Below are 57,671 nucleotides of genomic sequence, written 5' to 3'. Positions count from 1 at the left end.
TATTGCGGGCATTAGCTTTTCAAAAGACCTGCACATGGATGCGGTCCGCCTGGGGTATCTCTTCTCAGGATTCAGCTGGGCCTATGTTGTTGGACAACTGCCTGCGGGCGGTCTGCTCGACCGGTTCGGGTCGAAGCGGGTCTATGGCTTGAGTATTATCGGATGGTCGATCTGCGCATTTCTGGCAGGATTCGCTGGATATCTGCCTGCAGCCGCAGCTTTTCTGGCGATCTTCTCTCTCCGTCTGGTCTCGGGTCTCGTGCAATCGCCTGTATTTCCGGGAAACGGGCGCATTGTGGCCAGCTGGTTTCCCACTGCGGAACGTGGAAGAGCTTCGGCAATCTTCAATGCATCGCAGTACTTCTCGCTCGTGCTGTTTGCTCCCATCCTCGGATGGATTACGAATGCCTGGGGCTGGAAACAGTGCTTCTGGTTTGTGGGTACTGCCGGGATTCTGCTGAGTCTTGTCTGGTACAGAGTCGTCTACGGGGTGAAAGCGCATCCGCGTATCAATCAGGCGGAGATCGACTATATTGAGCGCGGCGGCGGCCTAGTCAACATCGACCCCGGCAGTGGCTCAACCCAGAGGGCACCCAAACTGACGTGGGTAGCGATAAGAATGCTTCTGAGCAATCGTATGTTGGTGGGCATCTACATCGGCCAGTACTGCATTACTACGCTTACCTGGTTTTTTCTCACGTGGTTTCCGGTTTATCTGAGCCAAGCCCGGCACATGTCCATCACCAAGGTCGGCGTAATGGCGGCGTTACCGGCTCTTTGCGGTTTCGCGGGAGGCATTCTCGGTGGAATCGTCTCGGACAAGTTGCTGCAGGCAGGGCATTCTCTCTCTGTCGCGCGTAAAACACCCATCGTGGCGGGTATGTTGCTTTCTGTAACCATGATCGGTTGTAACTATGCAGACAAGCAGTGGGTGGTGATGGTGCTGATGTCGCTGGCATTCTTCGGCAAGGGCTTTGGTGCGCTGGGGTGGACAGTGATTGCAGATACATCCCCCAAGTCCTTGATCGGCGTCAATGGTGGATTGTTCAACCTGATTGGCAATCTGGCCGGTATCACAACGCCAATCATCATCGGATACATCGTAAAGCGAACCGGTTCGTTCCACGATGCGCTCATCTTTGTCGTTGTGACGGCTCTCATGGCAATCGTCGCCTATCTGCCGATCGTGGGAGAGATTAAGAGGGTCGACCTTCAGTTACCAGATTCAGGACCAAGGACTGCATGAGAAACATCACCGATAGGGAATCCCCACGAGTCAAGAGTATGCGGGTTATCCCCGTAGCGGGACGCGACTCGATGCTACTGAATCTCAGCGGCGCCCACGCTCCATTCTTCACACGCAATCTGGTAGTGCTTACCGATGACACTGGGGCGACTGGGGTAGGGGAGGTCCCAGGGGGAGAGAAGATTCGCGCGGTGCTTGAAGAAAGCCGTGTGCTGGTTGAAGGTGCAAGCATCGGGCTATATAAGCGGATACTTAAAACAGTCCACGAGCGCTTCGCAGATCGAGATACGCAGGGTCGTGGCCTGCAAACCTTTGACCTGAGGACGACGGTCCACGCTGTGACAGCGATAGAATCGGCGCTGCTGGACCTTCTAGGTAAATTTCTGGGAGTGCCGGTGGCGGAGCTATTGGGGGAAGGACAGCAGCGCAGCCAAGTAGACGTCCTCGGGTATCTCTTTTTCATCGGAGACAGAAAGAAGACTAATCTGCCATATCTGGGTGACGAGGCCAATCCCGATTCCTGGTTCAGGCTTAGGCATGAAGAGACGCTTTCGACAGAAGCGATCCTGGGATTAGCCGAGGCAGCGAAGTCGCGCTATGGATTCCGAGATTTCAAATTGAAGGGCGGCGTATTGTCTGGCGATCGGGAGATGGAAGCGGTAACTGCTCTTGCTGAGTACTTCCCCGAAGCGCGAATTACGCTTGATCCTAATGGTGCGTGGTCCCTGGAAGAAGCGGTGCGACTGTGCACGGGGAAGCGGAATGCGCTGGCCTATGCAGAAGACCCCTGTGGCCCTGAGGGTGGATACTCCGGCCGCGAGATCATGGCGGAGTTCCGCCGAGCGACCGGACTACCTACAGCCACGAACATGATTGCAACAGACTGGCGGCAGCTACGGTATGCGGCAGAGTTGCACGCAGTAGATATACCTCTCGCCGACCCTCATTTCTGGACGATGCAGGGTTCGGTTCAGGTGGCGCAGTTTTGCAGGGAATGGGGACTTACGTGGGGCTCTCATTCCAATAATCACTTCGACGTTTCGCTTGCAATGTTTACTCATGTCGCTGCAGCAGCGCCTGGGAGGGTGACTGCAATCGATACTCACTGGATATGGCAGGACGGCCAGCGTCTTACCGTCGAGCCGCTCAGAATCGAAGGAGGGACGCTGACAGTACCGTCGAGACCCGGACTTGGAATTGACTTGGACATGGTACAGGTCGAAGCAGCCCATCGTTTATATCGTGAGATCGGAGCGGCAGGTCGAGACGATGCGGCTGCAATGCAGTTTCTCAGGCCCGACTGGAAGTTCGATCCGAAACGTCCTTGTCTTTGCTGATTGCGTACTCAGGTGATAGGCGCTGGGTTGAAGAGGGCGAATTCATTATGGAGACCCCAGCGGTCGGCGCAGGTCTTCTGTCGTCCGCTGGCAACTTCCAGAATCAGACGAAAGATCTCCTGACCGACATCCTGAATACTGGCCTTTCCCGTGGCAATCGTTCCGGCGTCGATATCGATGAGATCCGACCATCGCTCTGCCAAAGCAGATCGCGAAGCCACTTTAATGACGGGAGCCATCGCTAGTCCGTAGGGTGTTCCACGGCCTGTCGTAAAGACGTGCATATTCATGGACGCGGCAAGCTGCAGTGTTCCGCATACAAAGTCACTTGCGGGAGTAGCGGCGAAGACCAGTCCCTTGGTGGTCACGCGTTCGCCGGGACCGAACACTCCTCGAATTGGACTGGATCCTGATTTGGCGATGGAGCCGAGAGCTTTTTCAACAATGTTTGTGAGACCCCCACTTTTGTTTCCGGGCGTTGGATTTGCACTGCGATCGACGGAACCGCGTTGCAAGTACCTGTCATACCAGTCCATCTCCCGAATCAGCCCATTAGCAATCTCCGCGGAAGCTGCGCGCGCAGTCAGCTGATCGATCGCATCGCGGACCTCAGTTACTTCAGAGAACATGACGGTGGCTCCTGCCCGGACCAGGAGATCGGCGGCGTACCCTACGGCCGGATTCGCCGTAACACCAGAGAACGCGTCGCTTCCGCCGCACTGCAATCCGACGACGAGATCGGACGCCGGACGGGTGACACGGCGCCGCCCGTCGAGCTGCGCCAGTCGCTGCTCGGCCATGCTCATGATGGCTTGCACCATGTCTCCGAAGCTGTGATGTTCTTCGTCCTGCAGACGTACGACATATGGTTGTGTACTCAAGATGGGCAGAGTGTTGCTAGGTAGCATCCGGCTTGGCTGGAGCTTCTCGCAACCGAGGCTGACGACCATGGGCGCTCCGCCAAGGTTCGGATTGAGGCTAAGATTTCTCAGGGTACGGATGGGAATCTCGGCTCCGGGCGCATCAATGGCTACCCCGCAGCCGTAAAGATGGGTGATTGCAACCACGTCGTCGACGTTGGGATACCTGGGCAGAAGTTCGGCTTTGATCTTTTTCACGGCGTAGTCGACAGTTGCAGCGACACACTGCACGGTGGTGCTGATGCCGAGAATATTCTTTGTGCCGACGCTTCCATCGGGGTTGAGGTAGCCCTCAAAGGTGAAGCCCTCCAGCGGCTCAAGCGCAGGTATCTTGCTTGGTGGAGGTAATAATTGATCGAGTGACGGCGGCGGCGGTAACGTGAGAATGCCTTCGTGGATCCAGCTACCGGCGAAGATCTCTGCGGCAGCGTACCCGATGACCACACCATACCGGATTACGGCCGCTCCTTCAGGAATGTGAGTCAGCGCGACCTTGTGGGCTTCAGGGATTGCTTCAGTCAGAACAAGACCGGAGCTGAACACCGTTCCTTGAGGGAGTCCACCCTCATTGACCACAATGGCGACGTTGTCCGATGGATTGACCTGAACGTAGTGTGGCGGAGAGGAGTTTTGCATATGCAGTTTGCCTTATTGGTTGACTCTATTCAAAGCCGAATGGCCATACCCTTTGGACCGTCCTGTACAGGATATCCTCGCGTTCCGGAGTCGATAACCATCCCAGATGGTCACGATAAAGCGAGACCCGTCGGCTATACGAAAGCTCGCTCCCCAGAATTGGCCAGTCGGTACCCCACATAAGCCGGTTCGCGCCAAAGGCATCGCGCAGGCGAACGATTTGATTCATGACATCGGGGTAAGGAAACGACTTGTGAGAGAGCGACCACATGTGGGAGATCTTTACGTAAACCTGAGGATAACGTGCCATCGTCAACAATAGATTGAGATGCTCCACATCTCCTGCTGGAACATCCGCCATATGGTCGATGACCACTTTGAGATCTGGATTTCGGTCGATCAAGACCGCGGCATCAGGGAGTCTAGACGCGGGCAATAGCAGAGTCATCGGAATCTTAAGTTCTGCGCAGCGCCGCCACAGGGGTCGCATGAGAGGACCACGAATCCAGTCGCTCTTTGCCGTCGCATCCGGACTCAATCGGACTCCCCGACAGCCAGCTTCAGTGAGTTCGCTCAGGTGGTCCGGTGCCGCAGGATCTTCCGGATTCACACGGCAGACTCCCTGAAACCTGCCGGGATACCGATGAAGCACATCCAGAAGATAGCGATTGTCCCAGCGATAGTGAATGACCTGAATCAATACAGTGCACGAGACGCCATTCGCTTGCATCAGTTGCAGGAGATCTTCAGCGGAGATATCAAAATCAGGCGGATTGGCTCCGGGCGCAAAGGGGAATTCCTTCGTATGTTTCCACACATGGACGTGGGAGTCGATCATGCGCGCCTTTTTGCTGAGTTCAGGTCCATAACCCAGGAGCGCCGAGTACAAGGATCCCTTACAGAAGAAACGACGGTCCATCAGGCAGGCCTCAAGCGAGTATGTTCCACCATCGTAGGACAAGCCCTTTTTCTGCAGGAAGTGGGTTCCTTCATATGTGAGATTCCGGTTTTGACTGTTCGTCATTTACGATAGAACGTCTCCGCCTAGAAGGCGGAATAAAGAGAGCATCACGAGGACGAGACCGTTGGCGCTTTACCTGGCAGTGGATCTGGGCGGAACCAAGACCGAATACGTATTAGCGGACGAAACGCAAGAGCTTGCGCGCGTGAGGGGTGGCACGATCAAACGTATGCGCACTGACGCGACCACGGCGGAAGAAAACTTCGTTCAGGCAATTCACGAGATTGAGCGAAGATCGGGGGTCTCTGTCAGGGACGTATCGCGGAGCTGCGTGGGGGCTGCAGGAGTCACCGTTGCTCTGGTCACGGACTGGATTCGAAAGAGATTTGCTGAGCATGTAGGTGGAACGCTGATTCTTGTGGGAGATGTCGAGATTGCTCTTGATGGTGCTTTCTTCGGTGGTCCGGGCGTGCTGGTGATGGCCGGAACAGGGTCGAACGTTGCCGGACGTACTAAGGAAGGGAAGTTAACGACTGCTGGCGGGTGGGGCCCTGCTCTCTCAGATCAGGGATCAGGCGCGCGGATCGGTCAACAGGCTTTACGCGACGCGGCGCTTGCTTTAGATGAGGAGCGCTCGACAACACTGTTACCGGCGATTCTGAAGCTCTGGAACCTGAAGAACTTCGATGAATTGGTGGCCTTTGCCAACCAAAATCCTCCACCCGACTTCACCAAACTCGCTCCGGTTGTCGTCGCCTGCGCGGAGGCCGGAGATGCAGTCGCACAAGGTGTATTGCGGCGCGAGGCAGAGGAACTGGCGCATCTGACCCGCATCGTAATCGAACGGCTGCGTCGGGCGGATTCGCATTCCGAGTGGCTGCCTGATCTGGCATTTACCGGAAGCATCCTTGAACATGTGCCGTCCATAAGAGAAGGAATTGTAGAGATTCTGCGCCAGGAACTGCCAAACCTTAAGGTCGTGCCAGGTATGGTCGATCCAATACTCGGCGCCCTTTGGCGCGCTCGCCACGGTTGATCAGGGTCGTAGAAGATTGGGCTTGGTGCCGGCGAGCGTACCCAGAAGTTCTCCGAACAGGGTGTTCGCCCATGCGAACCATGCTCGGGTAAAGCGTTTGGGATCGTCCTTGAAGTAGCTCTCATGCATAAACCCGAAGCCTGCAGCGGAGGTCTTCAGCATCTGCAGCGCTCGGCGGATCTCGTCGTCCTGGGTACTGGTAAATGCGTAGATAATCTGCGACATCGGCCAGATCATGGACCTACCTACATGCGGTCCTCCAATGCCTTCTCCGGCAGTGCCACGGAAGAACCAGGGATTCCGCTCGCTCCAGCAGAAGGCGCGCGTACGCGCATAAAGAGCCGCATCTGGCGAGCTGCTGAGGTATGGCAGCCCCAGCAGACTGGGTACATTGGCGTCATCCATCAACAGTTGGCTTCCGTAACCATCGATTTCATAGGCCCAGATAGTTCCGTCAGCCGTGGGAACGACTGCATGTTCGCGCAATGCCCGCTCAATCTCATCGGCGAGGGAGGACGCGTCGTTTGCAAGTGCATCGTCATGCAAGATTGCGTGCGCCATCTCGGCAAGCTGTCGCATCGAGGTAACCGCAAACAGGTTGGAGGGAATGAGGAACGGGAAGATGCACGCATCGTCGGACGGCCGGAAACCGGACGCGATTAGGCCGATGGGGCGGACTGGATTTCCTAATCCAGCTGCGGGCAGGGTCTCGGTCGATGCATTGGATATGCGTTGGAATCTGTATGGCCCATCGCCGTGCTTGCGTTGCTGGACACGGAACGTAGAGACAATCGTCTTCATCGCATTATGCCAACGATCGTCGAAGGGACTTGTATCGCCCGTCTGTTTCCAATAGCCGTGCGATAGGCGGATGGGATAGCACAGGGAATCCACTTCCCACTTGCGTTCTCCCACCCCCTGACGCAACTCGGTCTTATCCTTCAAACTCCAGGGCAGTGGTGGAGCACTGAGGTCTGCCATGAATGCATTGGCATAAGGGTCGATATGGATGCATCTAGCCTGTCTCCGGATTACCCCTTCCAGGAGATCACGGAGATGTCGATCCTGCTTCGCCAACGGAAGATAGGGCCAGACCTGGGCCGAGGAGTCGCGCAGCCACATAGCGGCGATGTCTCCTGTAAGCACCGCAGTGTCCGGTTTGCCCTCGAATGTTCCCGGCTCGACGGTAGTGTCGAGGGTATTCGGGAAACAGGAGACAAAAAGAGTAGCCAGTACCGGATCAGCGATACGTCCGCTGCGTTCCGTAAGAAACGCCTCAACGGCTTGGCTGTGAAACTTGCGTTCTGAAGGCTTGGGGCGTCCCAGGGACATGTCCCACGGAGCCTTGACCGGCGGAAGCTCTACCGAAGATTGCGGTTCGATAGCGTGAACCTGCAGAGTGTTGAAAAGAGAAGGAGCAACGGTAGCCGCTGCAGCGGAACGAAGGAAACTGCGTCTATTAGAGGTATGACCAGAGGCATTCATTGTTATATGACTTGGTGTCATTCTCACATAGTTGCCGGTCCGTCATCGGTTACGTAAGAATGGTGTGAACGTTCGTCGTCCCCTGGAGCTGCTGTAGCTGTTGCCACCAGCTCATCCAATAATCTCTGCCATGGAGAATGCATGATCAGTCGTAGAAGGTTTCTGGAGCGCAGCGCGGTTGCCTGCGCTGCGAGCGCACTTCCCCTAGATAAGTTTGTATATGCTGCCACAGGTGCAGGCAAGACAGAGGATCCGTTGCAGTGGGTCGATCCTCGAATCGGAACCGGCGGTCATGGGCACTGCTTTCCTGGTGCGGCACTGCCTTTCGGGATGGTGCAACTCAGCCCGGACACATTCAACGACGGTTGGGACTGGTGCTCTGGTTACCACGTCTCCGATAGCTCGATCATGGGATTCAGCCATACCCACCTGAGCGGTACAGGTTGCGGAGATCTTCTCGACTTCCTCGTAATGCCCGGGACTGGGACAGCACACACTGTCCCAGGCGACCGAAACAACCCCGACGCGGGATATCGCTCGCGCTTCGATCATGCGGATGAGCGAATGGAGCCCGGCTACTATTCCGTTCTATTGAAGGACTACAAGATACGCGCCGAGTTGACGGCAACCGAACGTACCGGCCTTCACCGCTACACGTTTCCAGCTAGCGATAAGTCTTACCTCATCTTGGACCTGCAACACGGTTATGGTCCGGATGCCGGCCCCTGTGATTCAGCAGAGCTTCGCCTGGTCGCGCCAGATACCTTGGCCGGTGGAAGACGAACCTCCGCCTGGGGCAAGAATCGTCATGCATACTTCGCGCTGAAGGTTTCAAAGCGCCCTGAGCGTATCGTCTTCTACTCAGATGATAAAGAAGTGCCCGCGCCAGCAATTGGGGAAGAGTTGAAGGGCAAGCATCTGAAATGCGTACTCTACTTCGCCACCAAGGCGAACGAGAGGGTCCTGATCAAGACAGGCATCTCCGGCGCGGATGCAGATGGAGCAGCGAAGAACCTGGCTGCGGAAGCCCCCGGCTGGGAGTTTGATAAGGTGCGAGCGACGGCCCGCGAGACATGGCGACGCCAGATGTCAAAAATACATGTAGCCTCTGCCAACGATGACCACAAGCGAATCTTCTACACGGCTCTCTATCATCTTTCGCTGGGGCCGACGCTCTTTGACGACGTCGACGGTCGCTATCGCGGAATGGATAACGAAATCCACACCCTGCCCAAGGGAGAGCATCAGTTCTCAACCTTCTCGCTGTGGGATACCTTCCGGGCTGCACACCCAACCTACACGTTGATTGAGCAGGAACGAGTCCCTCTGTTCATGAATGCTCTGATCCGTATGGCCGAGCAAAGCCCCGCGGGTATGCCGGTCTGGCCGCTGATGTCGACCGAGACTGGCACAATGACCGGCTATCATTCTGCTGCTGTAATCTCCGAAGCCTGCAACAAAGGTTTCAAAGGTATCGACTACGAGAAGGCCTATGGCCTAATGATGAAGCGGGCCATGGTGGATGACTATCGCGGGCTCGATTACTATCGCAAGCTCCACTACATTCCAGCCGACAAGGAGGGCGAGTCTGTCTCGAAGACATTCGAGTACTGCTACGATGACTGGTCCATCGCCCACGTCGCGCGCAAGCTGGGCAAGAGCGAAGATGCGGCGATGCTCGTCAAGCGCTCGACCAATTATCGAAATTATTTCGACAAGTCGGTCGGTTTTATGCGTCCCAAGCTTGAAGATGGCAGCTGGACGACTCCGTTCAACCCGATCGATCTGGGACACTCCAAGAAGTGGCGCGATTACACGGAGTCCAATGCCTGGCAGACCACCTTCGGCGTGCAGCACGATGCCGCCGGTCTTATCGATCTCTTCGGCGGTCGTGAGGCATTCGTAACCAAGCTTGATGGGCTCTTTACGGCGCCAAGCGATCTTCCGGAAGACGCTCCGCCGGACATCGCGGGTCTGGTCGGTCAGTATGCTCATGGCAATGAACCCTCACACCACATTGCGTATCTTTACGTCTATGCAGGCGCTCCTCACAAGACCCAGGCACGCGTTCGCAGCCTGCTCGAGACGATGTACGCCGCCAAACCGGATGGGATGCAGGGCAATGAAGACGTCGGCCAGATGTCTGCCTGGTACATCCTCAGTTCGCTTGGTTTCTACCCCGTTGATCCAGTCAGCGGAAACTACATCCTTGGATCACCACTCTTTGAGAGTGCTGCGATCGAGCTTGGCGGGGGCAAAAAACTTGAGATGGTTGTGGAGCGGAAGAACCCTTCCGATCAATACATCCAATCCTTCTCGTTGAATGGAAAAGAACAGAAGCGCGCCTGGTTCCATCACTCCGAGATTGCCAATGGAGGAAAGCTCGTCTTTACGATGGGGTCGGATCCGAATCCGTCTTTCGGAACTGATCCCTCCGTCGTCCCCCCCTCCCTCAGACTGTCGTGAGCGGAAGCATCGTTTTTGAACTTTGCGCCGAGAACCTGCAGGCATGTCTTGCTGCAGGTCAAGGCGGGGCTGCTCGAATCGAGCTGTGCTCCGCATTGATCGAAGACGGGCTCACGCCCAGCCATGCTCTTATAGACGCTGCTGTTAAGTGCAGTGGAATCCCGGTCCATGTGCTCCTACGGCCTCGGGGCGGAGACTTCGTCTATAACGATGACGAGTTCAGGTTGATGCGCGACGATCTTCTTCACGCGCGCTCTCTTGGCGTCAGCGGTTTTGCAGTCGGTATACTCCGGACCGATTCCACCGTGGATATCGAGCGCACGCAAGAGCTGGTTGAGTTGGCGGCGCCCCTGGAGGTCACGTTCCACAGGGCCTTCGATCTAACTCCATCGCTTGAGCAATCGCTCGAAGATGTCATCGCTACCGGCTGCAACAGAATTCTAACTTCGGGTGGAGAGCGCGACGTCGTGGTGGGTGCCGGAACTCTTGCCATGCTGGTATCACGTGCTGCGGACCGCGTATCAATTGCGGCGGGCGGAGGCCTAACGATCGAGAATGCAGCCTTCGTGGCCAGCAACTCCAAAGCAAAACACTTCCATGGTAGTCTGCGACGCATGCGGCCGGGACTGCAACGCAACGAACGGCATGGCATTCTTGCGTCCTCGGAGCAACCGCACATCGTTGTTGATCCGGCTGACATCCGCGCTATCCTGCGGCAGCTAGGCGACGCTCCGCACCAATAGACTTCGGGGTCTATGCAAGAGACGCTCATGAAATTTCATTGGCTGTATAGCTCGCGATAAGATCTGAAAGCTTCGAACGAATCGCCGCATGAGCTGGATCATCTGCCAGGTTGACGAGTTCCATGGGATCAGCATGCTCATCGAACAACATGGCACCATTCTCAGCTCTTGCGCCGAACTCGACATAGCGCCATCGTTCCGTCCGGACCGCGGTTCCATGCGTTGTACGGCCATCTTCGCTCCAGATGCTGAAGGCAGGTGAGTCCCATGGAACCGAAGGGTCTTCGAGCAGAGGAAGAAGGCTTTTGCCCTGGATCCCTTCAGGTTGCGGAAGGCCGCACAGGCTAACCAAAGTCGGATAGATATCGAGAGACTGCACGGTTCGATAGCAGCTTCGCCCATTCCCCTTCATACCGGACGCACGAATGATCAGCGGCACACGTGTCCCCATCTCGAAGAGAGAACCTGCCTTGGACCATTTGCCGCGTTCTCCCAGCTGATAACCGTGATCAGGGACGAATACCACGACCGTGTTTTCGCTCAATCCCAGGGCATCCAACTCAGCCAGCACTCGCCCTACGTTCCAGTCCACCCATGAGATGGATGCGAGATACGCGCGTAGCACCATCTTTGCTTCCAGCTCACTCGCTCCCCGACGGATGAAGAGGTCTGCGTTCACTTTTCGAATCGCCGCCGAAGGAAATCCAGGTGGCACCGTTGGCCAAGCGGAAAAGTTCGGGGGGAGCTCAAGTTTTTCGAGATCGTACAGATCATAAAATCTCTGTGGAGCTGCTGGCGGGCTGTGTGGTTTAGAGAATCCACAGGCAAGAAAGAAAGGTCCATTGCGGTGCTTGCGCAGGAAATCGATAGCCATATCTGCGGAATGGTTCTCAGGATGTCCCGTTCCATCGCCGTCGACGACGAGCATCCGATCGGAGTGCGCACCATGTGAGAGATCACCTGCGCTGTCATGATGGGGAAGCGGCCCGGGAATACCAGGTGGCGGCGGAGGTACATTCTGCTGAGGGACCTTTATGACTGTCTCATCGCGAAGTTCTTCTCCTGCGAGTTTAGCTTCGTCGAATCCGACGGTTATCCATGCCTTTGGATCGTCGAGTCCTCCGTGAAAGATCTTTCCCGTTCGGAACGTTGTGTATCCGTGCTCGCGGAAGTGTTGTGGAAGACTGACCCAATCCGGATGAACAGCGCGAAAGTCGGTTCGATTGCCCAGAACGGTAGTGAGTGTCGGTTTTCTTCCTGTCAGCAAGGAAGCGCGGGACGGATTGCACAAAGGGAACTGGCAGTAATTCTTGTCAAACCGAACACCACTACTTGCAAGTTTGTCGAGGTTCGGAGTCTGGGCTCGCGACAGGCTGCCGTAACAGCTGAGTTCTGCATTCATATCGTCTGACATGATGAAGAGCACGTTTTGAGGGCGTAGCTTTCCCGAAGCCGCTGCCGGTTGTGTGTCTATCTCGCTCTCTGCGGCGATGCCACTTGCTGTCAACCCGGCTGTGGCTGCGACACCAGCCAAAAAGCGCCTGCGAGATGCCTTCATCGATCCCTCCACTTCAGGTTCAAATGCGAAGGGCGAGCATGATGAGATGCTCGCCCTTCGCAGGTTCAGAGAGTTTCGTCTCTCGGTTAGAAGGTGATATGGCCAGCCAACTGCCAGTCGCGATTCCCTGTTGCGCCGGAGAATCGGCCGAAGGTGGTCGATCCTGGAGTCCAGACTGTATTCAGACCGGTAAAGGTGTGCTTGTGCGTGACATTCAGGCAGTTTGCTTCCAGGATGAACTTCACTCTCTCGCTGGCCAAATCGAAAGAGCGCTTGATGCCCATATCCAGGTTGTACTTCCCGGGTGCCTCAAGGTCATACGCGTGGGTGCGCGGCGCGTTGCCAATCAGGTACACGGGACTAGCCGAGGTGAAAAGGTTCTGCGGAGTTCCAAACGCATTTGGGTCGAGATACTGGGCGCTGAAGTCGGATCCCGTATTCTTGCTTCCGTAGGAACCGTTAACGCGTCCAGTCCCGTTGTAGTTTGGATTCAGATCCGGAATGCAGGTCCCCACCTCGGAACGGCATCCCGATGTGGTAACAGCAAACGGAGAGCCACCCGAATAGGTGTAGATCCCTGACAATTGCCATCCGCCTGCGAAGGTCCGCACGTAGAAGTTATCGGCTCCGATGTGATCTTTCCCGAAGGGAAGCTGCCAGACTCCGTAAGCCGAGACTGACTGCGGAACCGACTGTGTGCTCGGAGCACGATCGATGCGATTCTGACTGAACGACGCCGAAGTGCCTGAAACCACTCCGGACGGCAGAGCGAACCCGCCACGGAAGTTACCATCGTCGCCGATATTGTGCGAGTAGGTGTAGTTCAGGGTATAGCTGAGGCCCTTCCATCGGCGCTGCACCAGCGAGATCTGCAGTGAGTTGTAGCTGATGTTCGCGATATTCTGTCCCCACACATCCGAGACTCCGGAATACTGAGGAAAGGCACGTAACATCTGCGAGATGGTAAGCCGGCTGCTCTTTGCCGCTGCAGCCGGAACTCCAGCATACGGCACCACAATGCTGGGCATGGCCGCTCTGGCCTTCGCGATATTTGCCGCCGTCGCAGGTGCGTCGAGCAGCGGAGAGCTGGCAGATGTGGCTGAAGACAAGCCGCCGAGTCCGGCAACATAGATGGGGTTTAGGCTGTTTGACCAGTATCCACGGCCATTGCTTCCACTCGGGTTGATGAAGTGGGCCTGGCTTCCGGCATAGTTTACAGCGATGGTCAGGTCATTCGTGATCGAACGCTGCACGCCTGCGTTATAGAACACCACCTGCGGAGCTCTGCCCGAAAGATACGGATCCGCATAACCGGGTGAGGAGCTGGCTGTGACGAAGTTCCCCGACGGATCCAGATAGTTGCCTGTATTGAGAGTCAAGCTGTCTGCACCTGGAGGAGTGATGGTGGGAGCGACATAATTCGGCCCTCCCCAGCTCGTGTTCGCCATGTTCATGGCAGTGAATGCCGGGCTGTTATTCAAGTAGAAGGACGGACCCGCAGCTGCGCCCGACGTCGTTTCCGCCGGAGCCTTGGCGGTTACGCCTGTAAGGCCAAGCTGTCCCGTTCCAGTGCCGGCACCGATGCGTCCGCCCACACCTCCTGACCGTGAATACGCGACCGCGAAGCCGCCACGGATAACCGTCTTGTCATTCACAGAGTACGCAAAGCCAAGGCGCGGCCCAATGTTCTTGAAGTAAGAGTGCACTGGTGTTGCGCAGTTACAGCTGATTCCGTCACCGCGGCTTCCGGCAAACTCCAAAGCTCCGAGATTCCCGGTGGCAGGGTTCACCACGTTTGGATTCAGGAAGCTCCATCGATCCTGAACTTCGTGGAAGGGGGAGAAGTAGTCCCAACGCAGTCCGAGGTTGACGGTCAGCTTAGGGGTAACCTTCCAGTCGTCCTGGATGTATGGAGAGATAGCCCTGTATCGTCCACCCGTCTCACTGGTTGCCTGAATCGCGTACGTGGGTGAGCCTCCTACCGCGCCGAGCAGGAAGCTGGCATACGAGTAGCCCGACGAAGCTGTTGCGAGGGAATTGCCTGCAAAATTCGCCGTCGAGTTTGCATTGAAGGGAAGAGCAACGATGCCGCTCGGTCCGCTCATGGCGGAGACGTTGTCCTGCAGCCACTGCATCTGAAGACCCACGATCAGGGCGTGTTTGCCCTTCGTCCACGACACGTTGTCTACCAGCGTAAACGTATTTGGAACGGTCGCCCCGGTTGCCGTGGAAGCTCCCGCACCTGTCCACTGGCCCTGCACGTTACCGAACATCTGCGTGGCGGCGAAAGTCACACCCGGAAAATTCTCCGAAGCCTGTCCAGCGGGAAGATTTGTGATGCCGAGGTCGGTTGCCGTATAGCCTGCCACACCCTGCGTGAGCGAACGAACAGGCTGAGCAAACCGTGTGAAGCCATATTTGAACTGGTTCACCAGGCGATCTGTGATCGCCCAGGAATGTTCAATGTCGGTGACCAGCGGCTTGATGCTGGCGTACGATCCCCACGTATAGGGCATCGGCAGCTGTACGGTGCTGCTACTGATGACATAAGGCTGATTGGTACGTGCACCGACAGCCAGAACGTAAGAAAGTCGCTGTTTCGAGGTGAGATCGTAGTCCACCCGGGTATCGAACGACCAGTTGTCGTAGCCGGAAGGCAACCCCCCGAGATAATTGTTCTCGCGATTCGAATTCGTCGGCTGCGGAAGATACTTCTGCATGTTCTGCGCGATCGGCGAGAGGTAGCTGTTGGGAATTACATTCAGTGTTGGAACGCCATTCAGCACGCCTCGGAAGGGCTGCCGGGTGCAAGTGCCACCGCTGCATGTTGTCGTTGTCGGATCGTAGATCTCCCCCGGAAGTCCGGTCTGAGCAGTATTGGTCAGGTTAGTGCCAGCCGGAAGAAGTTCTGTGAAATCGCCGCTGCGCATCTTCTCCGTTGCGATCGTATTGGCGACAGGATTTGCTCCGTTGCGGCCGTGATACTTGTCATAGGAGGCGAAGAAGAACAGCCTGTTGCGAGTGAATGGAACCGGGCCGCCGAAGGTGGCCGCAATCTCATTCTGATTCTCGTAAGGTTTTTTAGCATTGGGGTTGCTCGCCAGCGCTGATTTTGCCGTGTAGCCCCAGGTATCGAAGATCGTATTGCGGAAGAACATCGCCGCCGAACCGTGATACTTGTTGCCACCCGATTTCATGGTGAAGTTAATGAGACCGGCACCCTGATACTCGGCTGGGGGCGAGCTGGTAACCACCTGAAACTGATCCACCGCATCCACGTTCAGGCCATTGGAGACGGGGCGGTTGTCGCCCTGCTGATTGATGGTCGTGACCGGAAGGCCGTCGACGTACACCTCAGCCAGATAATTCCCCGTACCCGCAATGATGGGTGATCGCGATCCGCTCTGTGCTCCCGGGACGAGAGTCGCAAAGGCGGTTGGGTCGCGCTGCTGCCCGCTCATCTGGATCGGGAGGTTAGAGTAGGTCTCATTCTCCATCACGGCGCCCAGCGTAGCATTGGTTGTCTCGAGCGCCGGCGGAGCCTCTGAAACCGTAACGGTCTGATCGGCCTGCCCGATCGCCAGAGTTAGATTCACACCGACCGTGTGCAGCGCATCGACCTGAATGTTTTGCTGCGTCAGGCTTGAGAATCCGGCTGCGCTCACTGAAATGTCGTACTTTCCGGGGATCAGCGGAGAGATCGTATAGAGCCCGTCACCGGTGGTTGAACGCGTCGTGACAACACCGCTGGCCTGGTTGCGGGCCGTAACCTTCGCGTTGGGAACAACTGCGCCCGTGGCATCCGTCACTGTGCCTTGGATAGCACCTTCGCCGGCGGTCTGTGCATGCAGAACCGCGCTTGTGATTGTCGAAGTTGTGACGAGAACAAACGGTGCGCTTAGCAAAGCAGCAACAAGTAGCCCGAGAGGTGTTCTACGACGTGGACTGTCGTCAACACGGGAATTTTCATGAATCACCGGGGATTTCCTCCAGAAGTTTTGGAACGATCGAGCGTGAAAGTACTCCCTGGATATGATACTTGTCAATAGAAGAACAATTTCTGTTTGCGCCAATCACTCACAGATCCGCACTTACCGGTCGGCTGTTTGCGGCGAATGGGCGCAGTCCCGCGCGGCTCTACGTGAAGGGCCATGGCGGGAATGCTGGAGTTTTGGGAGAGACTGAGGCTAAGGCTTAGCTGGGGGCATCGTCGCCGAGACAGCTGCTGCGTCCGCAGAGAAGTACGACTGCAAGGGATCTGGATGTAGTAGCTTCAAACCGGTAACGACGGCTTCGGCGTTGATGCGAGCGCCCTTCAGGCTGGTGTGAGTATGGGGATCCCCAAAGAGCGGTTCTACAGCCTGCTCTCCCATCGCATCGTACTCGCCGCCAATAATCTCATTCAGATCGATGAACGGTACGTGCTCCTGCTGTGCAATCTCTCTGGCCCAGCCTCCGTATCCGTCGCCACCACTGCGAACGACGTGTCCATCCTTCCAGATCTTACGGGGGATCAGAGAGCAGACGATGATGGTTGCGCCCTTCTGGCGGGCCTGTTCCACGTACTGCCGCATGTACCATCCGTAGGTATGTACCGTCTCGTGTCGCTTCAGGATGGGGTTTTCAATCTCGCGCGTCTCGTCACTCGTTCCCGGCAGCGTTCCGCGCGCCCTGCTGGTGTCGTCCAACGGGCCGGAGTCATTATGTCCGAACTGGATCAGGATGAAGTCTCCGGGCTTCAGGCGATCCAGAACCTCCTGCCAGTGGCCTTCTGTCATATACGTGCGGCTGCTGCGTCCACCTATCGCCCGGTTCACAACGTTAATCTTGGTGGGATCGAAGTAATCCACCAGAGGCTCGCCCCACCCCCACTGCCCGTTTGCTCCATCGCCCCGCCCATTTCGTACCGTGGAGTCCCCGACCAGGAAGAGAGTCGGCAGGGCAGGATTCTTTGCCTCAGGCAAGTTTAGCCGCGCGTGTACGGTCGGATCCGTATTCTGCGGAGAGGCAGCAGGAGAAGGTTCCGCCGTCTGGCTGAGCGCAGAGGTAGTCAACACGACAAGCAGGCAAACGGCAATGGCGAGATGCGGGAACCAGATGCGGATTTTGCGATTCATTGCTGGAGTACTTACCTCGACAGATAATTTCGTTGACACTCGCACGCTGGTCTGCACCTCAGCAACATTGCGATGTATACCAGCGCGTTCCACCCGTACGGGGAGACGAATCTCGATCGTGGAAAGTCGCAGCCCGCTGAGCACGTAGGTGTTGACGGGCTCACACCAAAAACGTGTCATATCCGCTTTCGCATTCTCGCCCAGGTAATCCCTGACGCATATTCCATCTGGAGCTCTCTTCCAGCTCTTCGCGTTTGATCTCGGCTCATGCCCGGCATCCTCGCCACGCAGAAATAGCGATCGGAGCATACTCAAAATGATGCCGCCCTCATCCGATCGATACGAGAATTGCGTCGAATCTGCGAGATGATATCCGAATACTGCGGCACCGACTTAAATTTTGTCAGTATACGAGCAGACCGAAGGAGATTGAGATTGCAACGTTATCTGTTGATCGCGATAGGGGGAGCGCTGGGAGCAATGGCCCGCTATTTCGTCGGCACTTTAGCTGCCGAGCGTTTCGGCATTCGTTTCCCAATGGGGACGTTAATCGTCAATATAAGTGCATGTTTCCTGATCGGCTTCTCTGTTGAATTCTTGAATCGTCACATGGATATCAGCCCCGCATGGCGATACCTGATTCCGGTCGGGTTCATTGGAGCCTATTCCACCTTTTCCACCTTCGAATGGGAGATTTGGATGGATTTCACCCATGGTGCATTCTGGATTGGTCTTCTCTACATGGGCGTGAGTCTTGCAGGGGGAATGATCGCAGTAGCACTTGGAACTGCTGCGGCTCGCGTGACTGCATAGAGAATATCGATATGCGCAGCGTCGTATCCAAAATGTCTTGGTGCAATTACACTCCACTCAGCCTCACCCAAGCCCGCAGCGAAAGAGCTATAATCGAGACGTCAAGCGGGAGTAGCTCAATGGTAGAGTAGCGGCTTCCCAAGCCGTTGGTTGCGGGTTCGATCCCCGTCTCCCGCTCCAGAATCCCCCACATCGCTGTCAAATTCCACGCAGCCGCTGACCCGGGCAATGTCAGAACCGCAGGGACTCCAGTCAGGTAGTCACACCATCACACAATGGTGTGAGCTACGACTTATTCTTTTCCTGCTGCGCGGCGAGCTGCAGAATGATCTTGCCGCTGCTATCGGCCAGTTCCAGTCGCGATCCCGCGATCTTCCATCCCCGCACCTTCCCAAGAGCCGCAAGGAAGCTGGACTCCATCTCCATGCCATGCATACATGCCACCCTGGTTGAAGCGATACCACTGAATTGCAGCGTGTGCCCATCGGTGCGATAGGATCCGGCAAGACGGTTGCATCCTCCTGATCCTGTCAACCGGCCTCCCTCCGGACTGAAGATCAGATGTGCCTCCCGCTGTTGCTCGGCTGCTATCACCGGTTGGTTTCCTATTGCTTCAAGCTTCCAGTACGTACCCTGCAGTGGAGCGGCGCTTGAACCGGTCGATGCTGTCGCACCCTTTACCCGCTGCATCGTCATCATTCCGATCTCGCTCCCGTGACCCTGCGTCAGTACCTGGTCTGCCTGTTGCGTCGCGAACAGGATGCGTCCGTTTGCAGTGATGCGGCCGCGCACGGAGTACACGTGGGTAGGTTGGATCTGTGTCGGATCGTATTTGATTGTGAAATGGAATGGCGGATCTCCCGGCTGCTCGATTCGGGTCCGCCCCAGTACCTGGGCCGGTTCGGTGCGGGTCGTGTCCTCAAGCGTCGCCTCGAACACCGCATCTGGAGGAAGCGCGATTCGTTCGCGATAAGTAGCAGTTCCTTCGATGGCGAGCATACCCTGCGTAGCAGCGTGTGCTATTGCCGGCAGCATGAGGGAAGATGCGATCGTGACTCCGCAAACCAGAACCTTGACGCCCATTCAAGCCCTCCCCGAGCGACTTGCGCTGAAAGAAAAACGCCCGCATCTTTTGAGATGCGGGCGCCGGACGTTCCCTTTTACTTCTGAGGTGGATTGTTCTTCTGCGCCAGCTTCAGATGCTCCTGCAGGCTCTCCGCTTGGGGCAGGTAAGTGATAGCCTTCGCAATCTGCGGATCCCATTCAGCACGCACCTTCAGGCCATCAAGCTGCCCAAACTGTGACGTGAATAGATCGCTCTTGATGCTCTCCTTCACCCAGTCCTGAACTCCTGCAATATCCTGATCGGTGTACTCAATGTCCTGGGACTTCAAAAAGTTTTTGAACTCCTGCATTACCGCATCGTCAACAGTAAAGTCCTTACTCGCCGAGTTGTGGGCCGCCAGATAGTGCTGCGTAAATTTGAAGAAAGCATAGTGCTGCAGCAAAGAGTCCTGGAAACGATTCGTCTTCATGTTATCGATCGGTTGGTCCGGCGTGATGCCGCCGCCACCATAAACCGTCCGTCCCGAATCGGTGAGTTTTACCTCACGGTTCGCCTTATCCTTCTGTTGCGCTGAATCGCGAACATAGTAGTAGTCGTACAGCGAAACATGATCGTAGTTGCGCTGGATCAGGCGTCCGGACGGCGTGTAGTAGTGATACGTCGTCAAGGCCAGGCCGGTATTCTCAGAGGTCTGGAAGACAGTCTGCACCAAGCCCTTGCCGAAGGTCGTCTCACCCACAATCAGAGCGCGGTCATGGTCCTGCAGGGCTCCCGAGACGATCTCGGCAGCAGAAGCCGTATTCCGATTCACCAGCACAACGATCGGATACTTGGTGTCGGATCCATGTGCAGCGCGATACACCTGGTCCGGGAAGGCGCGTCCTCGCTGAGAGACAACAATCTGTCCCTTCTGCAGGAACTTGTCGCTCATATTGACTGCTTCATTCAACAGACCGCCAGGGTTCCCGCGCAGGTCGATAACCAGGCCGTTAATATTGCCGAACTTGTCGAGGGCATCTCCCACTTCTCGACTGGTCGTCTCCATGAAGTTGGTGACGTGCATATAGCCGATACCAGGCCGGATCAGGAACGCAAGATCGACCGATGGACGGGAGACTTCGTCGCGCACAAGGTCGAACTCGAGAGGCTTGGGCGAGCCTTCACGATTGATCGAAACGGTCACGTGTGTATTGCGCGGTCCCTTCAGCAGGGAAGCGACGGCAGCAGTGTCCATACCTGCGGTGCTCTTGCCGTCTACCGCCAGAATCGTGTCGCCGGGCCGGATCCCTGCCTTGAATGAGGGGGTACCCTCGAACGGGTACAGAACCACAATCTTGGTTCCTCCCTTGGCAGCGGGGTCAGGCTGCGGCTGGATCGTCATTCCGACGCCGTAGTACCTGCCGTGCTGATCCTCGCGCATCTGCGCATAGGCTTTCGGATCGTAAAAATTGGAGTGGGGATCAAGCACATGCAGCATCCCTGGGATGGCGCCGTCGTAGATTGCCTTATCCGTCTTATCGGTCGTCATCTTGTCGGCGTAATTCTGCTCGACGAGGGAGTACACATTGGCGAAGTTACGCAGGCTGTCGCGAAGCGTCGACTCATCTGTCGCCGATTGGGCATCGACCCTCTGATTGATAAACGTGCCTGCCACCGCACAGGTGGCCAGAAAGATTGTGGCGGAGAAGAGAGTGCGGCGGGTGCGGGGTGCCATCGTTAAAGTAACCTCGAAAAAGAGCAAAGCTGCGCAAAAAGACGTGCGCGGGACGATCGACAGGACGGGAGAACGCGAGCGTCCTCCATTGGACGGAGTATAGCATCGGCAGGTAAGCCGCTTCTCGGTGCGGGGATTCGCCTCTTCGCTGCTTGACGGTTAGAATGATGGGACGGATATCGTCCCACGCCTTAGGTAAGTCCAACCAGGTAGAGGGACAAGGGCTGACGGTCGCCTGTCCGTGGATGCTGGTAGAGATAACGAGTGACGATGACCTTTAGAATTTCGCAGTTCAGGGCGGTATGCAGCGTTAGCCTGCTGGTGCTGCCGATTGCGGCGCTTGCCCAAGCGCCACGGTATCAAAGCCCGCTTAGCGTTCCTAATGAGCCGCAGCAGCAGATCGCTCTGCCCAAGCCGGCTGCAATCACGCCAAACGGTAGTGTCGTGGAAGACGTGATTGCACGCGTTAACGATCGGATCATCAGTCGAAGCGACATGGAACGCAGCGAACAGCAGCTAGCTGCGGAAGATCAGCAGAATCAGGTCTCTCCAGAGGAAGCAGCCGAGCGCCAGAAGAATCTCCTGCGCGACATGATCGATCAGCAGTTGCTGCTTTCACGCGCGAAGGAACTTGGCCTCAATGCGGACGCAGAGGTCATTCGCCGTCTGGACGAGATTCGCAAGCAAAATCATCTCGACTCAATGGAAGATCTCGAAAAGGCAGCTCGCCAGCAAGGCGTCTCTTTTGAGGATTTTAAAGCGAATATCCGTAATGGAATTCTCACCCAGCAGGTTGTTCGGGACGAGGTTGGTCGACACCTGCAGATGACGCAGGGGCAGGAACAGGCCTACTACGACGCTCATAAGAATGAGTTTAGCCAGCCCGAACAGGTCCGTCTGAGCGAGATTCTCGTCCCAACTCCTGCTGATGCAGCGGAATCTGTGGTGGCGCAGGCGAAATCCAAGGCAGAGGGAATCGCTGAGAAGATTAAGGATGGAGCCAGCTTCGATGAGGTCGCCAAGCAGAATTCGGGTGGTCCCACCGCCTCGCAAGGCGGCGATCTCGGTCTTTTCAAGCGTGGAGCTCTTGCCAAAGTACTCGAAGATCAGACGTTTTCTCTCCCGGTCGGCGGTGTAACTCCGCCCATCCGTACTCGGCAGGGCTTCGTTATTCTCAAGGTCACTGAGCACCAGCAGCCCGGGGTTCCGGCTTTGAAGGACATTGAGCCGCAGATTCAGGAAGCAATGTACATGCGGCAGATGCAGCCTGCACTTCGCGCCTATCTGACGAAACTGCGGGAAGACGCTTACATCGATATCAAGCCTGGTTTTGTCGATTCAGGCGCCAGCCCACGCCAAACCAAACCGGTATTCAGCGCTTATGCTCCTCCTGCTCCCAAGAAAAAGAAGGATAAGCAGCGCTTTGACCGTGGCGGACGATTCTCGACGGTAAGTAAGACCACCACCTCAGCTCCGGCGGCGACCACTGCAACCTCCACTGCACCTGCTGCAGTGGCAGCTACCCCGGCCGCTTCCACTGCACCTGCTTCGGTGGCCGCGCCCCCGGCAGCGGAGAAGGCTAGTGTGGCTCCGCCTGCACCCACACGAAAGCAGCAAGCTAAGGTCAATACTTCCAAGCCCAAGAAGATCAAGCGAGAAAAGGTCCGCTTTGGTCAGGCTCCACGGAATGCGCTTCCCCCCGGCCCACAGGAGACAGCAGAAGGCGCTGGCGCCGGTGCAGCCGCTTCCACGCAGGCTGGAGATGCCGGAGAGCAGGTTGCCCCTGGAACCGCGATAGCCCCGCTGGATAACTCAACCCAGGCGTCGAACGAGGATCCGCTCGCTCCTAAGCAGGACAACGAGGGTAAAACCCGTTTCGCCTATCGGTCCAGGACAGAGGCCCAGGAAAAGGTCGCCAAAAAGCAGACTGCGGTCAAGCAGAAAGCGGCATTTACCCCTGCTCCGCCGTCCACCCAGGAGAATGAGAATCGCAAGGAACAGTCCGCCCCTCTTGGTTTGAATGGGGATACAGCGACTAAGAAGAAGGCTGTTAAGCAAAAGGGAGCTCCCAAGGAGCGTCTGCAGAACAAGCCGACCGAACCGCCGCCGCCCCCTCCACCCCCGGCTCCGACCGTGAACCCAGCTTTGGGTGAGACGCCACAGGGGGTTACGCCTCCTCCGATTGCGCCGAGCACGGCCCCTGCGCCGGAGCAAACGACCCCGCAGCCTCAATGATCAGACCACAAAACGGCTAACCGCCAAAATCGATTTTGCCGGTTATGGGCGCGAAACTTCGGTTTCGCGTCCTTCCTTTTAGGGGCAGAGTATTCTGGTTGCAATGAAAGATTTTTTTATTGCGGATGCGCCACGTTTCGATAACGCCGTGGTGACTTCGTTCTTCGTTCTGTCCTCGCTTCAGGTACGCGAACGGAGGCAGGGAGGCCAGTTCCTTACCGTGACGCTGACGGATAAGACCGGCTCGATGCCTGCCGTCATGTGGGAGGACTTTCTGGAGGCGATCGGGCCGTGCTCGGAAGGGTGCTATGTCAAGGTCCAGGGGCAGATTTCGAAGTATCAAAACAAGTTTCAGATGGCTCTGCAGCGGTTGCGTTTTGCCGCGGAGACTGAGATTGATCCGGCCGACTACCTTCCGTTTACGCACTTCGACATCGATCAGATGTGGGACGAGCTGCGAGGCTATGTCTTCCGCTTCGAAAACACTGATCTGCGCCGCCTGGTCTTCTCCTTTCTTGACGATCCAGAGATTGCCAACGCCTATCGCGTTGCGCCGGCGGCCAAGGTGCTACATCATGCCTGGATTGGCGGCCTGCTGGAGCATGTGGTCACGCTGGTACGGGTCTGTCTCGCTACGGCTCCGTTCTATCCCGAGGTGGATCCGGATCTGCTGGTCACGGGCGCCATCCTTCACGACATTGGAAAGGTCCGTGAACTCCACTGGAAGTCCAGCTTCGGCTACACGCTGGAGGGCCAGCTTATCGGCCACATCAGCATCGCACAGGGGATGCTGATTGAGAAGGTGCGGCAGCTGGAGCCTTTTCCGGAAAGACTTCGCATCCTGGTAGAGCACATGATCCTCTCACATCATGGAAAGTATGAGTTCGGCTCGCCAAAGCTTCCGATGACCCCCGAAGCCCTCCTTCTGAATGTGCTGGACGACCTGGAAGCCAAGATGCAGACCCTCCGGAACGCCTTCGCCAACGCCGAGGCCCAGGGACGCGGGGCGGGAGAGGTGACGGACTGGGTCCGATCGATGGATCGTGCGCTTCTGAATTCACGCGCATACCTCAAAGATGGTGTGTCCGTCGATGAGAGCCCGTCGGACGAGGTCCCCTCGATGGATGAGCCGCTGGTCGTCGAGTCTGAGGCTCGGGAAGAGATCCGCGCCTCTGCAGCTGACCCCGTGTCGAGCGTCGACTAAGCGGGTACTCCTGCCGGAGGGGTGCGCATGTGATTGTTACAATTAAATCTAAGGCTTCCATAGAACCAGTAAGGGTTACGCAGCACGATGCTTCGATTTTCCACAGCAGGTGAGAGCCACGGCGAGAGTCTTGTTGCCCTGGTCAGCGGTCTTCCGGCCGGCGTGCCGGTCGACCAGGAGTTCATGAGCCGCGAGCTTTGGCGTCGTCAGCGTGGGTATGGCCGCGGCGGCCGCATGCGGATTGAACGGGACACGGCACATATTCTTTCAGGCGTCCGTCATGGGAAGACGATCGGCTCGCCGATAGCGATGACGATCGCAAATAATGATTGGAAGAATTGGACTGAGATTTTGCCGGTTGAGGCGGGAGATCCGGATAAGCATAAGGCTGTCGCCTCTCCGCGCCCCGGCCATGCCGATCTGGCAGGAGCTCTGAAGTATAACTTCCGGGATGCCCGGTACGTGCTGGAGCGGGCAAGCGCACGTGAATCCACGGCTCGGGTCGCCTCTGGAGCCCTGGCGAAGCTTCTGCTTCGTGAACTGGGTGTTGAGGTGCTATCGCACGTGATCCGCGTTGGCAAGGCAGAGCTTTCCCGACCGGCGAAGTGGGAGGAGATCCAGGCGCTTTCGCATAAAGAAGAGATCCTGCTCAACTGTGTCGACCCCGAAGATGAAGCAAGAATGAAGGCTGAGGTGGATGCTGTTCTGCGCACGGGGGACACCGTAGGTGGCGTCTTCGAGGTCGTCGTGCATGGTCTGCCTCCTGGAATCGGCACTCATGTGAACTGGGATGAGCGGCTCGACGGTCTGCTGGCGCAGGCGGTGATGAGTCTCCAGGCCGTCAAAGCGGTAGAGATTGGTCGCGGCGTAACGGCAGCAGAGTCGCTGGGTTCGACGGTTCATGACGCAATCGGCTACGAGGGTGACGAGGAACGTTTCACGAAATTTTCGCGCGAGCACAATAATGCCGGTGGCCTCGAGGGAGGCATCTCAAACGGTGAGGACGTTGTGGTGCGTGGATACCTGAAGCCGATTTCGACATTGCGGAGACCGTTGGGAAGCGTAAGTTTCGAAACCCGGGAGCCAGTGAAGGCCGCATACGAGCGATCCGATGTATGTGTGGTTCCGGCGGCAGGCGTGGCGTCGGAGGCCATGGTGGCTCTTACTGTCGCACGACTGGTAATTGAGAAATTCGGGGGCGATTCGCTGACGGAGCTCAAGCGGAACTACAACGGCTACCTTGAACAGATAAGAGCGTACTGACGTGGCAAAAAAGACCAAAATCTATGAGGTTGTGAAGTATCCGGACCCTGTTCTGGCGAAGCGGGGAGAAGATGTCACGGAGTTTGGGGAAGAACTGAAGACTCTTGCTGACGACATGTTCGAGTCCATGTATGCCGCTCAGGGTATCGGCCTCGCGGCTCCGCAGATTGGCTTGTCCAAGAGGATTACGGTGATCGATGTGAGCTTCAAAAAAGAGCCGGCAGACAAGCTGGTTCTCGTCAACCCAGAGATCATCGAGCGAGAAGGCAAGCAATTCGAAGAGGAGGGCTGTCTCTCCCTGCCGGAGATTCGCGAGAAGGTGCATCGGGCGGCGAAGGTAAAGGTCCGCGCACAGAATGTGCAAGGGGAGTGGTTTGAGGTGGAAGGCGAGGAGCTTCTGTCACGTGCTCTGCAGCACGAGATCGACCATCTTGACGGCGTGCTTTTCATCGATCGCCTGAGCCGTCTAAAGCGCGATCTGGTGCACCGCAAGATCAAGAAGATGCAGAAGAACGGCGAGTGGTGAGCGCCGCGCGATGAGAGCTTAAGCAGATACCATTAGAGACGACATGAGACTCGTTTTCTGTGGAACCCCGCAGTTCGCCGTTCCAGTGCTTGAGGCTGTAATTTCTGCCGGACATGAGGTCGCTCTCGTTCTCACGCAGCCCGACCGTCCGGTAGGGCGGGATCAGAAGCTCCAGGCACCGCCCGTCAAGCAGACCGCGATTGCACATTCCATACCCGTGCTGCAGCCGGAGAAGATCAAGAACAACGCAGAGCTCCGTGAGCGACTGGAAGAGATTAGGCCAGATGCCATCCTTGTCGTCGCCTATGGACGCATCATTCCGGAATGGATGCTAAACCTTCCCCGCTATGGAAATATCAACCTGCACGGGTCATTGCTTCCGAAATATCGCGGCGCAGCGCCAATCCAATGGGCGGTGGCAAATGGCGAAACGGTCACAGGTGTAACCACCATGCGCCTGGACGCAGGTCTCGATACGGGACCGATGCTGCTCGCGCAGGCTGTTCCGATCGGCGAAGAAGAGACCGCGATCGATGTCTATGAGAATCTGGCAGAGGTAGGGGCTCCGCTGATGGTAGAGACTCTTCGCAGGCTGGAGGCAGGAGAGCTATTTCCCACAGACCAGGACGATAGACAGGCGACACATGCGCCGATCCTTACCCGCGAAGATGGGCGCATCGACTTCAACCGGACTGCGAAACAGATCTGCGATCGGTGGCGTGGCTTCCAGCCGTGGCCTGGTGCTTTCACGATGCTGCGCGGTAAGAAGCTGATAGCACACCGGCTGCATACGATAAAGCACACGGAACCGATCGCTCCGGGCCTCATCCACCTTCACGAGGGCCGACTGCTGGTGGGTTGCGGACAGGCAACGGTGATTGAGCTGGATGAGGTGCAGCTTGAGGGCAAGAAGCGCGTGACCGCGTCCGAGCTTCTGCGCGGTTACCAGATCAACTCCGGAGAGCGCCTGGGAGAGTGACTGGGTTACAGGCGGTGAAGGACCAGCAGAAACATTGTCATGGCTGCAAGGATGGAGGCAGCCAAAGTAGCGGTGATATAGAGGGCGGCCAGACGTTCCTGACCTGGTTTTGGCCGTGTGATCCCTACACTCCATATAAAGCTCTCGCTTATAAAGTCCGTCAGCTTTCTCATCTTTGCCTCCACTACAAGGATGCGCTGGTGCCGGGCCTAAGATATGCAATTCCTGCGGTAAACCTGCGGTTGCTTCTTCGAGGGATAGCTGGGCATCTTTAACGTGAAGGCTGAACATGGAAGACGCCGGACAAAACAGAATTTCTGTGCTTCGGGACAATCAACTTGTCCCGTTGGTTCCCTGTATCTCAGGGAAGCACAGTGAGCCGCAGCCCTGGCGCGGTGTCCTGCTTGAACGGCACACCATGGCTCCGACTGAGCTTCCCGAGCACGAACATCGCGAACTTTGCCTGCACCTGCAGCTGAGTGGCGATGACAAAATGCGATGGTGGTCAGGTGGTGCGGAGGGAGTGGAGAGGACCTTTCCGGGTTCGATCATGGTGGTTCCAGCGGGGACCCGGGACAGGGCGGTGTGGCATGGGTCTTCAGAGCGTCTTATCCTCTCGATCCGGCCGGAGATTCTGAACGAGATTGCGGCGAGTACGGGGTCCACGACGCCGGAGTTTGGGGCGCAGTGGTCTCTCCGAGATCCAGCGTTGGGCGGCCTTATGTCAGAGATGGGCCGCGAGGCCGTGGAGGGTTGGCCGCTGGGGAGCCTGTATGCAGACCTGATGGCGACGGGGCTTGTCAGTCAACTTCTGTACCGCCACGCTGTTAATAGCGTGGACCTGCGGCATCTACGGGGTGGTCTTCCTGTGCCACAGCTTCGGCGGGCGATGGAGTATATCTCGGAGAACCTTGCACGCGATGTGCGGCTTGAAGAGGTAGCCGGTGAGGTCAAACTGAGTCCCTTTCACTTTGCACGCGAGTTTCGTGCAGCTACCGGAAAGACCCCTTACCAGTACCTTCTCGATCAGCGGATGGATAAGGCGAAACATCTTTTGAAGCACCACTCGTGGCCGGTTCAGGAGATAGCCGGGATGACGGGCTTCCAATCAGCGGTAAACTTTGGCCGCACCTTCCGCCAGCGTGTGGGTGTAACACCGGGCGTGTGGCGTCGAGACAGCCGGTAAGCCTCACAGTGTAGCTGCAGAGAGGGTATTCTTAAGGCGGAAAGAAATCTGCCTTGCCCAAACCTGCCAACAAACCCAAACCTGTTTCGGCCGCCCGAGCCGCTGCTTTCGAGATTCTGTCACGGGTAGAAGCCCGCAGAGGCAATAGCGACGATCTGCTTCACTCCTCGCATACAGAAAAGCTTTCGTCCGAAGATCGCAACCTGACGACCGCTCTCGTGCTGGGAACACTACGGTGGCAGATTGGACTGGACGCGCGGATTCAGCCGCTGCTTCAGCGCCCTGACCAGCGGCTGACTGAGAGTGTTGCCCTTGCATTGCGGTTGGGAGCGTTTCAGCTCCTCTATCTGGATCGGATACCCGCGCACGCGGCGATCAACGAGAGTGTCGAGCTGACGAGGGCCAGCGGAAATCCACATGCGGCGGGGATGGTGAACGCTATCCTGCGCAAACTTGCAGGACAGAAGCTTCCCGGCAGGCCTCTTCATGAGAGCGCTGCGGCGATCGCCCGCAGGCTCTCTCATCCGGAGTGGCTGGTAGAGCGATGGATCGCAAGGTACGGGCGGGATACGGCGATCAGAATCTGCGAGGCTGGGCAGAAGGAGCCGAATGCTCCGCTGCTCTTCAACAATCCTGCGGACGCGATTCTGCCGAAGATGGACGACGGTTCTCGATTAGTGGCTGAGCTTGCGGCGGCTTCGAGTCTTTCGGCTGGCCGGGTATGGGATACATGCGCGGCTCCTGGAGGAAAGACACTGATTCTTGCTGCGCGGCTGCCGGATGCGCAGACACTTGCCACGGACGTTAGCGAACGACGTCTCGCTGCTATGCGTGCACGATTCGGTGAGTATCCTTATGCCGCGAAGATTGAGATGAAGGTGCTGGATGCTACTGGGCCCCCGTCGGAGCTGGGGATGTTCGACCTAATACTTGCAGATGTGCCTTGCAGCGGAACCGGCACGCTGGCACGCAACCCGGAGATTCGGCTGCGGCTTGCGCCGGCGGATCTGAGTCGCCAGGCGGAGCGACAACGCCAGATTCTCAGCGCTTCTCTTGGGCATCTGCCTGTCGGAGGACGTCTGGTCTATTCAACCTGCTCGCTCGAGCCGGAGGAATGTGAGCAGGTGGTCGACGCGGTTCTCGCGGAACAAGGAATTGCTGGAGCCTATCGGGTTCTTCCCCTGGAACCCGTACTGAACCGCCTTGAGGAAGCCGATCTGTTGCGGGAGCCGCTGAAGGGAGCGGTCAGCGGGAGTTACCTCCGAACGTTGCCTGGGACGCATCCGGGGGACGGGTTCTTCGCTGCCGTGGTAGAACGTACCGCTTAGTGGGTGAGAGAGAGCTGGACGGTGTCGCCACGTGCGACGCGATGCCCGGCAAGTGGTGTCTGGGCGACGATGATGCCGGGCGTAAGTCCAGCGGAAACAGCTGGCGTGGTGGTGGGAGTAGCCGAGGGGATCTCGGGAGTGGCAGACGTGGCAGGCGGATTCGGTGTGACGTCCTCGGCGCTGATGATGCGGAGTCCAGCCGCTCCTGCACGGACATAAGCAGCGGAGACGGTGAGGCCAACGAGCGAAGGCATAACGTATCCGGCGGAGGCTTCATCTGGTCCGTCGCTGAGCAGGATGCTGACCCGGGGTCTGTCCACGCCCTTGGCACCGGGTGCGGGGGTCTGGGCTACGACTATGCCGGTCGGACCGGGCATGGAGACGTGTGCTACCGTTCCCATGTCGAGTCCGAGTCGTCGCAGGTTGATGGCGGCGGCGCGTTCGCCTTCGCCTTTGAGATCTGGAATCGACACTCTCTGGATTCCGAGACTCTCAGTTACACGAACTGGCCACTGCCGCCGGACGGTAGCACCAGCGACCGGATATTGAGCGAGCACCTGGCCGGGGGCAACATCGGGCGAGTAGAAACGATTTTCAAGCTGGAGACGCAGACCAAGGGCGCTGGCCGTCCGGCTGGCTTCGGGGATGGTCATGTGAGTCAGTTGCGGGACCTTCACCTCGCGGCCATGGATCGCCAGTCGCATCGCCAGGAAGGCGGATACAAGGGCGACCGCGATCATTGCCATGGCACCCAGAACGATATTGAAGAAGCGCCGTACGGGAGCCCAGCCTACGAAGCGCACACGGAGAGTTGTCATCGTGAATTATCCGTCGCCGGCTCTGGATGAATCAGAAGCCGGTCCACTTCAGGTACCTCCAGTTTAAATGCACCTTCAAGAGAGGTAATGATGGCGTGGACCTTGGCCATCGGAAGTTCATCGGGCATGGTGCAGTGGCAGTTCACCTGCAGATGTGATCCCATACGGGTGACCATTACGTCGTGGACATCGAGGATTTGAGGAAATTCCTGGGCGACGCGGCGCAATTTTACTTCCAGCTGGCGATCACGCTCCTGTGATTCCGGCTGTTCGATGGTCGCGGGTTCGCTCTCAATATGAGTCAGGATCGAAGTCACCTCAGGTATGTCGCGCTGGATCTCATTCTCCAAACGGCTTGCGAGCTCGTGGGCCTGCTGGAGGGGCATCGTCTCTTTCACTTCCAGGTGCTGCTCCACGTGCAGCTGCTGACCGAACCGTTGCACCATGACGTCGTGGATTGTGAGGTTCATTCGTGCCGCCACGGCTCGAATGCGATCGTGAACACTCTCCTTGCCTGTAGCCATCGGAACGGTGTGAATAACCACGTCTGCGCCCGGCATGCGCCGCTCTACGGTCGCTGTAGCCGCACGCGTGATCTGCTCGGTGTGCTGAAAGGTGAGGTTCCGATCCAGTCCCAGGGTTAGGTCCACGAAGTAGTCGGCTCCGGACTGGCGTGTGCGGATGCGATCGACCGTGAGAACGCCGTCAATCTGATTGAGATCGTGCTGAAGTTCGCGGGTGGCCATGCGAGCTTCTTTTGGAGAAGCGTCAAGCAGAGCATCGATTGTGCGGCTGCCAAGCCCCCAGGTGACATGCAGAATGATCGCCGAGACGATGAGAGCAGCGATCGGATCGGCCATCTCAAGTGCGGGGATATTCCAGCGGTTTCCAACAAAGGCCGCGGCGAGACCGACGAGCACTGCCAGCGATGACCAGATATCGGTGCTGAAGTGGATCGCATCGGCTTCGAGAGCCTGGCTGGAGGATTGTCTTGCGATAAGGTGCAGTCTCCGAGACCGGGTGAAATCGACAGCTATCGAGAGCAAGAGGACGACAAATGGCCAGATGGATGGGCGAATGGCAAGATGCTCGCGTGAGGTGATTCTGCGGATAGCTTCGCTGACGATCCAGACGCAGGATCCCAGCATGATGACAGCTTCAGTGAACGCCGAGAGACTTTCCACCTTACCGTGCCCATAGTTATGGGTATCGTCGGCAGGGCGATCCGAGACCTGAACTGAAAAGAGAGTGATGGCTGCAGCGACCAGATCTACGGTTGAATGGGCCGCCTCCGACAACATTCCGAGGGAGCCAGTGAGGACACCGGTAAGAAACTTGAGGACTGTGATCCCAAGCGCGGCCAAAACGGAGAACAGGGCGGCCGAGCGTTTTTCGCTGGATGTGGAGCGGACGTTTTCTGATGGGAGGGCTGAGCTCATCTGCAATCGAATCTTACGTGCAAGGCACCGGAGACACTAGGGTTTGGTTGCGCGGTAAAGTCCAGCGGTTCCGAAGGTATATCCGGTCCAGGATGCATCGCGAAAGCCCGCGGCACGAATCATCTCGAGCATGCGCCTGGGGCGAGGGAAACGTTCCACCGATGCGGGAAGATAGCGATATGCGCTTGAGTCTCCCGAGATCTTTCCGCCGATCCAGGGAAGAATCTTTTTGAAATAGAAATTGTAAAGACTTCCAACTGCACCTTCAGGCTGGTTACAATCCAGAATTCCGATCTGGCCGCCAGAGTGCAATACGCGATACAACTCTGCGAGCCCATCTTCGTAATTTGCCAGGTTCCGGAAGCCAAAGGCTGAGGTAACCAGAGCGAGAGCATCGTTCTCGAATGGCAGGGAAAGCGCATCCGCTTCGATTGCCACGATGTTGTGTCCCTTGAACTTTCGTTTACCGCGTTCCAGCATCTCGTGGGAGAAGTCCACCGCTATCAGCGGCGACTCTCCAACTCCCACCGGACGATACTTGAGCAGCGCCATCGTCATATCCCCGGTACCGCAGCAGAGATCGAGGATGCGAGCCTCGGGCCGCGTGAGAATCCTTCGAAAGCTTCGGGCAGCCCGGGACCACCACCATCGATCGAGGCCCACCGAAAGCACGTGATTCAAGAGATCATACCTGGGTGCGATAGCATCGAACATCTGCTGAACATTCGCCGCCGCAGCTTGCTCAGTCGTCGCGCCCACGGGGCGCGCTCCTGTCGAGACTTCGTGCTCATGGCGAAGATGGTGGCGCGTCAGTGTCATCGTCGCTTCTTTGGCGTTGGCGTCTTGACCGTGCCGTGATTGCGCATCTGTGTCAGCATCCACTCAGCAGCAGTCAACATTTCGCTGCGAGTAATGTCACGTACTATGACAGCTTCCCCGATCTTTACCGGCAACACAAAACTCAGGGTACCGCTACGGTTCTTTTTGTCACTTGAGGTAAGGTCGACCAGCTTCGCGGCCTTTACCTTGACGGGTGTTAAGGGGCCATAGCGAAGGATCAGTTGAAGGATTCGATTCGCCTCGGGTTCGGTGATCATGCCGCGCATAACGCCCAGGTGCGTTGCTGCGATACTTCCCCAACCGACAGCTTCACCGTGCAGCAGCTGCTTGTAGCCGGTTGCAGCTTCGATGGCATGACCAAGGGTGTGGCCATAGTTCAGAATCATTCGCAGTCCGGATTCGAGCTCGTCATTCGCCACGACGTCGGCTTTTACTCTGACGCTGGCCGCGATGACGTGAGAGAGGGCTTTCGTATCTCCGCGTAGAACAGCGTCCGCATTCGTCTCAAGGTAGCGGAAGAGTTTAGGGTCGCGGATGATCCCAGCCTTGATGGATTCCTGCAATCCTGCCCGCAGCTCAGCTTTGGGAAGAGTCTTAAGAACATCCGTGTCGGCCAACACCGCTAAGGGGTGATGAAAGCTTCCAACGAGATTCTTTCCTGCACCCAGGTTTACGCCTGTCTTACCTCCGACGGAAGAGTCGACCTGTGCCAGCAGTGTCGTCGGGATCTGGACGTATGGGATACCACGCATGTAGATAGCTGCTAGAAAGCCCGTGACGTCGCCAACTACACCGCCGCCAAATGCAATCAGCAGGGCGTCTCGATCAGCCCCGGCCGCTGCAAGCTGCTCGAGGAGCGATTCGACGACGCGGAGGCGTTTGTGCCTCTCACCAGCGGGAAGAAACAGGACGGTGGGCTGATCTTTTCCGAACGGCGCCATGACCTGCTTGCCCCAGAGCTTCCAGATCTCAGGCGAGGTGACGATAAACGGACGAAACGGCTTTCCCGTCTTCAGTTTTTTCAGGCGAGACGGAAGCCTTCTGATCAGTCCCGATGCGATTGCGATTTCGTAGCTGGCACTTGGCGTCTTGAGCTGAATCGAGGGCACAATACTCTCATCCTATCGTAAGGGGACTGCCAAGTCCTCTTCGATTCGGATAGCATCGAAGACAGGAGACGTTGTGCCGAACGCAGTGCCAGTCGTTGATTCCACCCCCTCAAATCTGCCTGAGCCCCCGCTCGATTTCCTCGTCATAGGTGCGGGAGTTGCCGGCCTGAGTGCAGCGATTCGTCTGGCGACCGCTGGCTCTGTTCTGGTCGTCACGAAAGAGGAACTCGCCGAATCGAACACGGCGTACGCCCAGGGCGGAATCGCTGTGGCGATGGGCGGCGAGGAGGATGTCGCACTTCACCTTGAGGACACCATTGCAGCGGGTGACGGTCTGGTCGATGCGGAAGCGGCCGGGATCCTGGTCGAACAAGGCCCGGAGCGGGTGGAGGAGCTTCTGGAATGGGGGACTGCCTTCGATCGCGAAGACGGCGAGCTAATGCTCACTCGGGAGGGTGCGCATAGTCGCTCCCGTATCCTTCACGCTAACGGGGATGCTACAGGCAGGGAGATTGCGGTCTCGCTGCTGCGCCATGTTCAGAAGCTGCCTAACGTTCGCCTGCTGGAGTGGACGACAGGAATCGACCTTCTGGTGGATTCTCGTAATGGTCAGCGGCAGATTATCGGAGCAACGCTGCTGGACGGTGAAGGCGGAGTTCTCACGGTCTATGCACGCGCTACCCTGATTGCGAGTGGAGGCGCAGGTCAGGTCTACAGTGACACGACCAATCCGGCTGTCGCGACAGGGGATGGCATTGCGATGGCCTGGAGAGCGGGCGCAGACGTCAGCGACATGGAGTTCTATCAATTCCACCCGACTGCGTTCAGTATGCCGAATGCTCCTCGCTTTCTGATGAGCGAGGCTCTCCGAGGTGAAGGAGCATATCTCATCAATGCCAGAGGCGAGCGCTTCATGGAGCGCTATCATCCGCTGCTGGAACTTGCTCCGCGAGATGTCGTTGCCCGTGCGATCACGCGCGAAGGGATGGACGGTCCGGTCTACCTTGACATGCGGCATGTAGCGAAGGATCTGACGGCACGTTTTCCGGGTATCTCGCAGTTCCTCCGCAAATACCATCTTGATCTGAACCGCGACATCATTCCGGTTCGACCTGCGGCGCATTACCTCATGGGCGGTGTTCTTACCGACGTCCATGGCCGTACCACCCTGGCGGGATTGTACGCGGCGGGAGAGGCGGCATGTACAGGCGTTCATGGAGCGAATCGCCTGGCCTCCAACTCGCTTCTTGAGGGGCTCGTCTTTGGCGCGCTTGCTGCGGAGTCTATGATCTCTGATGCGGCGGGTAGAACGTCGATCTTTCCGCCCAAGACTAAACCCGATTTATCCGCCTTCGAAGGCGGCCGGACATCCGATGCGGATACGGAGCGGTGGATCGGAGACCTGCGCGGCAATATGTGGAAGTATGCTGGCCTTTTGCGTGACGCCGACGGGATGGGTGCCATGCAGCATGTGCTGAAATCACTGGCGACATCGATGCCCCGTGCTCTATCGCGGAGGGCTATCGAGGCACGCAACTTGCATGCAATCGCAGGTTTGATTGTGAGATCTGCTTTCGGCCGCTGCGAGAGTCGTGGCGCCCACTACCGCCACGATTTCCCTGAGCATGACGCCATAGCACAACACTCCATTTTGGAGCGGGATCAACTTCGCTTCCAACCGTCTCTCCAAGGCGCAACAACAGCTTTGAACGGCGTTTAGCTGGTTTTGTTTCCTTTCGAGGGAACTGCTTTCCTCAAGAGTATGCAAAAGGCAACGCATGGCGTTGTCGCCTAACGCCTACATCCCTCATATCTTCAATGACATGCAGCGCCGCATCTTTGGCATCACACGTGATCCCCTTCCGTACATACCCCTGGGAAAACTTCATAGCGCAATGCACAAGAAACACTTCCGAGAGATGAGGTTTTCCTGAATGCAAAACCAAGAAGCATAAGCTCAAGGAGATATACCTTTCATGCGTGCAAGTAAAGTTTTGATTGCAGCTTGCGTTTTCGCCTTGTCGTCCGCCGTTTCGCATGCCGACGATTTCTCATTCACTGGTACTTTCAACAGCATCAACGACGTTCAGTTGTTTACGTTCACGGTGGGCGCGAGTTCGAATGTAGTCCTTCGGACCTGGTCTTACGCCGGTGGCGTAAACGCCCAAGGCCAGACCATCGCTGCTGGTGGTTTCGATCCGATCCTCGCCCTCTTTCAGGGAACGGGATCGAGCGCCGTTTACATCGGTCAGAATGATGATGGCGGAAGCGCGGTTCCCGCAGATCCCGTGACCGGCGCTCACTTCGACACCTACCTCGCACAGAACAGTTTGGCGCCCGGCGATTACACGGTATCGATCATGGACTATGCCAACTTCGCCACGGGACCTACGCTTGGTGACGGCTTCACTGGAGGAGCACTTGTCGACAGTGACTGCAGCATAGGTACAGGAACGTTCTGTGACGCTACGAATCACTTCCGCGATTCGCACTGGGCATTCGACATCCTGGGTGTGGAGGCAGCGACGACGCCGGATCAGCCTCCTACCTCGCCGGTTCCTGAGCCTTCGACTATAGCGCTCCTTGGCTCCGGTCTTTTAGGGATGGCCCAGTTTGCACGACGACGATTCTCGCTCTAGGCATGGTTTCAACAAGAAATACGGCGCATCCGTCTGGATGCGCCGATTTCTTTGGGTGCCACGGATTTAGACAAATACTAGTGCTACGGGGATGACAGTTCCGAGCACCAAAAGGATCGTGACGGTGCGGCGATTTCTCATGTACTTGTAGGACATGTATAGCCCGGTCAATGTTGAAAGAAACAAAGAGATGGCTACGATGAGAAAGAAGATCTTCATCGGAAGGGGATGATGTCGCTTCTCAGAAAGAGCGGGAGGTTGAACAGGGTTTGAGGCTTGCCCGGACAGTACTTCTCCTCGGCGGCCACCTTGTCTGTTGTCGTTACTGGACGTGCGGGCCTGGTCGGCGCCCGGGCTTCCGGGGAGGTCCTGCCTGTCCTTCGCTTCGGCAGGGGGGCGGCGCCTGAGCGGAACCACGGGAGTTTGCTTCTTATGAATCTGGCCCAGCGTTACAGCCCAGGCCGGCGGCTTGTAGGAGCTTCCTCTGGTTGTCTCATGCAGGCTGAACGTTTGAAGCGCCCCAGTGAAGGAGAAAAAGATCAGTGCAGGCGTCGTAAAGATACCCAGGTACAGATGAAGCAGGCGGCAGGTCCGCAGAAAGGCGTGCGCAGAGGAGCGTGACATGATTCTTCAGTTTTAGCTGAATCCCCTAATTCGGACAAGAGTGGTCGTATATTTTATCTACTTCTTAACGGATTGTTTTAGGGTGTGCGGCGGACCCAGCAGGGAAGCCGCGATGGTGATTGAGAGCAGCCCTGCTACGACCGCAAGAGAGACTACGGGACTGATCTCGAAAAAGTGAGACGTCAGCATCTTGACTGCAGCGAACCCCAGCACTGCCGCCAGACCATAGTGGAGGTACTGCAGTTTGGTCAGCAGGTGAATCAGAAGGAAGTAGAGGGAGCGTAGACCCATGACCGCCATGATGTTGGAGGTATAGGCAAGAAACGGGTGGCGTGTGATCGAAAGAACGGCCGGAATGGAGTCAATGGCGAAGACCAGATCCGTTACCTCAATGGCGACCAAAGCAAGAAGAAGAACAGTGGCCATGTTCCTGCCGTTCTCTTTCACGAAGAAGCCATCCTGCCTGAGGCTGACGGGATGCAGCTGCGAGATCCACTTGAGCCAGCGTGGAGTCTCCTCCTTTTTGGCATCATCCTCCGGCAATACGAGCCGGACGGACGCAATCAGGAGAATGAGGGCGAAGAGATAACTCACCCACTCGAATCTCGCAAGCAGACTGATACCGGCTGCGATGAAGGCACCGCGCATTACGATGGCTCCGGCGACTCCCCAGAAGAGCACTTTGGGCTGATAGCGAGCCTCGATACGGAAGAGTCTGAAGAGGAGAAGGAAGACGAAGAGGTTATCGACGGAGAGAGCTTCTTCGATGGCGTAACCGGCCAGGTATTGCGTGGCGGATTCTCCCCCGAGAGCTCTCAGGATGAAGAAGGCGAAGGTCAGAGCCGCGCCAATCCACAGAATGGTGGCAGCTATCGCAGTCGAGTGGACGGTCTCTTCAGCAGGTCTTCTTGAACGCTGCCAGCGGGTGTAAAGGTACTCTACCGCCATCAGGACGAAGACGAAGACATGGAATCCAATCCAGTGGCTTATGGGCGTGGCGCCAGACATCTCTTCTACGATGCTATCGCGTCCGCTTCCTTGCGATCCGGGGGAGGATTTCTAGAGGGTTCCGAGGACTATGGAGTAGACGGAGTAGACTCCTACGGCCAGCAACCCCCAAAGTACAGAGGTGTAGACCAAACCACGGATGACTTCAGCTAGAGGGTGCGTTTCAAAGTATCGCGGCTTCTTCCCCCAGCTTCCTGCTGTGATCCCCTCATTCTGGCGGTGCCAGAGGGCAATCTTTAGAGATGACATTCCTTTTCTCTCCTTGGTATGCACAGCTTAGATAACTGCATACCGGCCATCTATACCACAAAGGAGTGATCGGCCTGGCAAGGATATCGCATGAGCTCGAGCTACCTGAAAGTGAAGCGGATTCCCTAAACGGGAGGGACAAGAACGTGAGTTTCGACGACCGGGAAAGGAGCAGATTAAAGGTGGAGAGGAGGTCAACCGTGCTGATCGATCAGCCGGATCATCTCAAGCACCAGATCACCCGATATCTGGAGCGAGCGAGCACTTACTTTGTCCAAGGTGTCCAGAGCAGTGTGGTGGTATCCGCCTTCAGGATGTTCGAGCGTCGGCGGCCCGTAGTCCAGATCGACCATGTCGAGCACCGGAACTCCGCGCTGACGGAACGGAAGATGATCGTCCATGACGGTCGTGTCGTTTTTGAAGACGTAGGAGCCGTGCCCGGTGTTTTTGGCGGCTGTCGCCAGCATATCCAGGAGCCATGGAGTGGAGTTGGAGTCGCGATCCAGATTTAGATCCTTGTCTCCGATCATATCGGTGACCAGGAACGCCTTGATCTTTTTGAGAGTTCCGTCCTGTGACCACTTCGCCGCCAGATGCCGCGTTCCATAGAGCGAGTCGTGATCGCTCCAGGAGCGGATTGCTTCTTCGCCGTCGTCGAAGACGAGCCAGACGCTGTATCCCTGGGGCGGGTGGGCACGGAGATAGCGGCCCAATTCGATAAGGAGCGCGGTTGTGGCTCCTCCATCGTTAGCTCCCACGAAATCGATATCTCGTAATGGATAGTTCGTCTCGTAGTGGCTGGCGATGACGATAATTCCATCCTTCTTCCCGGGATACTTGACGATGAAGTTTTTCATCGACAGTTGACCGGCAGGCGTGGAGGCGCTGAAGGCATCGCTCTCGAAATCTCCCTTTGCAGCCTCAGGCGTGAAGTGGGAGCGAATAAACTGCTCGGCCTTCGCGTGATCGGGAGAGCCGATCCAGCGATGGGGCGCAGCAGCGATGTACTGCTTCGTCAACTCGTAGGCAGTCTCTCCGCTGAATTTCGCCGCTCCTTTTTGAGCGAACACAAGCGCTGAAGGAAGCAGAAGAGAGACGGCAAGGGCAGCTAAGGCGGATCGAAGCGCGGAGAGATGCCCGTCTTTGCAGATCCTCATGCGGACTTGGCCTCTTTCCGGCGAGCTGGATTGAAGATCCAGGCCACGGCAACTCCGACCATATAGAGGACCAGCATCGGGAGCGCGAACAGGCACATGCTGACAGGATCCGGAAGCGGGCAGATGATAGCTGCTATCACAAAGATGACCAAAACCGCGTAGCGGACGTGGCGGATCAGAAACTTCGCATCCACGATGCCGAGGATCGAGAGGAAAAAGATCAGGATCGGGAGTTCGAAGGTGATCCCGAGGCCGAGGATGACGGAGAGGAAAAAGCTGGTGTAGTCCTCAATGGTGATGATTGGGTGGAAACGCTTTCCGAAGTCGCCGATCAGAACCTTCAGCGCGCCAGGAAGCACCCATTGATAGCCGAACCATACTCCTGTCATGAAAAGCGTGATGGTCGCCGTCATAAAGGGAACGACATATCGCTTTTCATTGGAGTACATACCTGGCGCTATAAACAGCCACAGCTGATAGAGGATGAATGGCGAGGCAAGGATCGCTCCTCCCACCAGCGAGGTTTTGAGATAGAGATTGAGCCCGTCGGTGGGGTGGGTAAAGTTCAACTGCAGTTTGAGCATGTCCATCGGTCTCGAAACCAGACCGTAGAGACGCTCGTGAAAGGCGTATGCCACCGCGAATCCGATGAGGAGGTAAATCACCGAACGGATGAGGCGCTTGCGCAGCTCATCAAGATGCTCCATCAGGCTCATGCCAGGGAGTTCGGCGCGGTCGGTAACGGCGGTCCGTGCGCGGTCGACCAGATCAGCCATGCAACTGTGCCTCACTTGCTACGTGGTCCGGAGCATCCGGAGTATGACCCTCTGAGGGATCAGAGGGGGAGCTTGCCAACTCCGGATCTTCGACATGAGGAACGGAGTCGAAGGCACGCGAGACCGGGGCGCTCTCTACAGGAAGTCCGGTAGAGGGAGGCATGAGGCTAAGGTCGCCAGAGGTTGCGATCGGCAGGGGTGTCGTTTCCGGCGTGGAGATACTTTCGGCGTCTACCCCTTCTGTCACATCTGATAGGGAAGGTTCTGGCGCAGCGATTGTATTTTCCGTGGTTTCGGGCAGCGGAGGCGAGACTGGAGCAGCCGCTTCCATCTCTGCGATCTTTTTCTGTTGCTCGGCCTGCTCGGACAGGCGAAGCTCCTCTTCCATCTGCATTCGGAATTCGTTGGAAGCACGGCGGAACTCGCCCATCAGTTTTCCCAGCTGACGCGCAAGCTCAGGCAGCTTCTTCGGTCCGAAGAGGATCAGGGCAAGGATGAATATGAAGGCGCTGTCGCCGAAGCTCGGCATAATTGTTCCTATGATACGGCGTCACTCGATCAGCGACAATGGCCCGACCGCTGTCTTTATCCTGTTGTAAGATATATGGTGTAGTGCTGCGGTGCCGGACGATGCTGCAGGTGCGAAATTAAGATTGCGTCGTTCCTGTTGGAAGATCGTCCAATGTTGTAGGCGGCGTCAGCCGCTAGTGGTTTAAGTGAAGCAGGTGGTAGAAGTCTGGTTGCAACATCCCCGTGGGTTGGGTAATGGCTCGATTTTTGAGCCGGCACAGCGAGCCCACTGCAACCTTTGCAGTGCATGCTTTCAACATCCCCGTCTCAGAAGCAGAGGATGGTCCGGTGTTCGGTACCTGACGCTTCGGTGAGACTGAAGGCGGAGTACTTTGAGTGTACTGATGGAAGAGGCTGCGGTGATGACCGCAGTGGGTGCTGTTAAAGATTCGTGCTCTCTCGACAACTATCTTTCGCAGCCGGACCATACGATGGACGACCGTATCGCTGCGGCACGCGCTACGCTTGGCACGGATGTCATTTTGCTGGGGCACCATTACCAGCGAGACGAGGTCATCCGGTTCGCGGACTACACCGGGGACAGCTACAAGCTTTCGAAGATCGCCTCCCAGACCGATTCGAAATACATGATCTTCTGCGGCGTTCACTTTATGGCCGAGACGGCAGATGTGCTGGCCAAGCCATGGCAGCAGGTGATTCTGCCTGATTTGAATGCGGGCTGTTCGATGGCGGATATGGCCGAAATCGGACAGGTGGAGAATTGCTGGGACTCTCTCGAACGAGCAGGATTGACCGGTGACCTAATCCCTTTGACCTACATGAACTCTGCCGCGGCTATTAAAGCTTTCTGTGGCGAACGTGGCGGTCTGGTCTGCACGTCATCGAATGCCCGCGGTGCGTTCGACTGGGCTTTTGCGCGCGGCTCAAAGATCCTGTTCCTGCCCGACCAACATTTGGGCCGCAATACTGCTTTTGCGATGGGAATTCCCCTGAGCGAGATGGTGGTCTGGGATCCGTACCAGATCAATGGCGGACTTAGCCCTGATCGTTTGCGGAACGCCAAGGTCATACTCTGGAAGGGGCATTGCTCCGTTCATCAGCGATTTTTGCCGGAGCATGTGGACCGCGTTCGCCGCGAGCGGCCCGAGATGCAGGTGATCGTCCATCCGGAGTGCCGTTGGGAGGTTTGCCAGAAGGCAGATGCCATCGGATCGACGGAACGAATCATCGAGGTGATCGAGAAGGCTCCTGCTGGATCGAGCTTTGCGGTCGGTACCGAGATTCATCTGGTCAATCGGATGGCCAACCGTTTCGCTGCGCTCGGCAAAGAGGTGATTACGCTCGATGATGCTGGGTGCCTGTGCACCACGATGTACCGGATCTCTCCACAGCACCTCGCGTGGTCCCTGGAAAACCTGATAGCAGGGAACGTGGTGAACCGGATCAAGGTGGATGAGGACGTAAAGTATTGGTCCAAGATTGCGCTTGATCGGATGCTGGAGGTCAAGGCTTGAGCAGAACTTTCACCCTTGGGGAGGCGCAGACTCTTCTTCCGGTGCTGGAGGCTCTTCTAAAAAAAGCGCAGAGTGCCGGAACCCGGGCTGCGGAGCTTGAGGCTGAGTTTGAACAACTGCGTCAACGCATCTTTCTGGCCGGCGGTACACACCTGAACGTGGCATCGATTGCCCGACGCCGCGCAGAGCGCGACAAAGCTCTGCAGGAGACCCAGGACACGCTTACCGAGATCACTGATATCGGCGTCCAGGTTAAGGATCTCGAAAAGGGCCTGTTGGACTTTCCGAGCACTATCGATGGCCAGACCGTTCTACTCTGCTGGAAGCTGGGAGAGAAGGAGATTGGATACTGGCACTCCCCGGAAGAGGGTTTTGCCGGAAGAAAGCCGATTGACAGCAGGTTCGGACGCGGCGAGCGTGATAAGCCGAACTGAGCTCTGAGTACAGCGCTAGGCGAGGTTCGAAGAGAGAATCGCGATAGCGGATATGGCCGCCGTCTCGGCGCGAAGAATTCTTGGTCCCAATGTGACCGGCTGCCACTGATGGGCGGAAAATAGCTCCATCTCTTCGGCGGTCCAACCGCCCTCCGGGCCGATCGCCAGGGCATACGTACCAGCGACAGTGCTTGTGCTCAATATCGATGCGATGCTTGTGTTCTGTTCCGTCTCCGAGAGAAGAATACGCACCGACTCCTTGGTGCTTTCCAGAAGCGGCTTGAGGGGCGAGGGCTCGGAGATAGTCGGGATGGTTGTTCTGCGCGATTGCTTGGAGGATTCAAGGGCGATTCGGCGCCAGCGTTCCGCTCTTTTTACGGCTGCCTGAGAGAGGTGTTTCTCTGTTCGTCGGGCCAGGACAGGCGTAATGCGCTCCACGCCAAGCTCCGTCGCCTTCTCGATAGCCCATTCCATGTGATCGAATTTGAAGACTGCGAGTAGAAGGTGAAGCGGAAGCGCGGTGTCCGATTCGAGCTCTTCGTGGAGGGCAAAGACGACTTCCGCAGGTTCCACGCGGATAATCTCTCCGCGGTACAGAAAGCCTCCGGCGACTATGTCGTACATTTGACCCGGAGTCGCCCGTAAGACACGAGCCAAATGCGCGGCTTGTTCTCCGGTGAGTGTAGCCGTGGTAGAGGTCCATGCGTCAGCAATCCAGCGGCGACGAGTCATTCGTCTTCTGATGCTCCTTCGTCCCTGGGGGACGAAGCCTGATCCCCTGCGGGGATGACAACTGCGATGCGCCCCTGATGATAGAGCGCAATATGCAGCGTGGCCTGGCGGCGGCGATTCCAGGCGTCCTGGGTGACGGGGAAGTGCAGCACCACTGTACCTTCAGCCGCCTTGCCGGATTCGATGAGAGTATCCCGCAGGAGAGGACTGCCTGCTAGGGGACGCAAGGCGGGGTAGGTCGTGAAGAGATTTCCGAAATCCTGCTTCTGAACGGCGCTCGTTTCGAGCTTTTCCCCATCAGCGGTCTCGAGGGTCGCGGTGAGATCCTTGATGAACAGAGGCAGATTCAGACGGTCTTCCATTCGAAGCGTGACCACCACATACAAGTCATCCTGAGAACGATCTCTTCCCACCAGGATGGAGTCAGACTTGAAGACGGTGTGAGTTGAGTAGAGTGCGGTGTGCAGAATATTGACCTTCGCTGTGCTTCGAGGCGTGAAACGCAGAAGGAGCGCAATTGCGAGGCCAAGGATTAAAAAGGCAATGAGAACTGGAGCAAGGAGGTTGCGGCGCGCGGGTTGACTAAACCTCAGGTCGGACACTCGAAAAAGGATATCAAGGGTAAATGCGCCAGAGATAATTTTTTTGAGCAGTTGGATTAGCCGAAGATCTGTATACCATTGGTCAAAATAGGGTTACCTCTGTACCCATCCGCCCTAGACTGCATCTTTTTGCACCGCGTATTCTTCCAGAATGACTGCGATTAACGCAGCGGTAGGAACGGCAACAAGCGCACCGACAACGCCTGCGAGGGCAGTTCCGCAGAGAAGAGCAATCAGAATGGTGAGTCCTGAGAGTTCGACGCTGCTCCCCATGATGCGTGGAGTGAGATAAGCATTTTCGACGTTCAGATAAAGAAGGTAGAAGATCACGACTCCTGCCAGCTTGGTCCATGAGTCGAATGCAGCGACGATGGCGGATAACGTGATGGTAAATACTCCCCCGGCGATTGGGATGATGTTGAACAGGCCCATCAGAAACCCGAGCAGGAGGAAGTAGCGGACGTGAAGGACGGCGAAGACGATGGTGGAGGAGATCCCCAGGATCAGCATGAGGAGGCCCTGCCCGACAAGCCATTTGCCGATCTTTTTGTCTGCGCGCTCCAGGGTTCTGCCTAGACGATCCCTGTAAAGTGTGGGAACCAGAGAGAGCGCGAACCGGTATGCTCGATCACCTTCAAGCATGAAGTAGATGCAGAGAAAGATGGCAGAGAGTATGTCGAAGAGGTGCGACAGCCAGTTCGGCAGTGATGTCATCAGATAGCTGGCGGCTGTTGTGAAGGCTCCCTCAGCGCGCTGAGCGATCTCGTTGACGCCAAGCCGATTGGCTATCGGAAGCTGATTCACCCTTGACATCATCTTGGGGATTCGAGTGGGGAGTTCTGCCGAGAATTGATTGAGATCATGCACAACGGGCGGGAGTCCTACCGTCAGAAAGATTCCAACCACAAGGCCCATGCCAGAGACGATCAAAAAGATTGCCGCTGCCTTGGATGTCCGCCGCCCGCGAACCTTGATTTGCATGATGTGATTGACGATCGGCATCAAAACCGCAGCAAAGAGCGCGCTGACATAAATGAGGATGATCTCTTTCGCCAGCAACCATGCAAGGCCTAGGGCCAGCAGGAGCATAAAGGCGAAGAGGATATGGCCTCGAACGACACGACGGGATCGTTTCTCATCAGGAATCAGATCGAAGGTTTCAGGCAGGTTTGTATCCTCTTTGACTCTATGTATTTAGATGCCGGTAATGGGGCGCTTGTCGTCTAGCTGCGGGAGTGCGGAATCTGGTCCAGTCTCGAGAGGATGGTTTCAACGGTTTCGTTGGATGTGAGCTGCGTGGTCTCCACCGTAAGGTGTGAGAGGCGGATGTACAGAGGTCGGCGCCGTTCGAACCGTACCTGGGCCGCCGCCGGATCGGCCAGAACCGGACGTGAGATCTCCTGAAGGACGCAACGATCAAAGAGGGTAGCGAACGATGCATCAAGGAAAACAGCTGCGGTTGCAGGCGTTTGTTCGATTAGCAGACGGTTGGTCAGCTCTTCCGGCGTTCCTCCACCCAACGCAAGAATCACGTTGGTCCGCCCCAGTGCCGAGGCCAGCGCGGTGGATTCCAGGCGTCGGAAGTACGCCTCTCCGTGGCGGGAAAAGAGCTCAGGGATAGTCGTTCCGGCCCGGCTTTCAAGGTGCTGGTCCAGATCCAGGAACTCCCATCCCAGCCGGGAAGCCAGAAGGCGACCAACGGTTGACTTCCCGGCTCCCATGAATCCTGTGAGTACAAGACGGCGCAGGTGGAAGGGAAGCACTGCAGGGCTGAGTTGGCCTGACGTGGGGCTCGTGAGGGTTGACGGGCTGGCTGGCATTGGGTCTCTCCGGTATCTCATTCTTTATCGTAAAAAGTGAAAGCCGCGACCTTTAGGTCGCGGCTCGGGAAGATCGAAGACTCTGAAATCTGACTCAGTTCAGAGATGCATGCGAGGCTCCGCCGGCCGCCACTGGATACCAGTAGCCGTAGCTAAATCGAACGGAGTGGAGATCACGCATCATTCTGAGTACAACGATACACGTTGACCATGTACGAAGCAACGGTCAAATCTCGGAATATTTACTTCTCGTTGGGTTCAGCGGCATAGCTGGGTTCGGAGGCAAGACCTTCCTGGATCTTCTTCCAGACACTGTCACTAGGTTCGTGCGTCGGTTGCAGGAGCTGTTTCGCCTGATCCGCGATGTACTGCAGGTCTCGCACCAGGGCAGTACAGTTTTCGCAGGTCTCTAAATGCTGGGAGAGGGAAGGGTCATCGATGGAACTCCGACCTCCAGCTGCAAACAGGTCTGGTAGTTGCTCCTGAAATTCAGCGCAAGACATGGGGGCCGGACTGGAATTCTTCAAGATCATAACGCCGCTTCCTTAAGATCGGTCTGGGCTGTGGACTCCGACTGACGGAGCAGCTCGCGAAGCTTCAAACGCGCCTTGTGTAGCTGAGATTTGCTGTTTCCGGTCGAGCATTCCAGCATGACGGCGATCTCGTTATGTTCGAAACCCTCCACATCATGGAGCACAAAGACCATACGATAGCCTGGCGGCAGAGAGGCGACAGCCCGCTCGAGGGCGACGCGGTCAACTGATCCTGCGAGTTGGGTATCGCGGCTTCCAAAATCGCGCTTTGGCGAGTCCTCTTCCGACGGGTTGATGGTCTCTTCCAGGGAAACCAGCTGAAGTCCCTTCTTGCGCAGGTGCATGAGGACCAAGTTGACTGTCAGGCGGTGTAACCAGGTCGAAAAGGCACTTTCGCCACGGAAGCTCCCAATCTTGCGGAAAAGATGAAGGAACGCCTCCTGGGTCATGTCTTCGGCTTCAGAGACATTCCCTAGCATACGGAGGCACAGAGTATAGACGCGACGTTTGTGCAGCGCGTAGAGCTTCGAGAAAGCCTCTGCATCTCCAGCTTTGGCGCGCTCGATCGCCTCGGCCTCTCCAGCGATCGGAGGATTTCTTTTGAATAGCCCGGGGGCAGTTTTAGTTTCGGTCATCTGTAGACCTTGGACTTCCATTATCAATCTCCGGGTTGTGTTGAATTCTGAATGCCTCGTTGCTGCCTGCATCCAGCCGCGGGGGAAAGCTGAAAGATGTTTTCACACGTATTTGGTTTGAGCTTTTACAAGGGAAAAAGGTTGCATTCATTGTAGATACGGCGTTTATGAAGCTGCCGTTAGGACCCGATAAAGCGAGCATAAAGAGAGCGGGCCATGGTGACGTCAGTCGTTCCCTGAATGATCGCCCTGCCGTCTCCAAACAGCGTGAGAACGTGAGGCCCGCGCTCGAAACGCAGGAGAAGATTGTTGAATCGAACCTGCCCGTGCGGCGTAAGCCTGTCCCGCATCGCCGCGAAGTCGACCGCGCGGTGATGTTCATGGATCTGTACCGAGTTTCGCCCGCACAAGGTGATGTGCGGCCGACCCAGTCCTGCCAGGTGAGTGAATTCACGGCGGTCGCAGACAGCGCAGCCCTCGCGGGGGTTTTGGGCCGAGATCTCAGAGCGTTCTGATGTCCAAAGATCGAAGGAGAGGAGCGTTCTGCGAATCGCTTCCGTCTGGCCAGTCAGGAGTTTAAGAGCTTCGGTGACCTGGATCGAAGCCGCGAAATTGACAGCGGTCGAGAGGATTCCCGACGTGTCGCAGGTCTCGACCGGACCTGACGGTGGCTTTGGGAATAAGCAGGCGAGGCAAGCTGTGGGCCGCCAGACGGGATCCACTGGATCGGATCCGCTCCCCGCGAACCGGGGAAGGACATTCATAGTGGCCGCGTAGGCGCCGATGGCTGCGGCATAGATCCACGGCTTAGTCTGCTGAACCGCAAAATCGTTGATGAGATACCGGGTCTCAAAGTTATCTGTCGCATCGAGGATCAGGTCGCTATCTCCCAGGAGAGTAGCGATGTTCTCAGGTACGAGGTCTGCGATGTGAGACCGTACCGTGACCCGGGAGTTGAACTGCGCGATCTTTCGACGCGCCGCTTCCGCCTTGGGGAGAGCCTCAAGAGCATCTGCCTCGTCAAAGAGGACCTGCCTCTGCAGGTTTGATGGCTCTACAAAGTCACGATCGATCAGCGTCAGTGTTCCGACACCCGCACGCGCCAACAGAGAGGCCGCTGCGGCCCCGGTAGCTCCACACCCCACAACAGCAGCGTGGGAGCGTCCAAGCCTTGCCTGGCCTTCAACCCCGATTTGACGAAACAGGATCTGGCGAGAGTATCGCTCGTGATCTTCGATCACCGTACCTTCCACGGAAGTGGTGGAGGAAGCGGACTCAGGATAGAGAGGTTCCATGGGCGACTTTGAGTGTCCCGGAGGACGCTGCTCTTTCGTAGTATAGGGAAATGTCCGCCTGAGGCGAAAACCGGGCGAGCAAAATGGTCCGGCTGGCATCCTACAGGAGACAAGAGGCTGTAGAGGCAGATTTGAGGCGAAGTTCTGTCCGTTTCAGCAGTTTGCGAGAGGAATGGGTATCTTGGGTCCGTTGCGGAGAGGGCGAATAAAAAAAGGTCAGGGTGGCGGGATGTCATCCGGCGCGGTAATCGCATTCCTCTTGTGGGGGATGACCATCTATGGCCACGCTCAAAACGAACCCATCGGAACCACACCGTCGACACCCGCAGCCTCCACACCGTCGACCCCAACGCTCTCTGTGCCAGGGCAGGTGACGAGTCCGGCGGCAACGCCACAGGCATCTCAGACGGAAACTGCACAACCGCGGACAAGAGCCCCGCAACCTACGATCTCGACGGGCCCAGGGCTGGACACTTCGGTCTGGGAATGGAAGGGTCTGGTTGTCAAGCAGATCGAATTTACCGGAGTCACCTTCGAAGCAACCGACACACTACCGAAAGAGCTGACACAAAAGGTCGGCGAGCCGTTGGATCCGCAAAAGGTCCGCCAGAGCACGCGTCGCCTCTTCGACAGTGGACGCTATCGGGATATCACGGTGCGAGGAGTTCGGGACGGCGACGGAATGACTCTCATCTATGCGGGGACTCCACGCTACTATGTAGGCCGCGTGACGATTGTCGGGGTTAAAAGCGATCGACTGACCTCATTGTTGGAGTATGCAACCAAGCTGAATCCCGGAACGGCATATACCGACGGCTCAGTAGCGACTGGCACCGAGGGGATTCGGGATGTACTGCGATCCAATGGGTATTACGAACCGAAAGTCTATGCCGGGACCACGCTGGATCGCCCAAATTCTCAGGTCAGCATGGAATACGATGTCGAAATCGGCCCGCAGGCCAGGATTGGACAGGTCACCGTCCAGAGTCCGGCTCTGGGGATGACGATTGACGAGTTCCGGAAAAAAGGAAAGCTGAAGCACGGAAAGAAAATCAACCGCGACACCATCAGCAACGCGCTCACACGACTGAAAAAGCAATATCAAAAACGGGATCGACTGGAAGCGACCGTCAGCCTTCAAAAGCAGACGTATGATTCGCAACGCCGTGAGCTCGACTATGACTTCCACGTGGAGCAGGGCCCGGAGGTAAAAGTCCTCGTCGAGGGAGCAAAAGTCTCAAAGAGCCGCCTACGCCTCCTGGTTCCGATCTTTGAAGAAGGCACCATCGACAATGATCTTCTGAACGAAGGTATGCACAACATCCGCGACTTTGTGCAACAGGAAGGGTATTTCGATGCAACGGTTGACGTGAAGGTTATTGGGCAAAATACGCCCAGCGCTCGCGTGATCTACACCGTGGACCGGGGGATAAAGCACAAAGTCGTTGCGGTAAATCTGAAGGGAAATCACTACTTCTCAGACGACATCCTCCGCGAGCGTATGCGGGTTAAGAAAGGGGATGCCTACCAGAGGAGCGGACGATACAGCCCCGGGCTGGTGGCGAGTGATGTGTCGTCCATTCAGGCGCTTTACCAGGCGAATGGCTTTGACCAGGTCAAGGTGACGACAAGCGTCGACGATAAGGATTCCGGGAAGGACGCTAAGAAGGCAGGAACCATCTCCGTTCTCTACACCGTAGACGAAGGTCCTCAGAAGAAATTTGGCAAGGTTGACCTCACCGGAGTAAATCCGAGTCGACTCCAGGATGTGAAATCCTTGATGAATACGCAGCAGGGCCAGCCGTTCTCTCTGGTGACCCTGACGGGAGACCGTGATACTGTGCTCACCTACTATTTGAGTCACGGTTTCGATCAAGCGAAGGTTGATCTGCAGCTACATAAAGAAGATGATCCGACGCGAACTGACGTGTCTGTGAATGTTGCGGAAGGCAAGCAGGTCTTCGTAAATCGAGTCCTGCTCTCAGGCCTCCACTACACGAAACCCCAGATAGTCGAAGACCAGATCCTGGTACATCCGAGCGATCCGCTGGACCAGACGGCCCTCCTCGAGAGCCAGCGCAACCTCTATAACCTGGCACTGTTCAACGAAGTCATCACCGCGGTCCAGAATCCCAAGGGAGATGCTCCTCGGAAGAACGTGCTCATTCAGACGACCGAGGCGAAGCGATGGAACGTAACCTACGGCGTTGGCTTCGAGGCCGAGACTGGAAATCCGGGCGGAACCATCCAGGGCAACTCGGGCAGTACTGGAAATTACGGTCCAGAGGGTAGAGGGAGCGTAAGCCCTCGTGTCTCCCTCGACGTCTCCCGGATCAATCTACGCGGCACCCAAAACTCAATAAGTCTCCGCTCAACTTATGGCTTGCTCGAACAGATCGGGATTTTGACATACCAGAACCCGCACACGTTCGGTGCTCAGAACTTTTCGACCTCTCTATCCGGCGGCTACACCAACATCCAGGACATCACCACCTTTGCCTCCTCTACCCTGCAGGCAAGCGTGCGAGTGACGCAGAAGTGGAAGAGGACCGACACGTTCATCTACGAGTTTCTGTTCCGGCGTGTGAAAGTTGACCCGAACAGTCTCCGAATCTCATCCGATCTGATCCCTCTGCTTTCGCAGCCGGTCCGGGTAGGTGGTCCGAACTTCACCTGGTTCCACGACACTCGCCAGCCTTCCCCCCTCGATGCCTCGAAAGGAACCTATTCTTCGTTGCAGGCCTTCTTTGCATCCTCCAAATTTGGCTCGCAGACGGATTTCTGGAAACTGGATGGCACGAACTCCACCTACTATTCTCTGTTTCATCATCGATATGTCTTTGCAAGAAGAACGCGAATCGGTTACGAACATCCATCCGGCGAAAATCCTAACGCCGGTAATATCGTCTGCGCTGGCGACCTTCGAACGACGAATCCGACCTGCAACGCCGTTCCACTGCCGGAAAGACTGTATGCCGGTGGAGCGACCTCCCATCGAGGTTTTGGAATCAATGCTGCGGGGCCTCGCGATTTGCAGACAGGCTACCCCGTTGGCGGATCTGCCGCCTTTGTAAATTCCTTCGAGCTGCGTTTGCCTCCTCCGACGCTTCCATATGTGGGAGAAAGCGTCAGCTTCGTGCTCTTCCATGACATGGGAAATGTGTTTCAGAATCCCGAGGACATGTTCCCCAGCTTCCTGAATTTCAAACAGCCGAACCGCGACACTTGCAGGGACATCTCAGGAACTATCGGGCACTGCAGTTTCAACTACTTCTCTCACGCTGTGGGCATCGGTGCACGCTACAGGACGCCGGTAGGCCCAATCCGGGTTGACTTCAGCTACAACCTCAATCCCCCGATCTATCCGGTGATAGACGACTATGCAGGCAGGCCTCCCTACGTGGGGCAGGGTAATCACTTCAACTTCTTCTTCAGCATCGGACAGAGTTTCTAAATGCGCAGCATGACCCAGAACGCGGAGCTGACATCGCTTGGCAGGATGATCTTGCTGATGCTCGTGGCCGCATCTGCTTGTGCGCAACAGAAAGCCGTTCCCCCTGCTGTGCCGTTGACGAAGGTTCCTGGACAGAACCGGGGAACGGAGATAGATGGAGTCGTGGCTATCGTCAACGGAGATGTCATTCTGGAAAGCGATGTCGACGAAGAGCGAAGGTTCGAAGCGATTCAGCCGTACCGTGGTTCTGCGGCGGACTACTCACGAGATCGCGCGGTCCAGCGCTTGATCGATCGAACCCTCATTCTGCAGCAGGCCGCCATTGAGGCTGACCGTATGGCAGTATCCAAGGAAGAAGTTGATAAGCAGCTCGAGACACTACGCCGGGATATTCCAGCCTGCAAGCAGTATCAGTGCAGTACCGATTCCGGATGGCAGAAATATCTTGCTGATAATGGCTTCACGGTTCAGGAGTTTCGAGACCGGTGGCAGAAGCGGATGGAGTTGCTCAGACTGATCGAAGTGCGTTTCCGGAACGGCATTCACATCTCCGATGACGAGATCAAAGATTACTACGAGAAGACCATGCTGCCGGAGTATGCAAGGCAGAAGGTCGCTCCTCCGAAACTGGAGACAATTTCACGGCGTATCGAGGAAGTGTTGTTACAGCAGCGAGTAGGCAGCTTGCTACGGGACTGGTTACAGTCGCTGCGTGCGCAGGGAAATGTGTGGGTGATGAAGCCTGGTGAGGTGGCACCATGAGCGATCAGCAAGGCCCCGTCACACCTTCTCCGCCTGGAGATGACAACCGTCATCGGCTGGAAGAACGTCTTGAAGAGAAACGCCACCAGATTGAGCAAAGGCTCGAAGCGAAGAAAGAACAGATCGAACAGAAGCTGAAGCAGGTAAAGCGGTCTATCGCCTCCCGCATTACCCGAGGCACGTTGTGGACTCTGGGCGGGATCTTCTTGTTCTTGTTGATTCTCTCCGGTGCCTTCGCGTGGTACACGACTACCCCCGATTTCGAGCACAGGGTCGAGAGAGAAATCGTAACCGTGCTGGGAGATGCGACCGGAGGGCGCGTTGAGGTAAAGGGACTCCACTTCGACCTGTGGCATTTATCTGTTCAGGTTGATGGCCTGGTGATTCATGGGCTGGAAGCACCCGGCGAGGCTCCTTATCTCTCGGTAGACAGGATCCTGCTGCGCCTGAAGATCATAAATCTCTTTTCAAGAGCTGTAGGGAAGAGCCTTGCTTCTCATGTCTCGCTGAGCTATCTCCATATAGACCGGCCGCAGTTTCATCTGATTGTGGATAAGGATGGCCGAACCAATCAGCCAACGCCAAAACACCCGAGTACAAGCAAGCAGCCGATCACGGATACGCTGCTTGATCTGCGCGCTGGAAATGTAGAGATCGCGAATGGACTGGCTTTAATCAACGACAGGGCTATTCCGTTCGATCTTGCGGCCCGTGATCTTGAAGCGGAGATTCACTATATCTTCCACACGGATCGCTATGGGATGACGCTCGATCTCAAGGATCTCCGAACACGGTTGAAGAGTGAACCCGAAGCACAATCCTCCATCCATTTAGAAGGGCAGCTGGGAAGAGACGAGGCCGATCTGACAAGGCTGGACCTTGAAACCGGTCAGAGATCGAAGCTTCATGCAGAAGGAACGCTGAAGCATTTTGGCGCGCCCGAGTGGCAGGCTACAGCTGTGGGAGCACTGGAACTGCGACAGATAACCGTTCTGACAGGCGTGGAAGGACTGACGGCAGGCACCCTCGATGTGAATCTCAAAGGGCGCAATTGCCTCGCGAGTACACCGCCTTCGCAGAAGAGACCGCCTCTGTGGCGAAGGCCCCAGCCACAGTCGGGTCAATCGAAGAGCAGCCAACAGCCAGTTCCCCTTGAGCCTGGATGCCCGGCGCCGTTCGTCGTAGCGGGATCAGCCAAGCTGCATAGCGCAGGGTACCGCGACGAGTATGTAACGCTGCAGGGGTTGGATGCGACGACGCAGGTCCATATGACACCGGCAGAGCTAAGGGTCTTCGACATCCATGCGAAGCTGCCGGCTGGAGGATCCATAACCGGCGACATGAGAATCGAAGACTGGCTGGGTCAAACGCCTGTTACAGCCTCAGAATCGCCCACGGCGAGGGCTGCTGCTGCAACCGCAAACAAAACAGCGACCGCTTTGAATGCTAAGACTCCAGTCAGCCAGGTTCCACAGATCAGGCCATCGCACGCATACGTCAACGCCCAACTCAATCAGATACCGCTTCGATCCATCCTGGACATGACGGCTCAGCACCTTCAAGACTTAGGCTTCGATACTGCAGTGAGTGGGCCCGTAAAGGTTGAATGGGGAGGGGAATCAAAGGATATCGCCGATACGGTGCAACTCGACGGCGATCTTAGACTGGCACCAACTGGCGTCGCACGCCGGGGCATCTTCTCCAATGTTCCAGTGACAGGCCAGATCCTGGCCCACTACGCTGGAAAAAATGAGACTGTACAGATTCAACAGCTTCATCTGCAGACTCCGCAGTCAACCGTCCAAGCGTCCGGCATCCTCGGAGTGAATCGCGGCGATCCGCTGACGGCCCTCCATGTGGACCTGATGGTGCGTGATCTCGAGGAGTACAACCAACTGCTGACATCGCTGGGACTAGAGGGCGGAGGAAAAAAGGGAGCCGCTGCTATTCCGGTGAAGCTGCACGGCGCACTTCATTTTTCCGGTACAGCTCAGGGAGTCGCACGTGATCTCGACGTGAAGGGGCACCTGCAAGCAGCAGATATCGAGTTTGCCATGGGTTCGACGGATGCCCTGATCGACTCGCTCGTCGCTGATGCCGAATATTCACCCAATTCAGGTGTGGCCGTAGCGACATCCACGATCCATCGGGGCACTGCCACTCTGATGGCGGCAGGCACAGTTAAGCCTAGACGTCAGGTGTCACGCAGAGGAGCCGTCACTTTCGTTTGGGATGGAGGATCGAGCGTTGATGCTCAACTGCAGTTGGCTGACGCCGGGATTCCCGATCTCCTCCAGATTGCCGGTCAGCAGCAGAAGATCCCCGTGACAGGCACGATCAACGTAAATGCACACGTTGTGGGGACTCTCGCAAACCTGGATGGCAGTGGGCATGTCTCTCTCAAAGATGGAGCCGCATACGGCGAGCCCTACGAAAGCGTGTCCGCGGATCTGACTGCTAAGGGCAAGAACGTTGATGCAACCAACGTCTCCTTGAGACTGCACGGCATGCAGATTCGTGGAAGTGGAGGCTACGATATGGGCAGTCAGCGCTTCCACGGTCATGTTGAAGGTCAGGATCTCGCTTTGTCTAAGTTCGAGACGATCAGAAAGAGCGTCTCAAGTTTCGACGGCAAACTGACTCTGAAAGCGGATGTGAACGGGACGATGACCGAACCTGCATTGCGTGCCAACGTCACTTTGGCTGACGTGACTTATTCCGGTCAGCCGGTCGGTAACGTCTCCGTCGAAGCGCATAGCCAGGGCAGCAATCTTCTGTTCACTGCTGACTCCACCCTTGTCGGAGCCAAAATCAATCTACAGGGCCAGACTCAGCTGACGGGGAACTACGAAACCCAGGCCAGACTTACGCTGGCTGATCTCGATATCGATAAGCCACTTGCGATATTCGCGCCGGGCAAATTGCGGGCGCAATCTTCCATTAGCGGCACAGCTACAATCAATGGCCCTTTGAAGATGCCCCGAGCCTTGAACGGAGGGATCGCGCTCAACAATGTCGATCTGAAGCTGCAGGGAATTGAGCTGAAGGCAGCCGATCCCCTCCGCGTAAATCTTCGCGATGGATTAGCCACTCTTGAGCAGGTTCATATTCTCGGAACGGATACCGACATGCAAATCTCGGGTACTGCCCAGCTCTTTGGTGCGACCGATCCGAAGGGCGGTAAGCTCAACATGAAGGGTGATGGCAGGGTGAGCATGGCTCTTCTCCATACTCTTGACCCAGGGATCATATCGAAAGGCCAAGTCCAATTCACCGTTGCCGCGGGCGGTGTCGTAAAGAATCCAAAACTCACTGGAAAAATCGAGCTTCAGCATGTTGATGTAGCACTGGACGGCGTTCCGAATGGCTTAAGTGACATGAACGGTTCGCTTATCTTCGCTGAAGACCGGCTACAGCTGCAGGATGTGAGCGGAAAGACAGGCGGGGGCGAACTCAAACTCGGCGGATCACTCCGGTTCCGCGACGGTCTCTACGCCGACTTGACCGCGACCGGAGACAACGTCCGTGTGCGGTTGTATGGCCTCAGTGCTACTGCAAATGCGAACCTCAAACTGCAGGGCAGTTCTTCGAGTGCATTGCTGAGTGGCGACATCCTGGTGACGCGATTTGGCGTCGGGCCTGACGTCGATTTCGCTGCGTTCGCCGGTGGCGGAACGACGATCATCGCACCGCCTGATCCCAACGCGTTGTCGAACAAGATCCGGATGGATGTGCATGTTACAAGCTCGCCGCAGCTCGACTTCCAGAATTCGTATGCAAAGCTAGCCGGCTCAGTTGACCTGAGTATTCGTGGAACCATAGCCGTCCCGTCTATCCTGGGCAGGATTCAAATTACCGACGGCAGTGCTACCTTTGCGAACACCAAGTATCAGTTGCAACGTGGCGACATCTACTTCACCAATCCGGTCCGCATTGATCCCACGATCGACATCGACGCAACGGCACAGGTAGAAAACTACGAGATCACGGTAGGTCTGCACGGTACGGCCAGCAATCTAAAGCCAAGTTATCGGTCAGAGCCGCCTTTGAGCGAAGCTGATGTGTTCGCTCTGCTGGCGCTTGGAAGAACCCAGGAAGAGGCCCAGATCTACCAGCAGAAGCAGGTAGCAGCAGGAACCGATCCCACGACCAGCGCTCTGTTAGGAGGAGCTCTCAATGCGGCTGTAGGGTCACGAGTCCAGAAGTTATTTGGCGTAGGCAGCGTAAAGATAGATCCTGCCTTCGTCGGAACCCTAGGCAATTCTTCAGCAAGAATCACAATTCAGGAGCAGATCTCCAAGCAGATTACTGCGACCTTTGCGACTAACGTCAATACCTCAGCTCAGCAGCTCATTCAAGTGCAGTATGATCTGACTCACAATTCTTCGATCGTGGTTACGCGAGATGAGTCCGGCGTTTTCAGCATCGTCTATAAGCTCCGTCGTCGCTACCGATAGAAACGTTCAGACAGGCATCATATCTTTGACATACCTTCGGCCGCGCCGATTACTTGGAGGATTCAATGAAAGGCAGAAAGATACAAGGAAAAATCGCTCCGGCAATGGCCGCGATTCTTCTCCTGGTTGGATCGTTCCAAGGGATAGCTCAGACGGACAATGCACCCGGTCCGCAGGATGCGGCGATCCAGGCTGATGTCACGAAGGTTCTTGACAACAAGCGGTTCAAGGACGTGAAGGCCGCGGTGCAGAATGGAGTAGTCACGCTTCGAGGCACCGTCGCCGTCTATTCCGAAAAGGAGGATGCCGATAAGAGAGTTCATCATCGGAAGAATGTCAGGGCAGTGCAAAATTTGATTGAAGTTGCAGGGCCCACAGTGGATGACGTGACCCTACGCAACAAGCTGGCGGAAAAGCTTACCTA

47 protein-coding genes and 1 tRNA gene (1 of these 48 running past the window's edge) are annotated in these 57,671 nt (G+C 56.6%); 22 read left to right on the top strand and 26 right to left on the bottom strand.

Going from position 1 to position 57,671, the window contains the following annotated elements; genetic code table 11:
- Together JAO29_RS05855 and JAO29_RS05850 are read left to right on the top strand one after the other, a co-directional pair.
- Positions 1 to 1,246: the 3' portion of an MFS transporter gene (locus tag JAO29_RS05855; protein ID WP_334267257.1), read on the top strand. It extends 107 nt beyond the left edge of the window; 1,246 of the gene's 1,353 nt are visible here — the last part of the coding sequence; its start codon lies off the left edge, out of view; its stop codon occupies positions 1,244 to 1,246.
- Positions 1,243 to 2,583 (top strand): enolase C-terminal domain-like protein, encoded by a 1,341-nt coding sequence (locus tag JAO29_RS05850; protein ID WP_334267256.1) that lies wholly within the window; start codon positions 1,243 to 1,245, stop codon positions 2,581 to 2,583. The genes JAO29_RS05855 and JAO29_RS05850 overlap by 4 nt, the downstream gene beginning before the upstream one ends.
- Before the next feature lie 8 nt (positions 2,584 to 2,591).
- Here the strand turns inward: JAO29_RS05850 and garD are convergent, their stop codons facing one another.
- Positions 2,592 to 4,139 (bottom strand): galactarate dehydratase, encoded by a 1,548-nt coding sequence (gene garD, locus JAO29_RS05845; protein ID WP_334267255.1) that lies wholly within the window; start codon positions 4,137 to 4,139, stop codon positions 2,592 to 2,594.
- A gap of 25 nt (positions 4,140 to 4,164) precedes the next feature.
- Positions 4,165 to 5,163, bottom strand: a complete 999-nt coding sequence (locus JAO29_RS05840) for an amidohydrolase family protein (RefSeq protein ID WP_334267254.1) — start codon at positions 5,161 to 5,163, stop codon at positions 4,165 to 4,167.
- 61 nt (positions 5,164 to 5,224) lie between these two features.
- On the opposite strand from JAO29_RS05840, the gene JAO29_RS05835 reads away from it, so the two are divergent.
- Positions 5,225 to 6,136, top strand: coding sequence for an N-acetylglucosamine kinase (locus JAO29_RS05835; RefSeq protein ID WP_334267253.1), 912 nt, complete (start codon positions 5,225 to 5,227; stop codon positions 6,134 to 6,136).
- Here JAO29_RS05835 and JAO29_RS05830 read toward each other — a convergent pair whose 3' ends face one another.
- Positions 6,137 to 7,621 carry a glycoside hydrolase family 125 protein gene (locus tag JAO29_RS05830; RefSeq protein ID WP_334267252.1) on the bottom strand — a complete coding sequence of 495 codons (1,485 nt, stop codon included), beginning with the start codon at positions 7,619 to 7,621 and terminating at the stop codon, positions 6,137 to 6,139. It abuts the gene before it with no gap.
- A 141-nt stretch (positions 7,622 to 7,762) separates the two neighbouring features.
- Here JAO29_RS05830 and JAO29_RS05825 point away from each other — a divergent pair, with 141 nt between their 5' ends.
- Both JAO29_RS05825 and JAO29_RS05820 read left to right on the top strand, forming a co-directional pair.
- A complete protein-coding gene (locus tag JAO29_RS05825) occupies positions 7,763 to 10,087 on the top strand; it encodes a GH92 family glycosyl hydrolase (protein ID WP_334267251.1) in 2,325 nt (774 codons plus the stop codon).
- A complete protein-coding gene (locus JAO29_RS05820; protein ID WP_334267250.1) occupies positions 10,084 to 10,830 on the top strand; it encodes a copper homeostasis protein CutC in 747 nt (248 codons plus the stop codon). The genes JAO29_RS05825 and JAO29_RS05820 overlap by 4 nt, the downstream gene beginning before the upstream one ends.
- Before the next feature lie 25 nt (positions 10,831 to 10,855).
- On the opposite strand, the gene JAO29_RS05815 is transcribed toward JAO29_RS05820, so the two are convergent.
- The 3 genes from JAO29_RS05815 to JAO29_RS05805 form a co-directional block, all read right to left on the bottom strand.
- Complete coding sequence (locus JAO29_RS05815; RefSeq protein WP_334267249.1) at positions 10,856 to 12,388, bottom strand: sulfatase; 1,533 nt, start codon at positions 12,386 to 12,388, stop codon at positions 10,856 to 10,858.
- 86 nt (positions 12,389 to 12,474) lie between these two features.
- Entirely contained in the window at positions 12,475 to 16,365 is a 3,891-nt protein-coding gene (locus JAO29_RS05810; protein ID WP_334267248.1) for a carboxypeptidase-like regulatory domain-containing protein, read from the bottom strand.
- A gap of 210 nt (positions 16,366 to 16,575) precedes the next feature.
- Positions 16,576 to 17,685 carry a rhamnogalacturonan acetylesterase gene (locus JAO29_RS05805; protein WP_334267247.1) on the bottom strand — a complete coding sequence of 370 codons (1,110 nt, stop codon included), beginning with the start codon at positions 17,683 to 17,685 and terminating at the stop codon, positions 16,576 to 16,578.
- A gap of 255 nt (positions 17,686 to 17,940) precedes the next feature.
- On the opposite strand from JAO29_RS05805, the gene crcB reads away from it, so the two are divergent.
- Together crcB and JAO29_RS05795 are read left to right on the top strand one after the other, a co-directional pair.
- The gene (gene crcB, locus JAO29_RS05800) at positions 17,941 to 18,318 is read left to right on the top strand and encodes a fluoride efflux transporter CrcB (RefSeq protein ID WP_334267246.1); all 378 of its coding nucleotides are present in this window, start codon (positions 17,941 to 17,943) and stop codon (positions 18,316 to 18,318) included.
- Positions 18,319 to 18,423: 105 nt separating this feature from the next.
- Positions 18,424 to 18,498: transfer RNA gene (locus JAO29_RS05795), tRNA-Gly, on the top strand.
- Positions 18,499 to 18,603: 105 nt separating this feature from the next.
- Here JAO29_RS05795 and JAO29_RS05790 read toward each other — a convergent pair.
- Positions 18,604 to 19,401 (bottom strand): META domain-containing protein, encoded by a 798-nt coding sequence (locus JAO29_RS05790; protein WP_334267245.1) that lies wholly within the window; start codon positions 19,399 to 19,401, stop codon positions 18,604 to 18,606.
- A gap of 77 nt (positions 19,402 to 19,478) precedes the next feature.
- A complete protein-coding gene (locus JAO29_RS05785) occupies positions 19,479 to 21,098 on the bottom strand; it encodes a S41 family peptidase (RefSeq protein WP_334267244.1) in 1,620 nt (539 codons plus the stop codon).
- Between the two features lie 270 nt (positions 21,099 to 21,368).
- On the opposite strand from JAO29_RS05785, the gene JAO29_RS05780 reads away from it, so the two are divergent.
- From JAO29_RS05780 to fmt, 5 genes are all read left to right on the top strand, one after another.
- Entirely contained in the window at positions 21,369 to 23,333 is a 1,965-nt protein-coding gene (locus JAO29_RS05780; RefSeq protein ID WP_334267243.1) for a peptidylprolyl isomerase, read from the top strand.
- 103 nt (positions 23,334 to 23,436) lie between these two features.
- Positions 23,437 to 24,537 (top strand): 3'-5' exoribonuclease YhaM family protein, encoded by a 1,101-nt coding sequence (locus tag JAO29_RS05775; RefSeq protein WP_334267242.1) that lies wholly within the window; start codon positions 23,437 to 23,439, stop codon positions 24,535 to 24,537.
- 87 nt (positions 24,538 to 24,624) lie between these two features.
- On the top strand, positions 24,625 to 25,800 hold the full coding sequence (gene aroC, locus JAO29_RS05770) for a chorismate synthase (protein ID WP_334267241.1): 1,176 nt from the start codon (positions 24,625 to 24,627) through the stop codon (positions 25,798 to 25,800).
- Between the two features lies 1 nt (position 25,801).
- Positions 25,802 to 26,326 (top strand): peptide deformylase, encoded by a 525-nt coding sequence (gene def / locus JAO29_RS05765; RefSeq protein WP_334267240.1) that lies wholly within the window; start codon positions 25,802 to 25,804, stop codon positions 26,324 to 26,326.
- 43 nt (positions 26,327 to 26,369) lie between these two features.
- Complete coding sequence (gene fmt / locus JAO29_RS05760; protein WP_334267239.1) at positions 26,370 to 27,305, top strand: methionyl-tRNA formyltransferase; 936 nt, start codon at positions 26,370 to 26,372, stop codon at positions 27,303 to 27,305.
- Between the two features lie 5 nt (positions 27,306 to 27,310).
- Here fmt and JAO29_RS05755 read toward each other — a convergent pair whose 3' ends face one another.
- Positions 27,311 to 27,478, bottom strand: coding sequence for a hypothetical protein (locus JAO29_RS05755; protein WP_334267238.1), 168 nt, complete (start codon positions 27,476 to 27,478; stop codon positions 27,311 to 27,313).
- 116 nt (positions 27,479 to 27,594) lie between these two features.
- Here JAO29_RS05755 and JAO29_RS05750 point away from each other — a divergent pair, with 116 nt between their 5' ends.
- Together JAO29_RS05750 and JAO29_RS05745 are read left to right on the top strand one after the other, a co-directional pair.
- Positions 27,595 to 28,491: an AraC family transcriptional regulator gene (locus tag JAO29_RS05750; RefSeq protein WP_334267237.1), complete on the top strand. Its 897-nt coding sequence runs from the start codon at positions 27,595 to 27,597 to the stop codon at positions 28,489 to 28,491.
- 53 nt (positions 28,492 to 28,544) lie between these two features.
- Positions 28,545 to 29,819, top strand: a complete 1,275-nt coding sequence (locus JAO29_RS05745) for a transcription antitermination factor NusB (protein WP_334267236.1) — start codon at positions 28,545 to 28,547, stop codon at positions 29,817 to 29,819.
- Here the strand turns inward: JAO29_RS05745 and JAO29_RS05740 are convergent.
- Genes JAO29_RS05740 through aroB form a run of 4 tightly spaced genes read right to left on the bottom strand, consistent with a single transcriptional unit; the run spans position 29,816 to position 34,025 of the window.
- Positions 29,816 to 30,637, bottom strand: coding sequence for a PASTA domain-containing protein (locus JAO29_RS05740; RefSeq protein ID WP_334267235.1), 822 nt, complete (start codon positions 30,635 to 30,637; stop codon positions 29,816 to 29,818). The genes JAO29_RS05745 and JAO29_RS05740 overlap by 4 nt on opposite strands.
- A complete protein-coding gene (locus JAO29_RS05735) occupies positions 30,634 to 32,076 on the bottom strand; it encodes a cation-efflux pump (RefSeq protein ID WP_334267234.1) in 1,443 nt (480 codons plus the stop codon). The genes JAO29_RS05740 and JAO29_RS05735 overlap by 4 nt, the downstream gene beginning before the upstream one ends.
- Positions 32,077 to 32,112: 36 nt before the next feature.
- Positions 32,113 to 32,895: a bifunctional demethylmenaquinone methyltransferase/2-methoxy-6-polyprenyl-1,4-benzoquinol methylase UbiE gene (ubiE, locus tag JAO29_RS05730; RefSeq protein ID WP_334267233.1), complete on the bottom strand. Its 783-nt coding sequence runs from the start codon at positions 32,893 to 32,895 to the stop codon at positions 32,113 to 32,115.
- A complete protein-coding gene (aroB, locus tag JAO29_RS05725; RefSeq protein WP_334267232.1) occupies positions 32,892 to 34,025 on the bottom strand; it encodes a 3-dehydroquinate synthase in 1,134 nt (377 codons plus the stop codon). Before aroB ends, ubiE begins: the two co-directional genes overlap by 4 nt.
- 73 nt (positions 34,026 to 34,098) lie before the next feature.
- Here aroB and nadB point away from each other — a divergent pair, with 73 nt between their 5' ends.
- On the top strand, positions 34,099 to 35,745 hold the full coding sequence (gene nadB, locus JAO29_RS05720; protein WP_334267231.1) for an L-aspartate oxidase: 1,647 nt from the start codon (positions 34,099 to 34,101) through the stop codon (positions 35,743 to 35,745).
- Positions 35,746 to 36,001: 256 nt separating this feature from the next.
- Entirely contained in the window at positions 36,002 to 36,664 is a 663-nt protein-coding gene (locus tag JAO29_RS05715; protein ID WP_334267230.1) for a DVUA0089 family protein, read from the top strand.
- Positions 36,665 to 36,730: 66 nt separating this feature from the next.
- On the opposite strand, the gene JAO29_RS05710 is transcribed toward JAO29_RS05715, so the two are convergent.
- The 6 genes from JAO29_RS05710 to JAO29_RS05685 form a co-directional block, all read right to left on the bottom strand.
- Positions 36,731 to 37,288 carry a PepSY domain-containing protein gene (locus tag JAO29_RS05710; protein ID WP_334267229.1) on the bottom strand — a complete coding sequence of 186 codons (558 nt, stop codon included), beginning with the start codon at positions 37,286 to 37,288 and terminating at the stop codon, positions 36,731 to 36,733.
- A 57-nt stretch (positions 37,289 to 37,345) separates the two neighbouring features.
- Positions 37,346 to 38,296, bottom strand: coding sequence for a TerC/Alx family metal homeostasis membrane protein (locus JAO29_RS05705; RefSeq protein ID WP_334267228.1), 951 nt, complete (start codon positions 38,294 to 38,296; stop codon positions 37,346 to 37,348).
- Positions 38,297 to 38,347: 51 nt separating this feature from the next.
- The gene (locus JAO29_RS05700; RefSeq protein ID WP_334267227.1) at positions 38,348 to 38,545 is read right to left on the bottom strand and encodes a hypothetical protein; all 198 of its coding nucleotides are present in this window, start codon (positions 38,543 to 38,545) and stop codon (positions 38,348 to 38,350) included.
- 194 nt (positions 38,546 to 38,739) lie between these two features.
- The gene (locus tag JAO29_RS05695; RefSeq protein WP_334267226.1) at positions 38,740 to 39,702 is read right to left on the bottom strand and encodes a M28 family peptidase; all 963 of its coding nucleotides are present in this window, start codon (positions 39,700 to 39,702) and stop codon (positions 38,740 to 38,742) included.
- On the bottom strand, positions 39,699 to 40,478 hold the full coding sequence (gene tatC, locus JAO29_RS05690; RefSeq protein WP_334267225.1) for a twin-arginine translocase subunit TatC: 780 nt from the start codon (positions 40,476 to 40,478) through the stop codon (positions 39,699 to 39,701). The genes JAO29_RS05695 and tatC overlap by 4 nt, the downstream gene beginning before the upstream one ends.
- On the bottom strand, positions 40,471 to 41,007 hold the full coding sequence (locus JAO29_RS05685; RefSeq protein WP_334267224.1) for a twin-arginine translocase TatA/TatE family subunit: 537 nt from the start codon (positions 41,005 to 41,007) through the stop codon (positions 40,471 to 40,473). Before JAO29_RS05685 ends, tatC begins: the two co-directional genes overlap by 8 nt.
- Positions 41,008 to 41,380: 373 nt before the next feature.
- Here JAO29_RS05685 and nadA point away from each other — a divergent pair, with 373 nt between their 5' ends.
- A complete protein-coding gene (gene nadA / locus JAO29_RS05680; RefSeq protein WP_334267223.1) occupies positions 41,381 to 42,523 on the top strand; it encodes a quinolinate synthase NadA in 1,143 nt (380 codons plus the stop codon).
- Complete coding sequence (locus tag JAO29_RS05675; protein WP_334267222.1) at positions 42,520 to 42,957, top strand: DUF2203 domain-containing protein; 438 nt, start codon at positions 42,520 to 42,522, stop codon at positions 42,955 to 42,957. Before nadA ends, JAO29_RS05675 begins: the two co-directional genes overlap by 4 nt.
- Before the next feature lie 15 nt (positions 42,958 to 42,972).
- Here the strand turns inward: JAO29_RS05675 and JAO29_RS05670 are convergent, their stop codons facing one another.
- The 7 genes from JAO29_RS05670 to JAO29_RS05640 form a co-directional block, all read right to left on the bottom strand.
- Positions 42,973 to 43,689, bottom strand: a complete 717-nt coding sequence (locus JAO29_RS05670) for an RsmE family RNA methyltransferase (protein WP_334267221.1) — start codon at positions 43,687 to 43,689, stop codon at positions 42,973 to 42,975.
- On the bottom strand, positions 43,686 to 44,291 hold the full coding sequence (locus JAO29_RS05665) for a hypothetical protein (protein ID WP_334267220.1): 606 nt from the start codon (positions 44,289 to 44,291) through the stop codon (positions 43,686 to 43,688). Before JAO29_RS05665 ends, JAO29_RS05670 begins: the two co-directional genes overlap by 4 nt.
- Positions 44,292 to 44,405: 114 nt before the next feature.
- On the bottom strand, positions 44,406 to 45,380 hold the full coding sequence (locus JAO29_RS05660; protein WP_334267219.1) for an AI-2E family transporter: 975 nt from the start codon (positions 45,378 to 45,380) through the stop codon (positions 44,406 to 44,408).
- Positions 45,381 to 45,514: 134 nt separating this feature from the next.
- Positions 45,515 to 46,111, bottom strand: coding sequence for a shikimate kinase (locus JAO29_RS05655; protein ID WP_334267218.1), 597 nt, complete (start codon positions 46,109 to 46,111; stop codon positions 45,515 to 45,517).
- A gap of 242 nt (positions 46,112 to 46,353) precedes the next feature.
- On the bottom strand, positions 46,354 to 46,644 hold the full coding sequence (locus JAO29_RS05650) for a hypothetical protein (RefSeq protein ID WP_334267217.1): 291 nt from the start codon (positions 46,642 to 46,644) through the stop codon (positions 46,354 to 46,356).
- Positions 46,641 to 47,300 carry an RNA polymerase sigma factor gene (locus tag JAO29_RS05645; protein WP_442886319.1) on the bottom strand — a complete coding sequence of 220 codons (660 nt, stop codon included), beginning with the start codon at positions 47,298 to 47,300 and terminating at the stop codon, positions 46,641 to 46,643. The genes JAO29_RS05650 and JAO29_RS05645 overlap by 4 nt, the downstream gene beginning before the upstream one ends.
- A gap of 158 nt (positions 47,301 to 47,458) precedes the next feature.
- Positions 47,459 to 48,574, bottom strand: a complete 1,116-nt coding sequence (locus JAO29_RS05640) for a ThiF family adenylyltransferase (RefSeq protein ID WP_334267215.1) — start codon at positions 48,572 to 48,574, stop codon at positions 47,459 to 47,461.
- A 172-nt stretch (positions 48,575 to 48,746) separates the two neighbouring features.
- Between JAO29_RS05640 and JAO29_RS05635 the strand changes: the two genes are divergently transcribed.
- The 4 genes from JAO29_RS05635 to JAO29_RS05620 form a co-directional block, all read left to right on the top strand.
- Complete coding sequence (locus JAO29_RS05635) at positions 48,747 to 52,028, top strand: POTRA domain-containing protein (RefSeq protein WP_334267214.1); 3,282 nt, start codon at positions 48,747 to 48,749, stop codon at positions 52,026 to 52,028.
- The gene (locus JAO29_RS05630) at positions 52,029 to 52,790 is read left to right on the top strand and encodes a SurA N-terminal domain-containing protein (protein ID WP_334267213.1); all 762 of its coding nucleotides are present in this window, start codon (positions 52,029 to 52,031) and stop codon (positions 52,788 to 52,790) included. It abuts the gene before it with no gap.
- Entirely contained in the window at positions 52,787 to 57,247 is a 4,461-nt protein-coding gene (locus JAO29_RS05625; RefSeq protein WP_334267212.1) for a translocation/assembly module TamB domain-containing protein, read from the top strand. Before JAO29_RS05630 ends, JAO29_RS05625 begins: the two co-directional genes overlap by 4 nt.
- Before the next feature lie 65 nt (positions 57,248 to 57,312).
- Positions 57,313 to 57,671 (top strand): BON domain-containing protein (locus tag JAO29_RS05620; protein ID WP_334267211.1); only part of this gene is annotated, 359 nt, incomplete at its 3' end.

Source organism: Edaphobacter sp. HDX4, assembly GCF_036877565.1.
Classification (GTDB): domain Bacteria; phylum Acidobacteriota; class Terriglobia; order Terriglobales; family Acidobacteriaceae; genus Edaphobacter.
This window is presented reverse-complemented; position numbering and strand designations above follow the sequence as displayed.

Coding starts and splice junctions, on each gene's coding strand:
- JAO29_RS05700 (WP_334267227.1), bottom strand. CDS start 38,545: ATGTCATCTCTAAAGATTGCCCTCTGGCACCGCCAGAATGAGGGGATC.
- garD (WP_334267255.1), bottom strand. CDS start 4,139: ATGCAAAACTCCTCTCCGCCACACTACGTTCAGGTCAATCCATCGGAC.
- JAO29_RS05775 (WP_334267242.1), top strand. CDS start 23,437: ATGAAAGATTTTTTTATTGCGGATGCGCCACGTTTCGATAACGCCGTG.
- tatC (WP_334267225.1), bottom strand. CDS start 40,478: ATGGCTGATCTGGTCGACCGCGCACGGACCGCCGTTACCGACCGCGCC.
- JAO29_RS05655 (WP_334267218.1), bottom strand. CDS start 46,111: ATGCCAGCCAGCCCGTCAACCCTCACGAGCCCCACGTCAGGCCAACTC.
- JAO29_RS05645 (WP_442886319.1), bottom strand. CDS start 47,300: ATGGAAGTCCAAGGTCTACAGATGACCGAAACTAAAACTGCCCCCGGG.
- JAO29_RS05785 (WP_334267244.1), bottom strand. CDS start 21,098: ATGGCACCCCGCACCCGCCGCACTCTCTTCTCCGCCACAATCTTTCTG.
- JAO29_RS05640 (WP_334267215.1), bottom strand. CDS start 48,574: ATGGAACCTCTCTATCCTGAGTCCGCTTCCTCCACCACTTCCGTGGAA.
- JAO29_RS05625 (WP_334267212.1), top strand. CDS start 52,787: ATGAGCGATCAGCAAGGCCCCGTCACACCTTCTCCGCCTGGAGATGAC.
- JAO29_RS05790 (WP_334267245.1), bottom strand. CDS start 19,401: ATGGGCGTCAAGGTTCTGGTTTGCGGAGTCACGATCGCATCTTCCCTC.
- JAO29_RS05670 (WP_334267221.1), bottom strand. CDS start 43,689: ATGACTCGTCGCCGCTGGATTGCTGACGCATGGACCTCTACCACGGCT.
- JAO29_RS05695 (WP_334267226.1), bottom strand. CDS start 39,702: ATGAGGATCTGCAAAGACGGGCATCTCTCCGCGCTTCGATCCGCCTTA.
- fmt (WP_334267239.1), top strand. CDS start 26,370: ATGAGACTCGTTTTCTGTGGAACCCCGCAGTTCGCCGTTCCAGTGCTT.
- JAO29_RS05825 (WP_334267251.1), top strand. CDS start 7,763: ATGATCAGTCGTAGAAGGTTTCTGGAGCGCAGCGCGGTTGCCTGCGCT.
- JAO29_RS05650 (WP_334267217.1), bottom strand. CDS start 46,644: ATGATCTTGAAGAATTCCAGTCCGGCCCCCATGTCTTGCGCTGAATTT.
- aroC (WP_334267241.1), top strand. CDS start 24,625: ATGCTTCGATTTTCCACAGCAGGTGAGAGCCACGGCGAGAGTCTTGTT.
- JAO29_RS05715 (WP_334267230.1), top strand. CDS start 36,002: ATGCGTGCAAGTAAAGTTTTGATTGCAGCTTGCGTTTTCGCCTTGTCG.
- JAO29_RS05705 (WP_334267228.1), bottom strand. CDS start 38,296: ATGTCTGGCGCCACGCCCATAAGCCACTGGATTGGATTCCATGTCTTC.
- JAO29_RS05840 (WP_334267254.1), bottom strand. CDS start 5,163: ATGACGAACAGTCAAAACCGGAATCTCACATATGAAGGAACCCACTTC.
- JAO29_RS05685 (WP_334267224.1), bottom strand. CDS start 41,007: ATGCCGAGCTTCGGCGACAGCGCCTTCATATTCATCCTTGCCCTGATC.
- JAO29_RS05755 (WP_334267238.1), bottom strand. CDS start 27,478: ATGAGAAAGCTGACGGACTTTATAAGCGAGAGCTTTATATGGAGTGTA.
- ubiE (WP_334267233.1), bottom strand. CDS start 32,895: ATGACACTGACGCGCCACCATCTTCGCCATGAGCACGAAGTCTCGACA.
- JAO29_RS05805 (WP_334267247.1), bottom strand. CDS start 17,685: ATGACACGTTTTTGGTGTGAGCCCGTCAACACCTACGTGCTCAGCGGG.
- JAO29_RS05635 (WP_334267214.1), top strand. CDS start 48,747: ATGGGTATCTTGGGTCCGTTGCGGAGAGGGCGAATAAAAAAAGGTCAG.
- JAO29_RS05735 (WP_334267234.1), bottom strand. CDS start 32,076: ATGAGCTCAGCCCTCCCATCAGAAAACGTCCGCTCCACATCCAGCGAA.
- JAO29_RS05780 (WP_334267243.1), top strand. CDS start 21,369: ATGACCTTTAGAATTTCGCAGTTCAGGGCGGTATGCAGCGTTAGCCTG.
- JAO29_RS05750 (WP_334267237.1), top strand. CDS start 27,595: ATGGAAGACGCCGGACAAAACAGAATTTCTGTGCTTCGGGACAATCAA.
- JAO29_RS05850 (WP_334267256.1), top strand. CDS start 1,243: ATGAGAAACATCACCGATAGGGAATCCCCACGAGTCAAGAGTATGCGG.
- JAO29_RS05710 (WP_334267229.1), bottom strand. CDS start 37,288: ATGTCACGCTCCTCTGCGCACGCCTTTCTGCGGACCTGCCGCCTGCTT.
- JAO29_RS05815 (WP_334267249.1), bottom strand. CDS start 12,388: ATGAAGGCATCTCGCAGGCGCTTTTTGGCTGGTGTCGCAGCCACAGCC.
- JAO29_RS05830 (WP_334267252.1), bottom strand. CDS start 7,621: ATGAATGCCTCTGGTCATACCTCTAATAGACGCAGTTTCCTTCGTTCC.
- JAO29_RS05740 (WP_334267235.1), bottom strand. CDS start 30,637: ATGACAACTCTCCGTGTGCGCTTCGTAGGCTGGGCTCCCGTACGGCGC.
- JAO29_RS05630 (WP_334267213.1), top strand. CDS start 52,029: ATGCGCAGCATGACCCAGAACGCGGAGCTGACATCGCTTGGCAGGATG.
- JAO29_RS05660 (WP_334267219.1), bottom strand. CDS start 45,380: ATGCTCCTGCTGGCCCTAGGCCTTGCATGGTTGCTGGCGAAAGAGATC.